The 41,396-nt window shown below is 71.7% G+C and carries 36 protein-coding genes, 1 pseudogene and 1 riboswitch (1 of these 38 only partly in view); of the genes and pseudogenes, 11 read left to right on the top strand and 26 right to left on the bottom strand.

Going from position 1 to position 41,396, the window contains the following annotated elements; genetic code table 11:
* From ACH4DX_RS32135 to ACH4DX_RS32100, 8 genes and pseudogenes are all read right to left on the bottom strand, one after another.
* Positions 1-128 (bottom strand): annotated as a pseudogene (locus tag ACH4DX_RS32135) (histidine kinase); the annotation flags it as partial.
* Positions 129-323: 195 nt separating this feature from the next.
* Positions 324-1,049, bottom strand: coding sequence for a potassium-transporting ATPase subunit C (locus ACH4DX_RS32130; RefSeq protein WP_398157679.1), 726 nt, complete (start codon positions 1,047-1,049; stop codon positions 324-326).
* 22 nt (positions 1,050-1,071) lie between these two features.
* Positions 1,072-3,189 (bottom strand): potassium-transporting ATPase subunit KdpB, encoded by a 2,118-nt coding sequence (kdpB, locus tag ACH4DX_RS32125; protein ID WP_398157673.1) that lies wholly within the window; start codon positions 3,187-3,189, stop codon positions 1,072-1,074.
* 65 nt (positions 3,190-3,254) lie between these two features.
* Positions 3,255-4,919, bottom strand: a complete 1,665-nt coding sequence (kdpA, locus tag ACH4DX_RS32120) for a potassium-transporting ATPase subunit KdpA (protein WP_398157672.1) — start codon at positions 4,917-4,919, stop codon at positions 3,255-3,257.
* Between the two features lie 8 nt (positions 4,920-4,927).
* Positions 4,928-5,017, bottom strand: coding sequence for a K(+)-transporting ATPase subunit F (gene kdpF, locus ACH4DX_RS32115; protein ID WP_037802756.1), 90 nt, complete (start codon positions 5,015-5,017; stop codon positions 4,928-4,930).
* 352 nt (positions 5,018-5,369) lie between these two features.
* The gene (locus ACH4DX_RS32110) at positions 5,370-6,149 is read right to left on the bottom strand and encodes a DUF3710 domain-containing protein (RefSeq protein ID WP_398157671.1); all 780 of its coding nucleotides are present in this window, start codon (positions 6,147-6,149) and stop codon (positions 5,370-5,372) included.
* Between the two features lies 1 nt (position 6,150).
* Positions 6,151-6,681, bottom strand: coding sequence for a dUTP diphosphatase (gene dut / locus ACH4DX_RS32105; protein ID WP_398115765.1), 531 nt, complete (start codon positions 6,679-6,681; stop codon positions 6,151-6,153).
* On the bottom strand, positions 6,678-7,262 hold the full coding sequence (locus ACH4DX_RS32100; RefSeq protein ID WP_398115767.1) for a PaaI family thioesterase: 585 nt from the start codon (positions 7,260-7,262) through the stop codon (positions 6,678-6,680). The genes dut and ACH4DX_RS32100 overlap by 4 nt, the downstream gene beginning before the upstream one ends.
* Before the next feature lie 58 nt (positions 7,263-7,320).
* Between ACH4DX_RS32100 and ACH4DX_RS32095 the strand changes: the two genes are divergently transcribed.
* Positions 7,321-7,767 (top strand): DUF3093 domain-containing protein, encoded by a 447-nt coding sequence (locus ACH4DX_RS32095; protein WP_398115769.1) that lies wholly within the window; start codon positions 7,321-7,323, stop codon positions 7,765-7,767.
* Here ACH4DX_RS32095 and ACH4DX_RS32090 read toward each other — a convergent pair.
* From ACH4DX_RS32090 to ACH4DX_RS32075, 4 genes are all read right to left on the bottom strand, one after another.
* Complete coding sequence (locus tag ACH4DX_RS32090) at positions 7,764-8,810, bottom strand: hypothetical protein (RefSeq protein WP_398157670.1); 1,047 nt, start codon at positions 8,808-8,810, stop codon at positions 7,764-7,766. The genes ACH4DX_RS32095 and ACH4DX_RS32090 overlap by 4 nt on opposite strands.
* Positions 8,811-8,823: 13 nt before the next feature.
* The gene (locus ACH4DX_RS32085) at positions 8,824-9,120 is read right to left on the bottom strand and encodes a DUF4193 domain-containing protein (protein ID WP_003951337.1); all 297 of its coding nucleotides are present in this window, start codon (positions 9,118-9,120) and stop codon (positions 8,824-8,826) included.
* 393 nt (positions 9,121-9,513) lie between these two features.
* Positions 9,514-10,746: a sensor histidine kinase gene (locus ACH4DX_RS32080; RefSeq protein WP_398115773.1), complete on the bottom strand. Its 1,233-nt coding sequence runs from the start codon at positions 10,744-10,746 to the stop codon at positions 9,514-9,516.
* A 4-nt stretch (positions 10,747-10,750) separates the two neighbouring features.
* Entirely contained in the window at positions 10,751-11,404 is a 654-nt protein-coding gene (locus ACH4DX_RS32075) for a response regulator transcription factor (protein ID WP_030563223.1), read from the bottom strand.
* A 317-nt stretch (positions 11,405-11,721) separates the two neighbouring features.
* Between ACH4DX_RS32075 and ACH4DX_RS32070 the strand changes: the two genes are divergently transcribed.
* Positions 11,722-11,895: a hypothetical protein gene (locus tag ACH4DX_RS32070; protein WP_169749693.1), complete on the top strand. Its 174-nt coding sequence runs from the start codon at positions 11,722-11,724 to the stop codon at positions 11,893-11,895.
* A gap of 208 nt (positions 11,896-12,103) precedes the next feature.
* On the opposite strand, the gene ACH4DX_RS32065 is transcribed toward ACH4DX_RS32070, so the two are convergent.
* The gene (locus tag ACH4DX_RS32065; protein ID WP_398157678.1) at positions 12,104-12,880 is read right to left on the bottom strand and encodes an inositol monophosphatase family protein; all 777 of its coding nucleotides are present in this window, start codon (positions 12,878-12,880) and stop codon (positions 12,104-12,106) included.
* A gap of 101 nt (positions 12,881-12,981) precedes the next feature.
* Positions 12,982-14,109 carry a ferrochelatase gene (locus ACH4DX_RS32060; RefSeq protein WP_398157669.1) on the bottom strand — a complete coding sequence of 376 codons (1,128 nt, stop codon included), beginning with the start codon at positions 14,107-14,109 and terminating at the stop codon, positions 12,982-12,984.
* 172 nt (positions 14,110-14,281) lie between these two features.
* Here ACH4DX_RS32060 and ACH4DX_RS32055 point away from each other — a divergent pair, with 172 nt between their 5' ends.
* Complete coding sequence (locus ACH4DX_RS32055) at positions 14,282-15,556, top strand: MFS transporter (protein WP_398115779.1); 1,275 nt, start codon at positions 14,282-14,284, stop codon at positions 15,554-15,556.
* Positions 15,480-16,835 (top strand): D-arabinono-1,4-lactone oxidase, encoded by a 1,356-nt coding sequence (locus ACH4DX_RS32050; protein WP_398157668.1) that lies wholly within the window; start codon positions 15,480-15,482, stop codon positions 16,833-16,835. Before ACH4DX_RS32055 ends, ACH4DX_RS32050 begins: the two co-directional genes overlap by 77 nt.
* A 68-nt stretch (positions 16,836-16,903) precedes the next feature.
* Here ACH4DX_RS32050 and ACH4DX_RS32045 read toward each other — a convergent pair whose 3' ends face one another.
* Positions 16,904-18,235 (bottom strand): hypothetical protein, encoded by a 1,332-nt coding sequence (locus tag ACH4DX_RS32045; RefSeq protein ID WP_398157667.1) that lies wholly within the window; start codon positions 18,233-18,235, stop codon positions 16,904-16,906.
* 497 nt (positions 18,236-18,732) lie between these two features.
* On the opposite strand from ACH4DX_RS32045, the gene sepH reads away from it, so the two are divergent.
* A complete protein-coding gene (gene sepH / locus ACH4DX_RS32040) occupies positions 18,733-19,794 on the top strand; it encodes a septation protein SepH (RefSeq protein ID WP_398157666.1) in 1,062 nt (353 codons plus the stop codon).
* A gap of 345 nt (positions 19,795-20,139) precedes the next feature.
* On the opposite strand, the gene ACH4DX_RS32035 is transcribed toward sepH, so the two are convergent.
* Positions 20,140-20,994 carry a sulfurtransferase gene (locus tag ACH4DX_RS32035; protein ID WP_398157665.1) on the bottom strand — a complete coding sequence of 285 codons (855 nt, stop codon included), beginning with the start codon at positions 20,992-20,994 and terminating at the stop codon, positions 20,140-20,142.
* 433 nt (positions 20,995-21,427) lie between these two features.
* On the opposite strand from ACH4DX_RS32035, the gene ACH4DX_RS32030 reads away from it, so the two are divergent.
* A complete protein-coding gene (locus ACH4DX_RS32030) occupies positions 21,428-22,240 on the top strand; it encodes a VOC family protein (RefSeq protein ID WP_398157664.1) in 813 nt (270 codons plus the stop codon).
* Between the two features lie 18 nt (positions 22,241-22,258).
* On the opposite strand, the gene ACH4DX_RS32025 is transcribed toward ACH4DX_RS32030, so the two are convergent.
* The 4 genes from ACH4DX_RS32025 to ACH4DX_RS32010 all read right to left on the bottom strand — a co-directional run bounded on the left by ACH4DX_RS32025 (position 22,259) and on the right by ACH4DX_RS32010 (position 28,057).
* Positions 22,259-22,918 (bottom strand): thymidine kinase, encoded by a 660-nt coding sequence (locus tag ACH4DX_RS32025; protein ID WP_398115791.1) that lies wholly within the window; start codon positions 22,916-22,918, stop codon positions 22,259-22,261.
* A 117-nt stretch (positions 22,919-23,035) separates the two neighbouring features.
* Positions 23,036-24,226, bottom strand: coding sequence for an alkaline phosphatase family protein (locus tag ACH4DX_RS32020; protein WP_398157663.1), 1,191 nt, complete (start codon positions 24,224-24,226; stop codon positions 23,036-23,038).
* Positions 24,226-24,822, bottom strand: a complete 597-nt coding sequence (locus tag ACH4DX_RS32015) for a DUF5998 family protein (protein ID WP_398115795.1) — start codon at positions 24,820-24,822, stop codon at positions 24,226-24,228. Before ACH4DX_RS32015 ends, ACH4DX_RS32020 begins: the two co-directional genes overlap by 1 nt.
* A 79-nt stretch (positions 24,823-24,901) precedes the next feature.
* Complete coding sequence (locus ACH4DX_RS32010) at positions 24,902-28,057, bottom strand: GNAT family N-acetyltransferase (protein WP_398157662.1); 3,156 nt, start codon at positions 28,055-28,057, stop codon at positions 24,902-24,904.
* 245 nt (positions 28,058-28,302) lie between these two features.
* On the opposite strand from ACH4DX_RS32010, the gene ACH4DX_RS32005 reads away from it, so the two are divergent.
* On the top strand, positions 28,303-28,584 hold the full coding sequence (locus tag ACH4DX_RS32005; RefSeq protein WP_030021209.1) for an HPr family phosphocarrier protein: 282 nt from the start codon (positions 28,303-28,305) through the stop codon (positions 28,582-28,584).
* 384 nt (positions 28,585-28,968) lie between these two features.
* Here ACH4DX_RS32005 and ACH4DX_RS32000 read toward each other — a convergent pair whose 3' ends face one another.
* The 4 genes from ACH4DX_RS32000 to ACH4DX_RS31985 all read right to left on the bottom strand — a co-directional run bounded on the left by ACH4DX_RS32000 (position 28,969) and on the right by ACH4DX_RS31985 (position 33,929).
* A complete protein-coding gene (locus tag ACH4DX_RS32000) occupies positions 28,969-29,652 on the bottom strand; it encodes a GntR family transcriptional regulator (protein WP_398157661.1) in 684 nt (227 codons plus the stop codon).
* 286 nt (positions 29,653-29,938) lie between these two features.
* Entirely contained in the window at positions 29,939-30,766 is an 828-nt protein-coding gene (locus tag ACH4DX_RS31995; protein ID WP_398157660.1) for a M23 family metallopeptidase, read from the bottom strand.
* Between the two features lie 13 nt (positions 30,767-30,779).
* Positions 30,780-30,938, bottom strand: a riboswitch (cyclic di-AMP (ydaO/yuaA leader).
* A 262-nt stretch (positions 30,939-31,200) separates the two neighbouring features.
* The gene (locus ACH4DX_RS31990) at positions 31,201-32,586 is read right to left on the bottom strand and encodes a M16 family metallopeptidase (protein ID WP_398115803.1); all 1,386 of its coding nucleotides are present in this window, start codon (positions 32,584-32,586) and stop codon (positions 31,201-31,203) included.
* Positions 32,583-33,929 carry a M16 family metallopeptidase gene (locus tag ACH4DX_RS31985; protein ID WP_398115805.1) on the bottom strand — a complete coding sequence of 449 codons (1,347 nt, stop codon included), beginning with the start codon at positions 33,927-33,929 and terminating at the stop codon, positions 32,583-32,585. Before ACH4DX_RS31985 ends, ACH4DX_RS31990 begins: the two co-directional genes overlap by 4 nt.
* A gap of 361 nt (positions 33,930-34,290) precedes the next feature.
* On the opposite strand from ACH4DX_RS31985, the gene ACH4DX_RS31980 reads away from it, so the two are divergent.
* The gene (locus ACH4DX_RS31980) at positions 34,291-36,744 is read left to right on the top strand and encodes a DNA topoisomerase (ATP-hydrolyzing) subunit A (protein ID WP_398115807.1); all 2,454 of its coding nucleotides are present in this window, start codon (positions 34,291-34,293) and stop codon (positions 36,742-36,744) included.
* A gap of 241 nt (positions 36,745-36,985) precedes the next feature.
* Here ACH4DX_RS31980 and ACH4DX_RS31975 read toward each other — a convergent pair whose 3' ends face one another.
* Positions 36,986-38,362 carry a CobW family GTP-binding protein gene (locus tag ACH4DX_RS31975; RefSeq protein ID WP_398157659.1) on the bottom strand — a complete coding sequence of 459 codons (1,377 nt, stop codon included), beginning with the start codon at positions 38,360-38,362 and terminating at the stop codon, positions 36,986-36,988.
* 346 nt (positions 38,363-38,708) lie between these two features.
* Between ACH4DX_RS31975 and ACH4DX_RS31970 the strand changes: the two genes are divergently transcribed.
* Together ACH4DX_RS31970 and ACH4DX_RS31965 are read left to right on the top strand one after the other, a co-directional pair.
* Complete coding sequence (locus tag ACH4DX_RS31970; RefSeq protein ID WP_398115810.1) at positions 38,709-39,257, top strand: DUF6082 family protein; 549 nt, start codon at positions 38,709-38,711, stop codon at positions 39,255-39,257.
* A 278-nt stretch (positions 39,258-39,535) separates the two neighbouring features.
* Entirely contained in the window at positions 39,536-39,772 is a 237-nt protein-coding gene (locus tag ACH4DX_RS31965; protein WP_398115812.1) for a hypothetical protein, read from the top strand.
* A gap of 181 nt (positions 39,773-39,953) precedes the next feature.
* Here ACH4DX_RS31965 and ACH4DX_RS31960 read toward each other — a convergent pair whose 3' ends face one another.
* A complete protein-coding gene (locus tag ACH4DX_RS31960; protein WP_398157658.1) occupies positions 39,954-41,135 on the bottom strand; it encodes a citrate synthase in 1,182 nt (393 codons plus the stop codon).
* A gap of 120 nt (positions 41,136-41,255) precedes the next feature.
* Between ACH4DX_RS31960 and ACH4DX_RS31955 the strand changes: the two genes are divergently transcribed.
* On the top strand, positions 41,256-41,396 hold the start of the coding sequence (locus tag ACH4DX_RS31955; RefSeq protein WP_398157657.1) for a citrate synthase. Its footprint extends 1,143 nt past the window's final position; only the first 141 of its 1,284 coding nucleotides appear in the window; its start codon is at positions 41,256-41,258; the stop codon falls past the right edge of the window.

The following is a 41,396-nucleotide window of genomic DNA, read 5'->3' as shown; positions in this document are numbered from 1 at the left end:
TGCTCCACGAAGGCCACGACGCAGTCGGTACCACGCTCGGTACGCCGGTGCGCCTCGGACAGCATCGCGTACGTCTTGCCGACGCCCGGTGCCGCACCGAGGTAGATCCGTAGCTTGCCGCGTGCCATGGCCTCATTGTCTTCCCGAAACTGCTGTGTACGCAGAGTCGACCTTACGGCCAAGATTTACGGCAAAGCGGACGAGGTGGACCTTCCTGGAGCTCTTTGACACATCCCTGATGCCTCCGGGGCCGGGCACGGGGAAGGCCCGTGCCGGTTCGGGGGGCGAACCGGCACGGGCCGCGGGACGGCGGGACAGGGGGGTCAGCCCTTGTCGGCCGCCAGGTGGCGCAGGTCGATGTTGAGCTTCAGGACGTTCACGCGCGGTTCGCCGATGAAGCCGAGGGTCCGCCCGTCGGTGTTCCTCTCGACGAGCTTCGCCACGCTCCCGGCGGCCAGGCCGTTGCGCTCGGCGACGCGGTGGACCTGGAGCCTCGCGTACTCCGGGGAGATGTGCGGGTCCAGGCCCGAGCCCGAGGACGTGACCGCGTCGGCGGGGACGTCCGCGGGCCGCACCGTGTGCCCGGCCGTCGAGTTGTCCTTGATGACGGCGTCGCGCGTGGCGAGGACCTGGGCGCACAGGCCTTCCTTCGCCGCGGGGTCGCAGACCTCCTTCTTGCCGCCGTCGGTCGTTTTCGCCCCGGAGTCGCCCGCCAGGTTGGTCGCGCCGGACAGGATCAGCTCGTACCGGGTGTTGACGACGTTGGTGCCGAGTCCGTTGGAGGGCCGGGGCTGGAACCACTTGAGGTCCGGGGCCGGGGTCTCCTCGCCCTTCTTCAGCGGCAGGTCGTAGCGCTGCCCGATGAGCGCGGAGCCGACGACCCTGCCGCCGTCCTCGATCTCGGAGCCGTTGGCCTTGTCCGGGAACAGGGCCTGGGCGACGCCGGTCACCGCGAGCGGATAGAGAACGCCGCAGAGCACGGTGAGCACGATCAGGGCGCGCAGTCCGGCACCGAGCAACCGTGCGGTGTTTCCTACGGAGTGGTTCATGGCGGTCAGCACGCTTTCTGGGTCATCGCAGGCCGGGGACGAGGGAGATGAGCAGGTCGATGATCTTGATGCCGACGAACGGGGCGACGAGGCCGCCGAGCCCGTAGACGGCGAGGTTGCGCCGCAGCATCCGGTCGGCGCTCATCGGCCGGTACCGCACCCCCTTCAGGGCGAGGGGTACGAGGGCCACGATGATCAGCGCGTTGAAGACGACGGCCGACAGGATCGCGGACTCGGGACTTGCCAGGTCCATGACGTTGAGCTTGTCCAGGCCCGGGTGGACCACCGCGAACATCGCCGGGATGATCGCGAAGTACTTCGCGACGTCGTTGGCGATGGAGAAGGTGGTCAGCGCACCGCGGGTGATCAGGAGCTGCTTGCCGATCTCGACGATCTCGATGAGCTTCGTCGGGTCGGAGTCCAGGTCCACCATGTTCCCGGCCTCCTTGGCGGCCGAGGTGCCGGTGTTCATGGCCACGCCGACGTCGGCCTGCGCGAGCGCCGGGGCGTCGTTGGTGCCGTCACCCGTCATCGCGACGAGCTTGCCGCCCGCCTGTTCGCGCTTGATGAGCGCCATCTTGTCCTCGGGCGTGGCCTCCGCGAGGAAGTCGTCCACGCCCGCCTCGTCGGCGATCGCCTTGGCCGTCAGCGGGTTGTCCCCCGTGATCATGACGGTCTTGATGCCCATGCGGCGCAGTTCGTCGAACCGCTCCCGCATGCCCTCCTTGACGACGTCCTTGAGGTGGATGACGCCGAGGACCCGGGCGCCGTCGGCGTCCTCCAGGGCCACGAGCAGCGGTGTGCCGCCCGCCTGCGCGATCTCGTCGGTGAGTTCCTGGGCCTCGGCCGTGACCGTGCCGCCGCGCTCGCGCACCCAGGCGACGACCGATCCTGTCGCGCCCTTGCGGATCTTGCGCCCGTCGACGTCCACGCCCGACATGCGGGTCTGGGCAGTGAAGGCGATCCACTGGGCGTCCACGAGCTCGCCCTGGTGCCGCTCGCGCAGGCCGTACCTCTCCTTGGCGAGGACCACGACGGAGCGGCCCTCGGGGGTCTCGTCGGCCAGCGAGGAGAGCTGGGCGGCGTCGGCCACCTCGGCCGCGGTGGTGCCACGTACCGGCACGAACGCGGCGGCGCGGCGGTTGCCCAGGGTGATGGTGCCGGTCTTGTCCAGGAGCAGCGTGGAGACGTCACCCGCGGCCTCGACGGCCCGTCCGGACATGGCGAGCACATTGCGCTGCACCAGGCGGTCCATGCCCGCGATGCCGATCGCGGAGAGCAGCGCGCCGATGGTCGTGGGGATCAGGCAGACCAGGAGCGCGGCGAGCACGATCATCGACTGCTCGGCGCCCGCGTACACCGCGAACGGCTGGAGGGTGACGACGGCGAGCAGGAAGACGACGGTCAGCGAGGCGAGCAGGATGTTCAGGGCGATCTCGTTGGGCGTCTTCTGCCGGGCGGCGCCCTCGACGAGGTTGATCATCCGGTCGATGAAGGTCTCGCCGGGCTTTGTCGTGATCTTGATGACGACGCGGTCGGAGAGGACCTTCGTGCCGCCGGTGACCGCCGAGCGGTCGCCGCCGGACTCGCGGATGACCGGCGCGGACTCCCCCGTGATCGCCGACTCGTCGACGCTCGCGACGCCCTCGACGACGTCGCCGTCACCGGGGATGACGTCACCGGCCTCGCAGACGACCAGGTCGCCGACGCGCAGCTCGGTGCCGGGCACCCGCTCCTCGCTCCTGCCGACGACGCGGCGCGCCACCGTGTCCGTCTTGGCCTTGCGCAGCGTGTCGGCCTGGGCCTTGCCCCGGCCCTCGGCGACGGCTTCGGCGAGATTCGCGAAGACCGTGGTCGCCCATAGCCACCCGGTGATCGCCCAGCCGAACCAGTCGCCGGGGTCGGTGCAGGCGAGGACGGTGGTGAGCACCGAGCCGATCAGGACCACGAACATCACGGGGGACTTGACCATCACCCGCGGGTCGAGCTTGCGCAGGGCGTCGGGGAAGGACTTCAGGAGCTGCCCGGGGTCGAAGAGACCGCCGCCGACCCTGCCGCCGTCCGGCTGGTGGCCGCCGGGCACGTCCTGGTGGGGCGCGCGGGTGGAGGGGGCCGGGGTGGCCGTGGGGGCTTGGGACATGGAGCCGGGCTCCTCTTGCTTCCTGGTGTCGGTCTTTCGGGGGCCGGCCCCGCTGGTGCCGGTGGTCATGACGCGAGCCCCTCGGCCAGCGGCCCGAGCGCGAGCGCCGGGAAGTACGTCAGACCGGTGATGATCACGAGGGTTCCGACCAGCAACCCGCTGAACAGCGGCTTCTCCGTACGGAGCGTGCCGACGGTGGCCGGGACCGGTTGCTGCGCGGCGAGCGAACCGGCGAGCGCGAGGACGAACACCATCGGCAGGAACCGGCCGAGGAGCATGGCGAGGCCGATCGTGGTGTTGAACCACGGGGTGTCCGCGCTCAGCCCCGCGAAGGCCGAACCGTTGTTGTTGGCGCCGGACGTGTAGGCGTACAGGACTTCGGAGAAGCCGTGGGCCCCGCTGTTGAGCAGGGAGTCCTTGGGCGTGGACAGCGCCATCGAGGCGCCGGTGAAGCCGAGCACGAGCGCGGGCGTGACGAGGATGTAGCAGGCCGCGAGCTTGATCTCACGGGTGCCGATCTTCTTGCCCAGGTACTCGGGCGTACGGCCCACCATCAGGCCCGCGACGAAGACCGCGATGATCGCCATGATGAGCATGCCGTAGAGCCCGGACCCGACGCCGCCGGGCGCGATCTCGCCGAGCTGCATGCCCAGCATCGTGATCCCGCCGCCGAAGCCGGTGTACGAGGAGTGGAAGGAGTTCACGGCGCCGGTGGAGGTGAGCGTGGTGCTCGTCGCGAAGAGCGCGGAACCGCCGATGCCGAAGCGGGTCTCCTTGCCCTCCATCGCACCGCCCGCCAGGTCGAACGCCGGGCCGCCGTGGTGGAACTCGGTCCACATCATCAGCGCGGTGAAGCCGATCCAGATGCTCGCCATCGTGACGAGGATCGCGTAGCCCTGCCGGACCGAGCCGACCATCCTGCCGAAGGTCCGGGTCAGGGAGAACGGGATGACGAGGATGAGGAAGATCTCGAAGAGGTTCGAGATCGGGTCGGGGTTCTCGAACGGGTGGGCCGAGTTGGCGTTGAAGTAGCCGCCGCCGTTCGTACCCAGCTCCTTGATGGCCTCCTGCGAGGCCACCGCGCCGCCGTTCCACTGCTGCTGACCGCCCGTGAACTGGCCGACCTCGTGGATGCCGGAGAAGTTCTGCAAGGCACCGCAGGCGACGAGCACCAGCGCGCCGACGACGGAGATCGGGACCAGGACGCGGACGACACCGCGCACCAGGTCGGCCCAGAAGTTGCCGAGTTCCCCCGTGCGAGAGCGGGCGAAGCCGCGTACGAGGGCGACGGCCACGGCGATGCCGACGGCCGCCGAGACGAAGTTCTGCACCGCGAGGCCGCCGGTCTGCACGACGTGGCCCATGGCCTGCTCGCCGTAGTACGACTGCCAGTTGGTGTTGGCGACGAAGGAGGCCGCCGTGTTGAACGCCTGGTCGGGGTCGATGGCCTCGAAGCCGAGCGAGCCGGGCAGCGAGCCCTGCGAGCGCTGGAGCAGATAGAGGAACAGCATCCCGGCCACCGAGAAGGCGAGGACCCCGCGCAGATAGGCGGGCCACCGCATCTCGGTGTTCGGGTCGGCGCCGATGCCCTTGTAGATCCACTTCTCGACGCGCAGATGCCTGTCGGAGGAGTAGACCCGGGCCATGTGATCGCCGAGCGGGCGGTGGGCGAGGGCCAGCGCGGCGACGAGCGCGAGCAGCTGGAGCACCCCAGCGAGGACCGGACTCATGGGGTGGCTCAGAACCTCTCCGGGAACACGAGGGCGAGGACGAGATAGCCGAGCAGGGCGACGGCCACGACGAGTCCGACGACGTTCTCGGCGGTCACAGCTTCGTCACCCCCTTGGCGACGAGTGCCACCAGGGCGAACACCGCGATCGTGGTGACGACGAAGGCCACATCGGCCATCGTGTGCTCCTAGATGAGATTCGGAAGTGCTGACGAGTCGAGGAAACCGCCTCGTTGGCGTGTTCCGATCGCTGTTGACGCCTCCCATACGGGGACAGGCGGCGCATTGACGACTCTCTTACGCGTCCCGTTTCATCTGGTTTCTACGTTTTTCCTTTACGTGGCGCACGGCGCCCGGAGTACGGGGCGCGGGCGCGCGGCGCGGAAAAAGCCGGTGGGCCGCACCCCCGTCGGGGAGTGCGGCCCACCGGCTCGCGAAGCGCTGAGCGGCGTCAGCGGACCTCGGTGATCTCGGGGCCGCGCGCGAGCTGGCCCATGCCGCCGGAGAACCGCGAGGTCTCCTGGTCCTCCTGCTGCACAGCGCCCTCGGCGACCATCTGCGCGTCGTCGGGAAGCTTCAGGACGATCGGGTCACGCGGGGCCATCGGGCCGTCGCCGCGGACCACGACCGTGTCCCGGAAGATCTGTTCGAGCAGCCCCGCGGCCTGCGGCTGCACGGCTCCCTGACCGGAGATGACACCGCGCAGGAACCACCGCGGGCCGTCCACGCCCACGAACCGGACCACCTGGAAGCCGCCCGTGCCGTCCGGCAGCTGCACCGGCACCTGCGCCCGCAGCTCCCAGCCGAGCGCGCCCTGGACCTCGTCGATGACACCGCCCTGCTGCGTGATGCCGGAGGCGATCTCCTCACGGACCTCGCCCCAGATGCCCTCGCGCTTGGGGGCGGCGAAGCCCTGCAACTGGATGGCGCTGTCCTGGAGCACGACGGTGGCCGCGACGATCGCGTCACCGGCGACCTCCACCCGCAGCTCCATGCCCTCGACCCCCGGCACGAAGAGGCCGCCCAGGTCCACCCGGCCCTCGCCGGGCTCATGGACCTCGGAGATGTCCCAGGGACCGTCGGGACGCGGCTCCGGCTCCAGGCGCACGCGCCGCGCACCGCCTTCGGCCTCCGCACCCTCGGCGTCCTCGTTCACGGTGCCGTCGACGACCTGCTCGGCCTCGCCCGCCGCGTCCTCGGCGGCACTGCTCTTCTTGCGACGTCCGAACACGTCACTGTCCTTCCCGGTCGGATACGACCGATGCGTATCGATTCCCACCCGTTTGTTCACCCGCGCTGGCGCCCACGGCGGCATGGCCTCCGGTGGACCCGAATCCCCCCTCGGCCCGCACCGAGTCGGGAAGCTCCGCCACCTCCTGGAAGCGGACCTTCTCGACCTGCTGGACGACCAGTTGGGCAATCCGGTCGAAGCGCTCGAACCGTACGCTCTCGCGCGGGTCGAGATTCACCACGATCACCTTGATCTCCCCACGGTACCCGGCATCAATCGTCCCCGGGGCATTCACCATGGCGACACCGCAGCGGGCCGCGAGGCCGGAACGGGGGTGCACGAAGGCCGCGTACCCCTCGGGCAGCGCGATGGACACCCCGGTCGGCAGCACGGCACGCTCACCGGGCGCGAGTTCGCAGGGCTCGGTCGTCCGCACATCGGCACCGGCGTCACCGGGTTGCGCGTACGCGGGCAGCGGTACGTCGGGGTCGACGCGCCGGATCAGTACGTCCAAAGGAGCAGGGTGGGTCACGGGTTCACCTCGAAGGCGCGGGCGCGCCGGATCTGGTCCGGGTCGTTCATGGCCGCGCGGATCTCCTGGGCGCGGCCGTTGTCGATGAAGTGGTCCACCTTCACCTCGACGAAAAGGGCGTCGGCGCGCACGGCGACGGGGCCGCCGGGGCCGCCCGTCCGCCCGGTGGCGGTCGAGTAGATCTTGCGCCCGGCGACGGCGGTGACCTCGGCCTCCAGGTGGAGGACCGTGCCGACGGGCACCGGCCGCACGAAGTCGGTCTCCAGGCGCCCGGTCACCGCGATCACCCGCAGCAGCCAGTTCAGGGAGCCGAGCGTCTCGTCGAGCGCGGTGGCGAGGACACCGCCGTGCGCGAGCCCCGGAGCGCCCTGGTGCGCCTCGCGCACGGTGAACTCGGCGGTGACGGCGACGCCTTCGCCGGCCCGTGCCGCCAGGTGCAGCCCGTGGGCCTGGCCCTCCCCGCAGCCGAAGCAGTGCTCGTAGTGCGCGCCGATGAGCTCGCCGGGCGCGGGCGCGTCCGGGTGGCGGACGGGAGGTATGGCGTCCGGCGGGGGCGTCAGAGCTGCTGATGTACCACTCACAGGCGCAGACCTTACCTCCGCGTCAGCGGCCGTCGCGCACCATGCCAAGCTTGGCTCCATGCAGCCTTACGAAGAACGCCTGACCGCGCCCCGTTCGTGGTGGCTCGTCTCGGTCCTCGTCGGTCTCGCGGCGGCCCTGACGATGCTCCCGTTCGGCACCCTGCCGCTCCTCGGCGGCCTGGTCGGCGGTACGGCCCTGGCGGCGGTCCTCACCAGCGCGTACGGCTCGGTACGGATCCGGGTCGTCGCCGGGTCCCTGGTCGCCGGGGACGCGAAGATCCCGGTGACGGCCCTGGGCGAGGCCGAGCCCCTGGACGAGGCCGAGGCCCGCGCCTGGCGCTCCCACAAGGCGGACCCGCGCGCGTTCATGGTGCTGCGCAGCTACATCCCGACGGCGCTGCGGGTGGAGGTCGTGGATCCCGAGGACCCGACGCCGTACGTCTATGTGTCGACGCGCGACCCCGAGGCCCTGGCAGCGGCCCTGAACGCGGTCCGCACGGCCTAGGCGTCCGTCCCCCGGCCTCCGCGCAGGCCTCTGCGCAGCCCCTTGCCGAGGGGCAGCGGATCGAGGGGCGCCTCCATGGGCGGCAGCTCCGGGAGGGCGTCCCACGGCACCTGTGTGCGGCGCAGGTCGCTGCGCACGCGCTCGGCCAGCTTCTTGGTGTCCCTGCGGTTCATCACCGCGCCCACCGCCGCGCCCACCATGAAGGGCATCAGGTTCGGCAGGTTGCGGACCATGCGCTTCATGATCTGCTGGCGCAGTTCCCGCTTCAGCTGACCGCCGAGGGCGGCGTTCACCGACGCCGGCTTCGCCACGTCGATCCCGCGCTCCTCGGTCCAGGCACGCAGATACGCGGTGCTGCGCTCCTTGAGATTGCCTTCGGGCCGCCGGCCGTACACCTCGTGCAGCTCGGCGACCAGTTTCAGCTCTATGGCCGCGACGCCCGTGATCTCGGCGGCGAGTTCGGCGGGCATGGCGGGCGGCACGGGCAGCATCGCCGCCGCGCCGACGCCGGCGCCCACCGTGGAAGTCGCGTTCGCCGCGCCGGCGATCAGCTTGTCCGCGAGCTGCTCCGGGCCGAGGCCCGGGAACTGCTTGCGGAGGGTCGCCAGGTCGCGGACCGGGACCCGCGGGGCGTTCTCGATGATCCGGTCGGCGAGATAGCCGATGCCGGCCTTGGCACCGCGCCCACCGCGGCGTACCCCGTTCCTCAGTCCGTCGGTGACGGCGGCGAGCCGCCGGGCCCTGGTCGAAGGCCCTTGACCGTCCGCCACCGCGCCGTCCCCGTTCTCCGTGCCGACCGCTGCCTCACGGCCGGACCTGTCCGGCTGGTCCACGGCGGAGCCGTGCACCAGCGCGGGGACCGCCTTGTACGCCGCCTCAGCGGCCTGCGGCGTCCCCGCAGGCCCTTCGCCCCGCTCCGCCGCGCCGGCCGACTCGAGCGAGGCCTCAGGGCCCCGCCCGGCGTCCGTCGCGCCCTCGGGCGCGTCCGCGCCCGCTTCCCGGTCCCGGAAGCGGCGCTTCCAAGGCGGGGTCGAGCCTGTCACGGCCGACCCCTCCTCAGTCGCAGTCGCGGCAGATCGGCTGGCCGTTCTTCTCCCTGGCCAGCTGGCTGCGGTGATGCACGAGGAAGCAGCTCATGCACGTGAACTCGTCCTGCTGCTTGGGGAGCACGCGCACGGCGAGCTCCTCGTTGGACAGGTCCGCGCCCGGCAGCTCCAGGCCTTCCGCGGCCTCGAACTCGTCGACGTCGACGGTCGACGTGGACTTGTCGTTCCGCCGGGCCTTCAGTTCCTCGATGCTGTCCTCGTTAAGGTCGTCATCGGTCTTGCGTGGGGTGTCGTAGTCCGTTGCCATGTCGCTCTCCCCCTCTGGGTGTCTGCGGTGTCTCAGCGCACGTAACGCGTGAGAGGCCGGACTTGTGCCCGACCTGAGGCGGAGATTTTGCCTCACATCAAGGTCTGTTACTCAATCGACACCCAACCGCACCCCTGAAGAGGTGATCGGTTTGGATGGCGATCGGGACCGTACACGGTCCGAATGTCGCACTTCACGGGCGCCACCCCGTGTACTTCCCGTGATCAAGACCCCTGAAAACCCGCATTTTCCCGGCTTTCCAGCGACTTTGACGGTCACGGAGAGTAGATACCCAAAAATTCGCTCCTGTGATCGATCACACAGGAATCTCCAAGGACCAGGTCCCGAAAATTCCGCTCAAAGCGAACATCCTGCCGCTTCCGCGGAAGCATCTCAGATCGGCAGGGTGACTCGCATCACGAGCCCACCCCCCTCGCGCGGCTCCGCGATGATACGGCCCCCGTGGGCCCGCGCCACCGACCGGGCGATGGACAGGCCGAGACCCACGCCCTTGTCGCTCCCGGTCCGCTCCGTGCGGAGCCTGCGGAAAGGCTCGAAAAGGCTGTCGATCTCGTACGCCGGGACGACGGGGCCGGTGTTGGTCACCACCAGGACGGCCTGCCCGTGCTGGGCCTCCGTGGTCACCTCGACCCAGCCGCCCTCCTTCTGGTTGTACCTGACGGCGTTCTGTACGAGGTTCAGCGCGATGCGCTCCAGGAGCACGCCGTTGCCCTGCACCACCGCGGGGCCCCGCTCGCCGCGGATCTCGACGCCCTTCTCCTCGGCCTCGGAGCGGGCCTGGTCGACGGCCTGGCCCGCCACCTCGGCGAGGTCCACGGGCTTGCGCTCCACTATCTGGTTGTCGCTGCGGGCGAGCAGGAGCAGGCCCTCCACGAGCTGCTCGCTGCGCTCGTTGGTGGCCAGGAGCGTCTTGCCGAGCTGCTGGAGCTCCACGGGCGCACCGGGGTCGGACAGGTGCACTTCCAGGAGCGTGCGGTTGATCGCGAGCGGGGTGCGCAGTTCGTGCGAGGCGTTGCCGACGAAGCGCTGCTGGGCGGTGAAGGCCCGTTCGAGCCGGTCCAGCATCTCGTCGAAGGTGTCCGAGAGCTCCTTCAACTCGTCGTCGGGCCCGTCCAGTTCGATACGGCGGCTCAGGTCCGTGCCGGCCACCCTGCGGGCCGTGCGCGTGATGCGGCCGAGCGGGGACAGGACCCGGCCCGCCATCGCGTACCCGAACGCGAAGGCGATCACCGCGAGCCCGAGCAGGGCCAGCAGGGAGCGGCTGAGGAGGTTGTCCAGGGCGTGCTGGCGCTGGGTGTTGACGCAGTCGTTCATCGCCTGGTTGAAGTCGCTGGGCGAGGCCTGGCCGGGGAGGTTGCAGACCTCGCTCGTCACCTTGCCCGAGACGATCTTGAACGGCAGCTCGCTGCCCACGTTCAGCGCCTGTGCCGCGAGCAGGTAGATGATCGAGAGCAGCAGGATGCCCGCGATCAGGAACATGCCGCCGTACAGCAGTGTGAGCCGTATGCGGATGGTCGGGCGGAGCCACGGGAAGGGCGGCTCGACCTTGCGCGGTTCCCAGGTGGGCTTCGGGGGCGCCGCCGGGGGCGCGGGGGTCGCGGCCACCGGGTCAGATCCGGTAGCCGGAGCCCGGCACGGTCACGATGACGGCGGGCTCGCCGAGCTTGCGGCGCAGGGTCATGACCGTGACGCGGACGACGTTGGTGAACGGGTCCGTGTTCTCGTCCCAGGCCTTCTCCAGGAGCTGCTCGGCGGAGACCACCGCGCCCTCGCTGCGCAGCAGCACCTCAAGGACGGCGAACTCCTTGGGCGCGAGCTGGATCTCCCTGCCCTCACGGAAGACCTCGCGGCGGTTCGGGTCGAGCTTGATGCCTGCGCGCTCCAGGACGGGCGGCAGCGGCACGCTGGTGCGCCGCCCGAGGGCGCGCACGCGGGCCGTGAGCTCGCTGAAGGCGAACGGCTTGGGGAGATAGTCGTCGGCGCCGATCTCCAGGCCCTCGACGCGGTCGCTGACGTCGCCGGACGCGGTCAGCATCAGCACGCGCGTGGGCATGCCGAGCTCGACGATCTTTCGGCAGACGTCGTCGCCGTGGACGACCGGGAGGTCACGGTCCAGGACGACCACGTCGTAGTCGTTCACGCCGATGCGCTCGAGGGCTGCCGCGCCGTCGTACACGACGTCGACGGCCATGGCCTCCCGGCGCAGTCCGGTGGCCACCGCATCGGCGAGCAGCTGCTCGTCCTCGACGACGAGTACGCGCACGTCGCTTGTCCTTCCTCTGTGCCCCGCGCGAGGTCGCGGCAGGGCAGGTCTTTACGTGGAGTGAGGTCTCCATCCTGCCCCTTTCGGCCATAAACCGGCTGTAAGGCGGTCTCGGGCCCCGGGAACGCGGGATTTTCTGGCCCGGTTGAGGTTTCCGTGGAACAGGGCGGGGGGAGGACGGCCTTACACCCCGCGATCACGCTTCGTATGTGGCACACCACGACCTGCTTCACGCAGCGGGCGCCGGACGTGATCGCCCCTTCTCCACGGCACACCCCCGTGCCACCGACCCACGACCCAGCCGAGGGGGCGCAACCATGGACGCATTCACCGCAGGTCTCCTGCAGCGCATAAAGACCACGGAGTCCGACCTCACGCGGGCCCGCGAGACAGGCGACGAGTTCCTGGCAGAGGTCGAACTGGCCGAGCTGGAGGACCTGCACCGCCTGGCGGCCGAGCACGGCGTGGAGGTCGCCGCCCTTACCTCCTGACCGGGACGTCTCCAGCGTCCGGTCGCAGTCGCTCGCGACAGGGCCCCGGCACCTCGCTCCAGGTGCCGGGGCCCTGTCGTGTGCGGTGGCGGGACGCCGTCGCGTGCGGTGGCCGGGTGCCGCCAGGTGCGGTGCCCGAGTGCCGTCAGGTGCATTGACCAGGTGCCGTCACGGGCGGTGACCGCGGGGCGGCCGGGGCGGGCCCGCCTCAGTCGTGCCAGGCTCCGAGGCCGTCGAGGAGGCTCTGGAGCGGCTCGAAGAGCCCGGGCGGGCCCGCCACCGTCAGCTCGCCCGACAGGGGCTCTCCGGGGCGTCCACCGGTGCGGGCGCCCGCCTCCCGGGCGATGAGGTCGCCGGCCGCGAAGTCCCAGGGGTTCAGGCCCCGTTCGTAATACGCGTCCAGGCGGCCCGCCGCCACGTCGCACAGGTCGATGGCCGCGGAGCCGCCGCGCCGGATGTCCCGCACCCGCGGCAGCAGCTGCGCGACGACCTCGGCCTGGCGGGCCCGCCGCTCGGCGACGTACCCGAAGCCCGTGCCGACGAGGGCCTGTGCGAACGGGGGCGCCGTGCGGACCCGCAGGGGGGTGTCGCCTGCGTACGCGCCCTGGCCGAGCACCGCGCGGAACGTCTCGCCGCGCACGGGCGCGTGCACGACGCCGACGAGGGTCTCGCCGTCCTTGCGGGCCGCGATGGACACCGCCCAGTCCGGCCGCCCGTACAGGTAGTTCACCGTGCCGTCGATGGGGTCGACGATCCACTGGACGCCACTGGTGCCCTCGTGGCTCGCGCCCTCCTCGCCGAGGACGCCGTCGCCGGGCCTGCGCTCGGCGAAGAAGTCCGTGAGCAGCTTCTCCGAGGCGAGGTCCATCTCGGTGACGACGTCGACGGCGCTGCTCTTGGTGCCGGCGACGCCCAGATCGGCCGGGCGGCCGTCGCGCAGCAGGGCACCCGCGCGGTCGGCGGCCTCCAGGGCCACGGCGAGCAGTTCGGCCTTCAGCTAGTCCTGTCGTGGGTCCTGCCGGGCGGGGTCGGTCACGGTGCTCCTTGGTCGTGCGGGGCGCGCGCCCCGGTACGCGCGGGGGCGCGCTAGGCGTACGGGCTGTCGGCGCCCGCGGCGGCGGGCTTCGGGGTGCGGGCCGGGCAGCAGCCCACGGGACACAGGTCGTGGCTCGGGCCGAGCGCGCCGAGGGCGCACGGCGTCGCGGGGCGGCCGGTCTCGGTGGCGGCGCGCTCCAGGACGAGTTCGCGGACCGCCGCGACGAACCGCGGGTCGGCGCCGACGGTGGCCGAGCGGCGCACCGGCAGGCCGAGCTCCGCGGCCTTCGCGGCGGCCTCGGTGTCGAGGTCGTACAGGACCTCCATGTGGTCCGAGACGAAGCCGATCGGGACCATGACGACGGCGGGGGCCCCGGCCTCGTGCCGCTCCTGGAGGTGGTCGCAGATGTCCGGCTCCAGCCAGGGGATGTGCGGGGCGCCGCTGCGCGACTGGTAGACCAGCTGCCAGGGGCGGTCCACGCCGGTCTCCACGCGCACCGCGTCGGCGACGACACGGGCCACGTCCAGGTGCTGGCGCACATACGCGCCGCCGTCGCCGTGGCCCTCCGCCGGGCCCGAGGTGTCGGCCGCCGCGGTGGGGATGGAGTGCGTGGTGAAGGCCAGGTGCGCGCCGTCGCGGACCTCTTCGGGGAGGTCCGCGAGGGACTTCAGGACGCCTTCGACCATTGGGCGCACGAAGCCGGGGTGGTTGAAGTAGTGCCGCAGCTTGTCCACGCGGGGCAGGTCGAGGCCCTCCGCGCGGAGGGTGGCGAGAGCGGCCGCGAGATCCTCGCGGTACTGCCGGCAGCCCGAGTACGACGCGTACGCGCTGGTGGCGAGGACGAGGACACGGCGGCGGCCGTCCTGGACCAGCTCGCGCAGGGTGTCCGTGAGGTACGGCGACCAGTTGCGGTTGCCCCAGTACACCGGCAGGTCGAGGCCGTGCTCCGCGAAGTCCGCGCGCAGGGCCGCAAGAAGGGTGCGGTTCTGGTCGTTGATGGGGCTCACGCCACCGAAGAGGAAGTAGTGCTGCCCGACCTCCTTCAGTCGCTCCTTGGGGATGCCGCGGCCACGCGTCACGTTCTCCAGGAACGGGACCACGTCGTCCGGTCCTTCGGGGCCGCCGAACGAGAGCAGCAGCAGGGCGTCGTAGGGAGTGGGATCCAGCGCTTCGGACATGTATGTGATCCTGCCACCCGGCACTGACAGCGCGGCAACCGCCACCCTGTGGCGCGTGCCCCCGAAAAGACGGTGCGCGCCGCGCCTCGGCAGTCGTAAGCTGTATGAGCCATCTTCACGCCTTACCCGGAGCGGTCGCGCCCGCGCGCTCCGGCGCTTCCGCGGAGTCCACGTGCCGAGCCCCTACCGCGCCATTTTCGCCGCCCCCGGCTCCTTGGGGTTCTCCGTCGCAGGCTTCCTCGGGCGGATGCCGCTGTCCATGATGGGCATCGGCATCGTCACGATGGTCTCCCAGCTCACCGGCAGGTACGGCCTCGCAGGGGCCCTGTCGGCCACCGTGGCGCTGTCGGCGGCGGCGATCGGCCCGCAGATCTCCCGCCTGGTGGACCGGCACGGCCAGCGGCGGGTGCTCAGGCCCGCGACGCTGGTGTCCCTGGTCGCGGTGGCGGGGCTGCTGCTCGCCGCGAAGTTCGAGACCCCGGACTGGACGCTGTTCGTCTGCGCCGCCCTCGTCGGCTGCGTGCCGAGCGTGGGCTCGATGGTCAGGTCCCGCTGGGCGGCCCTGTACCGCGACACCCCGCAGCTGCACACGGCGTACTCCTTCGAGTCCGTCGTCGACGAGATCTGCTTCATCTTCGGACCGATCATCTCCATCGGCCTGTCCACGGTGTGGTTCCCCGAGGCCGGGCCGCTGCTCGCCGGAGTCTTCCTGGCAGTCGGCGTCTTCTGGCTGACGGCGCAGCGCGCCACCGAACCGGTGCCGCACCCGAGGGAGCACCACACCGGCGGCTCCGCGCTGCGGGCCGGTGGCCTCCAGGTCCTGGTGGCCACGTTCGTCGCGACCGGAGCGATCTTCGGCGCCGTCGACGTGGTGACGGTGGCGTTCGCCGAGGACGAGGGCCACAAGGGCGCGGCGAGCCTGGTGCTCGCCGTCTACGCCCTCGGCTCCTGCCTGGCGGGGGTGGGCTTCGGCCTGCTGCACTTCAAGGGGGCGCCCGCCCGCAGATGGCTGCTGGGTGTCTGTGCGATGGGCGTGAGTATGATCCCGCTGCAACTGGCCGGGAACCTGCCGTTCCTCGCCGCGGCGCTCTTCGTCGCGGGCCTGTCCATCGCACCGACGATGATCACGACGATGGCCCTCGTCGAACAGCACGTACCGCGCGCGAAGCTGACCGAGGGCATGACCTGGGTCAGTACGGGACTCGCCGTCGGGGTGGCGCTCGGCTCCTCCGCGGCCGGCTGGGTGATCGACGCTGCGGGGGCGCGCGCGGGGTACACGGTCCCGGGAGTGTCCGGGGCCCTCGCGGTCGTGGTGGCGCTCCTGGGTTATCGCCGGCTGGAGCGGCCGGTACAGCGAGGGGGAGGGACCCATGAGCACGGAAACGGGCAGGGGCACGGCGGCGGGGACCACGGCCACCGGCGGGAGGAAGCCGGCGACGTGGCGTAACTGGGCGGGCACCGTGTCCGTGCGGGCCGCGCGCGAGGCCACGCCCGCCTCCCGGGAGGAGCTCGTCGCGGCGATCCGCGGCGCCCGTGAGGACGGCCTGAAGGTCAAGGCCGTGGGCAGCGGGCACTCCTTCACGGCGGCCGCCGCGACCGACGGCCTCCTGGTGCGACCCGACCTCCTCACCGGCATCCGCAGGATCGACCGCCAGGCGGGCACGGTCACCGTGGAGGCGGGCACCCCGCTCAGGCGCCTGAACGTCGCGCTGGCCCGCGAGGGCCTGTCCCTGACGAACATGGGCGACATCATGGAGCAGACGGTGTCGGGCGCCGTCAGCACCGGAACGCACGGCACCGGCCGGGACTCGTCCTCGATCGCCGCGCAGATCAGGGCCCTTGAGCTGGTCACCGCCGACGGGCGCGTCCTGACCTGCTCCGAGGAGCAGAACGCGGACGTCTTCGCCGCCGCCAGGACCGGGCTCGGCGCGCTGGGCGTCATCAGCGCGATCACGTTCTCCGTAGAACCCGTCTTCTTCCTCCAGGCCCGCGAGGAACCCATGGCCTTCGACCGGGTCACCGCCGAGTTCGACCAGCTCGTCACGGAGAACGAGCACTTCGAGTTCTACTGGTTCCCGCACACCGGCAACTGCAACACCAAGCGCAACAACCGCAGCGTGGGTCCGGCCGCTCCCCCGAGCGCGATCGGCGCCTTCGTAGAGGACGAACTCCTCTCCAACGGGCTCTTCCAGGTGGTCAATTCCCTCGGCCGTGCCGTGCCCGCCGCCATTCCCGCCATCGCGAGGCTCTCCAGCAAGGCCCTGTCCGCCCGCACCTACACGGACATCCCCTACAAGGTCTTCACCAGCCCGCGCCGGGTGCGCTTCGTGGAGATGGAGTACGCCGTCCCGCGCGAGGCCCTGGTGGAGACGCTGCGCGAGCTGAGGTCGATGATCGAGCGGTCCTCGCTGCGGGTCAGCTTCCCCGTCGAGGTCCGCACGGCACCTGCGGACGACATCACGCTCTCCACCGCCTCGGGCCGCGAGAGCGCGTACATCGCCGTCCATCTGTACAAAGGCACCCCGTTCCGCAGGTACTTCAGCGCCGCGGAGGAGATCTTCACCGCCCACGAGGGGCGGCCGCACTGGGGCAAGCTGCACACCCGCGACGCCGCCTATCTGGCCGGGGCCTACCCGCGCTTCGGCGAGTTCACGGCACTGCGCGACCGGCTCGACCCCGACCGGCTCTTCGGCAACCCCTATCTGCGGCGGGTCCTCGGCGACTGAGGCCGCGCGGCCCGGTCCTCGTCCCGGTTCCGGTGCCGGTTCCGGTTTCGGCACCGCGCGGCCCGCGGTCACTGCTCCGGCGTCTGCTGCTGTTCCTCGACGCTGCCGTCACCGGTGCCGGGTCCGGTGCCGCCGCCACTGGACGGCGTCGGCGTGGGAGTCGGGGTCGGCGTGGGGGTGGGCGTCGGGTCGGTCTTCGCGCCGCCGTCACCGGAGCCCTTGCCGCTGCCGTCGCCCTTGTCGGTGCCGCTCCCGGTGCCCGTGCCGCTCTCGTCGGTACCGCCCTGGCCCGAGCCCTTCCCCGACCCGTCGCCGGAACCGGTGCCGTCACCGGGTGAGGGCTTGTTCTCCGGGTCCTCGGGAGTACCGCTGCCTTGCTGCGACCCGTCGCCCGACCCGGACGTGCCGTCGCCCGACGGCTCCCCGGTGTCGCCGGTGGCGGGCTCGTCGTCCGACGTCGACGACGAACCGCGGTTGGTGAAGGCGTCCCGCAGCGTGGTGCTGCTGTCGTCGCCGCTGAAGCTCTTGCCGCTCACCAGTTCGTACGTGGTGATGCCTCCGAGGGAGACCCCGAAGACCAGCGCCGCCGCGATCAGCGGCCGCTTCCAGCTGCGCGTCCGCGTACGGTGCGTGGTCGCCCCGGAGAACTCGCCCGAGGGGAACGGGGCCGGGACGGGGCCAGGACCGCCGGGGGGCACGGGGCCTGCGGGGAACTCCGGCCCTGCCTGGCGCAGCAGCCGGGTCTCCTGGTCGCCCGGAAGGTCGCGCGGCATCATCCGGGTGGCGTCCGCGGAAGCGAGCAGCTGGGTCTGGTCGGGGTCGGTTCCGGCCACGGGAAGCGCCGTCGTCGGGTCGGCCGGGTCGACTCTCGGGAGGGCCCTCGTCGGGTCGGCGGCGTCGATCGCGGGGAGTGCCGTGGTCGCGTCGGCCGCGTCGAACGCCGGGAGCGCCGTCGTCGGATCGGCGTCCGCGGCCGCCCTCCCCCAGGTCGTGGTCACCGGGCCGTTGCCCGCGTACGCCGCCGCCGACGTCGCGGCGGACGTGGGCGTGGGAGCGGACGGGGGCGCGGACGCTCTGAACGTCTCCGGCACCGGTGTCGCCGCGGTCACCGGGACCTGCTGGGCCCTCGGCTTCGCCTGCACCGCCACGTCGCGTATCTGCTCGCCCGTACGCGAGAAGAAGTGCTGGAATATCGTGCCGCCGCTGGTGGCGATGGTGCTGACCACGCCGGCGCCGAGGATCGTTCCGTAAACGCCGAAGGAGGACGCGAGCTTCGCGGCCAGCACGGCCGCGACGGCGCTCCCCGCCACCTGCGGCACGCTGAGATCGAACCGCTTCTTCTTCGGCTCGCCCTCCGTCGCACCCTTCGTCTCCGCGCCGGGTTCCGGCTTTTCACGCATCTGCGGACCTTGCCTACCTTTCTCGACATCACGTATGACTTACGTGTTCACGTATGAGCTACGCGAGGTACTGAGAAAGGGACGTACGCCCGAAGCGAATAGTTCCGCTTCTGGCTGTTTCGTGAAGAGCGCCACGCGTACGCGGGGCGCACTCGGGAGGGGTCGACGTCAACTCCCCTCCACCCCGAGAAGTTCGGCGGCGCGCCGGTCCACCCGGGTGGCCCGAATGGAGTAGTGTTGCGAGCCCTGGGTCCGGTCTCCAGCCAGGGTGCCCGGGGCCAGCCAGGACCGCCGGATGGGGGCTCGTGCCCAGGGTGATTAAATCAGTCACTCAGCGTTGCGAAGAGGTTACCGTGTCATAACGGCGGTCCAGGGCCCGCGCCCGACACGCCGGGCAACTCGGCAAGGTTGTGGCAGGCTGCACCCGGGCAGGCCACACTCGACTAGCGGAAGCAGCGACGCACGTGACGTCGGCAGGCACCACCCGGGAGGTCCCCATGCCCGAACTGCGTGTCGTGGCCGTCAGCAACGACGGCACACGGCTGGTGCTGAAGGCTGCGGACAGCACGGAGTACACGCTTCCGATCGACGAACGGCTGCGCGCCGCCGTGCGCGGCGACCGGCCGCGGCTCGGACAGATCGAGATCGAGGTGGAGAGCCACCTCCGCCCCCGAGACATCCAGGCCCGTATACGTGCCGGTGCCAGCGCGGAGGAAGTCGCCTCGCTCGCCGGTATCCCCGTCGACCGCGTCCGCCGCTTCGAGGGCCCCGTGCTCGCCGAGCGCGCCTTCATGGCCGAGCGCGCCAGGAAGACCCCGGTGCGCCGCCCCGGCGAGAACACCGGACCCCAGCTCGGCGAGGCCGTCCAGGAGCGCCTGCTGCTGCGCGGCGCCGACAAGGACACCGTCCAGTGGGACTCCTGGCGCCGCGACGACGGCACCTGGGAAGTCCTGCTCGTCTACCGCGTGGCGACCGAGCCGCACTCCGCGAGCTGGACGTACGACCCGCCGCGGCGCCTAGTCCAGGCCGTCGACGACGAGGCCCGCGCGCTGATCGGCGAGACCGACGACATCGCGGCGCCCGAGCCGAGCTTCCCGTTCGTGCCGCGCATCGCCCGGCTCCCCCGGGACCGTCCGCTCGACCGCGCCCCGGAGCGGGCCGGAGTCCTCGGCCCCGACCCCGAGCCGGAGATCGTCGCGCCCGCGGCGGTCGCCGAGCAGGAACGCGACTCGCTCACCAGCCTCCTGGAGGCCGTCCCGAGCTTCCGCGGCGACATGGTCGTCCCCGAGCGGCCCGTCACGACACCCGCCGAACTGCCGTCCGTACAGGAGGACCCCGAGCAGGAGCCGGAGGCCGAGGAGCCCCCGGCCACGGCGGCCTCGGCCGGTTCCGCCTATGCGGACGTCCTGATGCCGCGGGCCGTGGCCAGCCACCGCGACCGCCTCGTCGGCTCCACGGACCGCCAGGCCGAGGCCGACGGCGTCCGCCCCGGCCGCCGGGCCGCCGTACCCAGCTGGGACGAGATCGTGTTCGGCACCCGGCGCAAGAAGCAGGAGTAGCCCCCCGCGCGAGCGTGCAGCGCGGGGCTTCTTCCCCGCGCGTGCGCGCGGGGGGAGGTGCCGTGCGCCCAACGGGCGAGGTTCCGTGCGCCCACCCGGCGTGTGCCCACCCGGCAAGGCTCCGTGTGACCGCCGGTTGAGGTTCCGCACGCCTACCGGCCAGGTTCCGCACGCCCACTGCCAGGTTCCGCCCGCCCGGGCAACGTGAGAACCCAGTGAAGGGCCTGCGCGCACCATGCGCACAGGCCCTTCACTCGCTGCCCCTACTTCACCCGCCGCCCACACGGCACGGCGCACGCCCAACGGCTACTACAAGCCACCCCGAGCCGCCGGGCCGTACCCCCGCTACTGCGGATCCGGCCCCGTCGCCACCGGCCGCGCCGGGTCCGACGACCACTGCGACCAGGACCCGACGTACAGCGCCGCCGGGATCCCCGCCACGGCGAGGGCGAGGACCTCGTGGGCTCCGGAGACGCCCGAGCCGCAGTACACGCCGACTGGTGCGGTGCTGGAGGCGCCGAGGGACGTGAAACGGGCCGCCAGTTCGTCGGCGGGACGGAAACGGCCGTCCGCCGCGACGTTCTCCGTCGTGGGCGCCGACACCGCGCCGGGGATGTGGCCGCCGACCCGGTCGATCGGCTCCACGTCCCCCCGGTAGCGCTCGGCGGCGCGGGCGTCCAGGAGCAGACCGGAACGGGCGAGGGCCGCCGCGGCGTCCGCGTCCAGGAGATCCACGGAGTTGGGCTCGGGCACGAAGGTGCCCTCGGCCGCCGGGGTCACCTCGCCGGACTCCAGCTCGCCCGCCCACGCGGCGAGCCCGCCGTCCAGGACCCGCACCGAGGGATGGCCCGTCCACCGCAGCAACCACCAGGCCCGGGCGGCCGCCCAGCCCTGCCCGCCGTCGTACACCACCACCGGCCGGTCGGCCGAGACACCGGCCGCCCGCATGACGGAACCGAAGTGTCCGAGGTCCGGCAGCGGATGACGGCCGCCGGGCCCTGCGGGGCTCGCGAGATCCGCGTCGAGGTCCACGAAGACGGCCCCCGGAATGTGCGCCGCCGCATACTCGGCCCGGCCGTCGAAGGGCGGCTCACCGGCCGCCTTCGCCGTGCTCAGCTGCCAGCGGACGTCGAGCAGGACCGGGGCGTTCCCGCCCGCCAGGTCGCTCGCGAGTTCGGATGTGGAGATGATGACGTTCATGGCCGCCATCCTTGCGTACGGGGTGGCCGCCGCGCTCAGCTCCGTATAACCTGCTCGGCCGGACCACGCCCGAACACGCGGCGTACAGAAACGTGCACGCCGCGTACCGCGGATGGACACAGTCCCGTCATCGAGCACGACCGGATGAGGAACGGCAAAACCGGGCATCCTCCGCGAGGAAGCCCATGAGCGCGGCGCGGCCGGAGCGCGCTCGGCGACTGGTGGTGCGAGCATCTGCACGGACGGGCACACGCGCGGCGGAGGCACGCGCGTTCGGACAGTGAAGCGAAGCGAAGCGGAGTGGCAGCGGCCGGGCGACGACGGATGACGACCGACGAACGACAGATGACGCCATGTGCACTCTGCCGATCGTCGTGGCGGAATCCGCCGTGCCGGGCCGCCGAAGTCACGAGGGCCCGAGGAGAGAGTGACGATGACCGAGGCACGGTGGCCGGACGACTCGCGCGACCTGGGCGCGCGGCACACACCCGGCACGCCCTGCTGGGTGAGCCTGATGGCCCATGACGTGGCCGCGACCCAGGAGTTCTACGCGGCGCTCTTCGGCTGGACGTACCGGCCGGGGCCGCAGCAGCTCGGCCCCTATGTGCGGGCCATGCTGGACGGATACGAGGTGGCGGGCATCGGGCAGCTGCCCGACCGGCAACTGCCGATCGTGTGGACCCCGTATCTGGCGTCCGACGACGCGGACGTGACGGCCGAGACGGTGCGCCACTGCGGCGGCACGGTGGGCGTGGGGCCACTGGAAGCGGGCCGGGCGGGGCGGATGGTGGTCGCCCTCGACCCGGCGGGCGCGGTGTTCGGCATCTGGCAGGCCGCGGCACACATCGGAGCGGGTGTCGCGGGGGTGCCGGGCACGGTGACGTGGAACGAGCTCCTGACCCGCGAGACGGTGGAGGTGGCGAAGTTCTACCGGACGATCTTCGGCTTCACCGAGGAGGCGGCCACCACACCCGGTCTCGACTATCTGACGCTGTACTTGGACGGCCGTCCCCTGGCGTCGGTGCGCGGGGTGGGGCAGGCGCTGCCGCGGGACCGGGGCGCGCACTGGATGACGTACTTCGAAACCGTGGACGTGGACGCGTCGGCGGCGCGGGTGGTGGAGCTCGGCGGCCATGTGGTGCGGCCCGCGGAGCCCGGCAGATACGGGCGGGTCGCGACGGTCGCCGACCCGGAGGGGGCGATCTTCACCCTGATCCGCTCGGAGCCCAGGGACGCCACCGGGTGAGGGACGCCGCCCGACCGCCTAGGAGCGTTCCAGGGTGTCCACCGGCAGGACGTCGGGCGAGAGGGCGCCCGCGCGGGCGGAGGCCGCCGTCATGCGGCGCCGGTGGTGGCGGCGGCACAGGACCTCGTACCCCACTTCGTCGGGCGCCTGGTTGACGTCGCCGACGACGACCTGGGCGCCCTCGACGACCATCTCGCCGCCGATGGTGCGGGCGTTGTGCGTGGCGCGCGCGCCGCACCAGCACAGCGCCTCGACCTGGAGCACCTCCACGCGGTCGGCGAGCTCGACCAGGCGCTGGGAGCCGGGGAACAGCTTGGAGCGGAAGTCGGTGGTGATGCCGAACGCGAAGACGTCCAGGCCCAGGTCGTCGACGACGCGGGCGAGCTGGTCGATCTGTTCGGGGGCGAGGAACTGCGCCTCGTCCGCGATCACGTAGTCGGCGCGGGAGCCGCGGGAGAGGTGGTCGACGAGATAGGCGTAGACGTCGAGGTCGTCGGCCACCTCGATCGCCTCGGTGACCAGGCCGAGCCGCGAGGAGAGCTTGCCCGTGCCCGCGCGGTCGTTGCGCGCGAAGATCATGCCCTGCAACCCCCGGGCCGAGCGGTTGTGCTCGATTTGCAGCGCGAGGGTGCTCTTCCCGCAGTCCATCGTTCCGGAGAAGAACACCAGCTCAGGCATGGGAGGTCGAGCACCTTTCGGTTGTTCGCGGTCGTGCGGGGCGGGGGGCCGACGGTCGGGGGCCTGCCGGGGACGCCGGTGGCGCGCGGGTCCCGGCGGCGCGCGGGCCTGTCGGCCCTAGGAGCGTACTTCGAGGAGCGGTACGAGTTGTTCGGCGGGGGTCATGGAGCCGTGGTTGCCGACCAGGGCGGACTCCTTCGGCTCGTTCCTCGACGCGGTGATGAGGACGTCGTCGTGGGCGGCGGCGACGACGTCACCGATGCGGCCGTGGACGCGCTCGTCGATCCGCGGGCCGAACCAGCCCGCCGCGATCGCCTCCTCCCGGCTCGCGACCCAGAACTGCTCACCGAGCACGTCGCGCCAGACGGCGAGGACGTCGGCCGCGGCGCCGGGCACGGCGTAGACGTGGCGGGCGCGGCCCTCGCCGCCGAGCAGGGCGACGCCGGCGCTCAGCTCCCAGTCCTCGTCGAAGTCGATGCGCGACGCGTCGCCGAAGGGGATGTCGACCATGCCGTGGTCGGCGGTGACGTAGAGCGCGCTGCGCGGCGGGAGCTGTTCGGTGAGGCGCTGGGCGAGCCGGTCGACGTACATGAGCTGGCCGCGCCAGGGGTCGGAGTCGACGCCGAAGCGGTGGCCCTTGCCGTCGACTTCGGCGTAGTAGGTGTAGACCAGCGCGCGGTCGGCGGCGGCGAGCTGCTCGGCGGCGAGGTCCATGCGGTCCTCGCCGGAGAGGCGGCCGCGGAAGGTGCCACCGCTGAGGGCGATCTTGGTGAGCGGGGTGTGCTCGAACGTCGGCGACGAGACCTGCGCGGTGTGGACGCCCGCGTCGTGGGCGCGCTGGAAGACCGTCGGGTACGGCTGCCAGGTGTGCGGGTCGGTCCAGGGCTTCCAGCGGAGCTGGTTCATCAGCGCGCCGGTGTCGGGGTTGCGGACCGCGTACCCGGGCAGGCCGTGGGCGCCCGGCGGCAGACCGGTGCCCACGGAGGCGAGGGAGGTCGCGGTGGTCGCGGGGAAACCGGCGGTTATCGGACGTCCGGTGCCGCCGCGCGAGGAGCCGATGAGCGAGGTCAGGAAGGGGGCTTCGGCGGGGTGGGCGCGCAGCTGCTCCCAGCCGAGGCCGTCGATCAGGAAGACGCACGCCCGGTCGGCGGGGGCCAGCTCGGGGATGAGCGGGGCGAAGCCGTCGACCTCCTGGTGGGCGACCAGGGTGGGCAGCAGGTCGGCGAGCGAGCCCGTGCCGTACGCGGGCCGGGGGGCGGTGTCGAGGGCGAGTGGCTGGACGTCGTCCCAGGCGGTGGGGTGCGCCATCAGCGGCCGGTGTCCGCGCCGGCGGCGGTGGCCTCGGAGAGCGCCTGGGCGAAGGCCAGGGTCTGGCGCACGGTGTCGGGGCCGTCGCCCGCCTCGCTGACGCGCAGGCTGAGGTCGTCGGCGGTGGAGCTGCCGGTGTAGCCGTGGTCCGCCTCGCAGTTGGGGTCTCCGCAGGCGGCGGGCTCCAGGTCGATGCGCGACACGGCGCCCCAGCCGATGGTCAGGACGACCTCGCGGGGCAGCGACCCCGGAACGTACTTCTCCGGGTTGGCGACGACACGGCTGACGACGACCGACGAGATGCGGCCGATCTTCACGGACTCCGTGGAGGTGGTGGCGTACGGCGTCGGGGACGTGGAGTCCGCGGCCTGCTCGTCGGTGTGGCTGACGATGAAGCGGGTGTCCGTGAGGACGAGGACGGTCACGTGCCTGCGGACCTCGTTCGCGTCGAACGTGGTCTCCTGGTGGACCAGGTACGACCCGATGGTCTCGCCGCCGATCGCGGCCTCCACCGCCTCGGCCACGAGGGCCGGGTAGTAGCCGCTGCGCTCGATCGCCGCGCGCAGCCCCTGGGTCGTCGTACCGGTCTTTGCCATGCCGCCCATCCTACGACCCGGCGGATGCCCCGAGGTGCCCAGTGGCCGTGCGACCGTGCCCCGCCCGGCCCCGCCGGGGTCAGTAGGCGGGCAGGGTGCGGGGGCCCAGGTCGTCCCTGGCCGGTGGCGGGGCGAGGCGGACGGTGGCACTGAGCACGGAGAGGCCCCTCTGGGCGACGACGACCGGCTCCAGGGAGACGGAGACCACTTCGGGGTGGTCGTCGACGAGCCGGGAGACGCGCATCAGGAGCTCTTCGAGGGCCGGGGCGTCCACCGGGGCCGAACCGCGCCAGCCGAACAGGAGCGGCGCCGTCCGGATGGACCTGACCAGGTTGCCCGCCTCGCGGTCGGTGACCGGGATCAGCCGGTGGCCGGTGTCGCCGAGCAGCTCGGAGGGGGCGCCCGCGAGCCCGAAGGAGAGGACCGCGCCGGCGACGGGGTCGTGTCCGGCACGCACGACGGTGTCCACCCCGCGGGCCACCATCGCCTGCACCACCGGACGCAGCTCGGCGGGCCTGCCGAGGGTCTGGGTGAGCTCACGGTACGCGCGCCGCAGCTGTTCCTCGTCGGCGAGGTCCAGGCGGACGCCGCCGAGGTCGGGGCGGTGGCGCAGGTGGGGCGCCGTGGTCTTGACGGCGACGGGGTAGCCGACCTGCCGTGCGGCGAGCACCGCGGAGTCGGCGTCGGGAGCGGGCAGGGCCCTGCGTACGTCGATGCCGTACCGCCCGAGCAGGTCCCGGGCCCCGTCGGCGTCGAGGGTGGTTCCCCCGGCGTCCCCCGCCGCCCCCAGCAGCCGCCCGATGAGCTCACCCGCCCCCTGCTCGTCGATGTCGTCGTACTCCGGCACCTTGCCGGGCTCGGCGATGTCACGCCGCCACTGGGCGTACTTCACCGCTTCGGCGAGGGCGCGGACCGCGCGTTCGGCGGCGGGGTAGGCGGGGATGCGGTGGGCTCCCCCGGTGGGGGCGGTTCCTCTGTCGGTGGGGGCTGCTGCCCTGCCGGTGGGGGCGGTTCCCCTGCCGGTGGGGGCTGCTCGGCTGGCGGCGGGGGTGGCTCCGCTGCCTGGGCCGGGCTCTGTGTGCGGGGGCGCTTCGCTTGCCTGGGGGGTGCCGTTCTTGGTGGGAGGGGTGTTCTCCGTAGAGGGGGTGTTCCCCGTAGAGGAGGTGTTCTCCGTAGCAGGGCCGCTTCCCGTAGCGGTGCCGTTCTCCGTAGAGGAGGTGTTCTCCGTAGAGGAGGTGTTCTCCGTAGAGGGGGTGTTCCCCGCGGAGGGGCCCTCGCCGGGGAACGGACCCTCGGCCACCCCGTCCCCGGTGGCGGGCGAGGTCTCCGCAGGGCTGCCGCCCAGGGGCTCCGCGGCCGCCCGAGGCCCCGTGCTGGCGGCCGCCGACAGGGCCTCTGCGAGGCCGCCGAGTTCCACGTGGACGACGGTGACCGGCTTCGTCGGGCAGTTCTCGGCGGCGGAGCGCAGGGCCGCGGCCAGGGAGGCGTCCTCGCCCTGGCGGGTGGACTCGCCCAGGGAGGGGATGACGGTGACGACCACCGCGTCGCACGCCTCGTCGGCGAGCGCGGCGGCGAGCGCCGTACGGAAGTCCTCCGGGGCGGCGGCGGTCGTCAGGTCGCGGGGCGGCAGCGGCCGCAGGCCTTCGGCGACGCAGGCGTCGTACGTGAGCAGTCCGAGCGACTCGGAGTTGCCGAGGATGGCGACGCGCGGCCCGGCGGGCAGCGGCTGCCCGGACAGCAGCAGCCCGGCGTCGACGAGTTCGGTGACGGTGTCCACGCGGATCACCCCGGCCTGGCGCAGCAGTGCCGAGACCGTGGCGTGCGGGAGGCGCGTCGCCGCGCCCGCGTGCCCGGCGGGGGCGATGCCGCTGTGCCGTGCGCCCTGGACCACCACGAGGGGCTTCACGGCGGCGGTGCGGCGGGCGAGGCGCGTGAACTTGCGCGGGTTGCCGATGGATTCCAGGTACATCAGGGCGACGTCGGTGTCCGGGTCGTCGTACCAGTACTGGAGTACGTCGTTGCCGGAGACGTCCGCCCTGTTGCCCGCGCTGACACAGGTGGAAAGGCCCCACAGGCCGCGTCCGCGGCGGTGCAGACGGGACAGGAGCGCGATGCCGATGGCGCCGGACTGCGTGAAGAGGCCGAGGCGTCCGGCGGCGGGCAGGTCGGGCGCCAGGGAGGCGTTGAGGCGCATTTCGGGCGAGGTGTTGATGACTCCGAAGGCGTTGGGACCGATGAGGCGCATGCCGTACGAGCGGGCCCGCCGGACGAGTTCCCGCTGCCGCTCACGTCCTTCGGGGCCGCTCTCCGCGTATCCGGCGGAGATCACCACCAGCCCCTGCACGCCGTGCTCGCCGCAGTCGGTGACGGCCTGTGGGACGTGTTCGGCCGCTACGGCCACCACGGCGAGGTCGACGGGCTCGGCGATGTCGCGCACGGAGCGGTGCGCGGGCACGCCCTCGACCTCGGTGGTGCCTTCGGGCAGCGCGCTGTTGACGGCGTGCAGGCGGCCCGTGAAGCCGGCGCCGAGCAGATTGCGCAGGACACCGCGGCCCACGCCGTCCGGGGAGCGCCCGACGCCGACGACGGCGACCGAACCCGGCGCGAGGAGGCGCTGCACGGAGCGGGCCTCGGCGCGCTGTTCACGGGCCCACTGCACGGCGACGGAGCGCTCGGTGTGCTCCAGGTCGAGTTCGAGGCGCACGACGCCGTCCTCGAAGCTGCGCTTCTGCTGGTAGCCGGCGTCCGTGAAGACCTTGACCATCTTGGTGTTGGCGGGCAGGACCTCGGCGGCGAAGCGCCGGATGCCGCGCTCGCGGGCGACCGCCGCGATGTGTTCGAGCAGCGCGGAGGCGACACCGCGGCCCTGGTGGGCGTCCTGGACGAGGAAGGCGACCTCGGCCTCGTCCGCGGGCGCCGACGCGGGGCGGCCCGCGGCGTCGATGCGGTCGTAGCGCACGGTCGCGATGAACTCGCCGCCCACGGTGACGGCGAGGCCCACCCGGTCCACGTGGTCGTGGTGGGTGAACCGGTGCACGTCCTTGGCGGAGAGGCGCGGGTACGGCGCGAAGAAGCGGTAGTACTTCGACTCGTCCGACACCTGCTCGAAGAAGCTGACGAGGCGGTCCGCGTCGGCGGCCGTGATGGGCCTGATCCGGGCGGTGCCCCCGTCCCGCAGCACCACGTCGGCCTCCCAGTGGGAGGGGTAGGCATGCCGGTCCTGCGGGGTCTGCATGGGGCCAGGGTACGGGTCGCGCGGCAGCCGGGGCCGGGGCAAGGTGGGAGGCGCCGGACATCGGTCGGCGGACCGCACGAGGCGGTGTCGTACGGCCGGGCGGTGGTCGGCGGGCAACCGGGCGGTTGTCGGCAGGCGGCCGAGTAGTGGTCGGCGGGCAACCGGACGATGGCCGTCCGGTGCACCCGGGTCGGCATGAGACACTGGTCTAGACAAGTGTGAGACACCTGGAAGGGCAGCAACACATGGCTGAGCGCCGCGTCAACGTCGGCTGGGCCGAGGGCCTCCACGCCCGGCCCGCCTCCATCTTCGTCCGTGCGGCCACGGCCGCGGGCGTTCCCGTGACCATCGCTAAGGCCGACGGCAACCCGGTCAACGCCGCCTCGATGCTCGCGGTGCTCGGTCTGGGTGCGCAGGGCGGCGAGGAGATCGTGCTCGCTTCGGACGCCGAGGGCGCGGACGCCGCGCTCGACCGGCTGGCGAAGCTGGTCGCCGAGGGGCTCGAGGAGCTTCCCGAGACCGTCTGAGCGTCGCCCGACCGGGTCGGGTGCAATGCGGTGGAGCCGCGCGGGCCTGTCGGGCCTGCGCGGCTCCACCGCTTTTTTCGCTGTACGTACGTCCGTGTGGGTGGGTGGGCGGTCCGGGATCACGAATGCCCGGGACGAAAAGCGCACCGTACCGAACGGACGCGTCCGGGAGGGGATTCCTAACTCGCGAACGCGCGACCTCGCGAGTTCGTGATCGGCGCGAGTTCGTGATCGCCGCGACCTCGTGAACGCGCGAACTCGCGACCTCGTGAACGCACGACCTCGTAAATGCGCGATCTCGCGATCTCGTGAACGCGCGGACCGGAAATGGGCAGCCCGAATTCCCGCGGCCGGAATTGCTTCCCTTTTTATACGGCGCCGCCGTTAATTCCGCGCGCTCACCGTGTTCACGGGATGTTGCGAACCCCTCACGCGCCCCGCGCGGGCACCCCGCCCTGGCCGGTGCGCGGCCACGGACCGCTCGACGTGCAGTGCGGCCAGAGCGCGGGCCCGCTCCCCGTCCCCGCGGGCCACGGCGTCGACGACCGCGGCCCGCTCGGCCCACGTCTCCGTGGGCGCGGCCTGCGGCTCGGCCACGTACATCCAGGCGATCTTGTGCCGCAGCTGGGTCAGCAGAGTGATGAGGCCGGGGCTCCCGGAGGCCTTGGCGAGCGTCTCGTGGAACCAGCCGTCGAGTGAGCGCAGCTCCTCGCCGCCGCGCCGGGACCGCTCCTGGCCGAGCCGGACGAGGCCCCGCAGGACCTTCAGGTGCGCGTCGGTGCGCCGCTGTGCCGCGCGGGCGGCGGCGAGGGGCTCCAGGAGGGCGCGGATCTCCAGGATGTCGGCCGCGTCCTGCTCGGTGGGCTCGGCGACGCAGGCGCCCGCGTGCCTGCGGGTGACGACGAAGCCCTCGGCCTCCAGGGTGCGCAGGGCCTCGCGCACGGGGACGCGTGAGACTCCGTAGCGGCGGGCGAGCAGGTCTTCGGTGAGGCGCGTGCCGCGTTCGTAGACACCGGAGACGATGTCGCCCCGGATGGCCGTGCACACCGATTGCGCGGGAATGCGCATGACGGACCTCCGCTTTGATGCCCGCGAAACGCGTGGCCGGCGCTGCGGCCGGCGCACGGACCGACGCATCGAACAGCGCTCTTTCAACGATTCCGCGAACCCTGCTGATATGGACCCCTGCCGACATGGATCAGCTGTCGACCCGAACTCTATTGCAGCTGGCCCGGTTTTCCGACGACAGGCGTAATCCATGGATATCTTTTGGCCAACGGGCGCGGGCACCGGGGGAGTTTCCGGTACGCGGAAAGCCCCGGCTCGGGTGAGCCGGGGCTTTCGCGTGGGGTCCTCAGACGTTGACGCCGTGCGAGCGCAGGTAGGCGACGGGGTCGATGTCGGAGCCGTAGTCCGCGCCGGTGCGGGCCTCGAAGTGCAGGTGCGGGCCGCTGGAGTTGCCGGTCGAGCCGGAGAGGCCGATCTGCTGGCCGGGGGTGACCGCCTGGCCGACCGTGACGCTCAGGGACGACATGTGGCCGTACTGCGTGTACGTGCCGTCGTGGTGGCGGATCACGACGTTGTTGCCGTACGCCCCGCCCCAGCCGGCCTCGACGACGGTGCCCGCAGCGACCGCCTGGACCTGCGTGCCGGACGCGGCGTGGAAGTCGACGCCGGTGTGGCTGCCGGAGGACCACATGGCGCCTCCGGTCTTGTAGCCGGTGGAGACATAGCTGCCGGCGATCGGCGAGACGTACGAGCCGAGGCGCTTGCGCTCGGCCTCACGGGCGGCGCGCTCCTTGGCCTCGCGCTCCTCCTTGGCCTTGGCCTTCGCGGCGGCCTCGGCCTTGCGCTTGGCCTCGGCGGCCTTGCGCTTGGCCTCCTCGGCCTTGGCCTTGGCCTCGGCTTCGGCCTTCTCCATGGCGGCGGCCTCGTCGGCGGCCTGCTTCTGGGCGGCGGCCTGGGCGTCGATCTCACCGGCCAGGGAGTCGCCGACGGAGATGGACTGGGTGAGGCCGGCGTGCGCGTAGTCGGCGGAGGCCCCTTCGGCGGCGAACGCCGGGGCGGCCAGACCCGAGATGACCCCGGTGGTGGTGAGCGCGGCAACACCCGCGGCACCGGCGGTCGTACGCGTGATACGGCTGGGACGGCGGTGCTTGCCGGTCGGGCGGATGAACGCCATGAAGCGGCTGATCCTTTCCTTCCTTCTCGCCTACCGGGTTAGCTGACGGGTTCGGAGCAGGAAGGTCTCCTACGGGCTCCTCGCCTCGCGGCAAGGGGTCCGATTCACCCCAGGGACGTGGGTCCCCGGCTCCCCTGGCTCGCGCCGTACGGGGACTCGGCGATGACTGTCCGGTGCCGCGGGCGCGGCGTGGTGCCTGACGGACAGCCGGACTGACGCTAAACGTCTCTTCTTTCAAAGAACAAACGGATCAGCACTTTTGTAGCGCACGCCACAGGGCAGACGAACAACCTCCCCATCAATACGGACATATGGCTGCATGCAGGGACCCCAGCGACATCTTGCGTCACTGGGGTCCCTGTTCTCGTGTCATGGTTTGCCGCCCTATGGCGGTGACTATCCGCCTCTGGACCTGTGCCTCCGGGGCGGCGGAATCAGCCGGTGACCACGCTCACTTCGCCGATGCCGAGCGCCTTCACGGGCCCCTCGATCTGCGCGGCGTCCCCCACGAGGACCGTCACGAGGCGGTCGTCGGGGAAGGCGTTCACCACGGCCGCGGTGGCCTCCACCGTGCCCGTCTGCGCCAACTGGCGGTACAGGCGCGCCTGGAAGTCGTCCGGCAGGTTCTGCTCCACCTGGTCGGCGAGGGTGGCGGCGACGGCGGCAGCGGTCTCGTACTTCAGCGGGGCGACCCCGACGAGGTTCTGCACGGCGACGTCCCGCTCGGGGTCGGTGAGCCCCTCCGCTGCCAGCGTGCGCAGGACCTTCCACAGGTCCGTGAGGGCCGGGCCCGTGTTCGGGGTGTCCACGGAGCCGCTGATGGCGAGCATCGCGGCGCCGGTGCCGTCCGGCGCCGAACGCAGCACCTGGCTGAAGGCGCGCACTCCGTAGGTGTAGCCCTTCTCCTCGCGCAGGACGCGGTCGAGGCGCGAGGTGAGCGTGCCGCCGAGGCAGTACGTCCCGAGGACCTGCGCGGCCCACACGCGGTCGTGCCGGTCCGGGCCGACGCGGCCGATGAGCAGCTGCGTCTGCACGGCGCCGGGGCGGTCCACGATGACGACGCGGCCCCGGTCGTCCGCGGTCACCGCGGGCACGGGGCGCGGCTCGGCCGCTCCCCCGGTCCAGGCGCCGAGCGTGTCCGCGAGGACGGCGTCCAGATCGATGCCGGTGAGGTCACCGACCACCACGGCGGTGGCAGCGGCGGGGCGGATGTGCTTCTCGTAGAAGGCGCGCACGGCCGCGGAGTCGATGGCCGTGACCGTCTCCTCCGTGCCCTGGCGCGGACGGGACATCCGCGAGGAGGCCGGGAAGAGCTGCCGGGAGAGTTCCTTGGCGGCGCGGCGTGCCGGGTTGGCGCTCTCGTGCGGGATCTCGTCCAGGCGGTTGCGCACCAGGCGCTCGATCTCGCTGTCCGCGAACGCGGGCGCGCGCAGGGCGTCGGCGAGCAGGCCGAGCGCCTTGGGCAGGCGGGAGACGGGCACCTCGAGGGAGACGCGGACGCCCGCGTGGTCGGCGTGCGCGTCGAGCGTGGCGCCGCAGCGGTCGAGCTCGGCGGCGAACTCCTCCGCTGAGTGCTTGTCGGTGCCCTCGTTGAAGGCCCGCGCCATGATCGTGGCGACGCCGTCCAGGCCCTGCGGTTCGGCGTCCAGGGGTGCGTCGAGGTGGACCTCCACGGCGACGAGCTGCTGCCCGGGGCGGTCGCAGCGCAGCACCGTGAGGCCGTTGGCGAGCGCGCCGCGCTCGGGGGCGGGGAACGCCCAGGGCTTGGCGGTGCCCGCCTGGGGCTGCGGGTGGAACTCCATCGTTGCGGCCTCGGTCACTTCGCCGCCTCCTCGCTGGCTTCGTGGTCGGCGTCTTCGGGGGTGACGGGCTCGTACACGAGCACCGCGCGGTTGTCCGGGCGCAGCCGGGCCTCGGCGATCTCCCGGACCTCCTCGGCGGTGATGTCGAGGACGCGCCGCACCGCGGTGAGGGCGAGCTGGGGGTCTCCGAAGAGGACGGCGAACCGGCACAGTTCGTCCGCGCGTCCCGCGACCGTGCCGAGCCGGTCGAGCCACTCGCGCTCCAGTTGCGCCTGCGCCCGCTCCATCTCCTCCGGAGTGGGGCCCTCGGCGGCGAACCGGGCGAGCTCCTCGTCGACGGCGGCCTCGATGACCGGGACCTCCACGTCGCCGGACGTCTTCACGTCCAGCCAGCCGAGGGAGGGCGCGCCGGCGAGGCGCAGCAGGCCGAACCCGGCCGTGACGGCGGTGCGGTCACGGCGCACCAGGCGGTTGTACAGACGCGAGGACTCGCCGCTGCCGAGGACCGTGAGGGCCAGGTCGGCCGCGTCGCACGCGCGCGTGCCGTCCTCGGGGAGGCGGTAGGCGGCCATCAGGGCGCGCGCAGGGACCTCCTCCTCGACGACCTCGCGCAGCTCCTTGCCGATGCGCTCGGGCAGCGAGCCGTCCCGCGGCGGCTGCTTGCCGTCGTGGGAGGGGATGGAGCCGAAGTACTTCTCGACCCAGGCGAGCGTCTGCTCGGGGTCGATGTCACCGACGACCGACAGGACGGCGTTGTTGGGCGCGTAGTACGTACGGAAGAAGTGCCGCGCGTCTTCGAGGGTGGCCGCGTCCAGGTCGGCCATGGAGCCGATCGGCGTGTGGTGGTAGGGGTGGCCCTCCGGGTAGGAGAGGGCGGTCAGCTTCTCGAAGGCCGTGCCGTAGGGAACGTTGTCGTAGCGCTGCCGGCGTTCGTTCTTGACGACGTCCCGCTGGTTCTCCATCGACTCCTCGTCGAGCGCCGACAGGAGCGAGCCCATGCGGTCCGCCTCCAGCCAGAGGGCGAGCTCCAGCTGGTGGGCGGGCATCGTCTCGAAGTAGTTGGTGCGCTCGAAGCTGGTGGTGCCGTTGAGCGAACCGCCGGCGCCCTGCACCAGCTCGAAGTGGCCGTTGCCGTGCACCTGCTGCGAGCCCTGGAACATCAGGTGCTCGAAGAGGTGCGCGAGGCCCGTGCGGCCCTTGACCTCGTGGCGCGAGCCGACGTCGTACCAGAGGCAGACCGCGGCGACCGGGGTCAGGTGGTCCTCGGAGAGCACCACGCGCAGGCCGTTGGACAGCCGGTGCTCGGTCGCTGTCAGGCCGCCGGAGCCGGTCTCGGCTGTGGCCGTGTGACCCATGGGCATGTACGTCCCTTCGATCGCAAAATACGCAATGAGTGCTGCCAGTCCTGCCACTGTATGCAAGGCCCCGGACACCTGGCGAAGTTCCCGCTCCGCCCTCGGCGTAGTCGGGTTTCGCCCTGGGCGTGATCGGCCGGGCGCGGGCCGCCGCGCCCGTCGCCGCGCGCCGCCCGGAGACCATGCCGTGATCTTGGTGGCGGGTGCCGACCGGATGCGGTGACGGCGTGCCACCAGGTTGACGCCCACCGTCCGTACCAGGTCGTGGTGGACGTTCACACCGGGTCGCGGTCCGCGTTGTCAGTGGGACAGTCCACAATGGTCGGCATCAGATCCCGCACTTGTTGGTGAAGGAGCCGCAGCAGCGATGGCCCGCCGCAGCACGAAGACCCCGCCGCCCGACGACGCGTTCGAGGAGAAGATCCTCGACATCGACGTCGTCGACGAGATGCAGGGCTCCTTCCTCGAGTACGCCTATTCGGTCATCTACTCCCGTGCCCTGCCGGACGCCAGGGACGGCATGAAGCCGGTGCACCGCCGCATCGTCTATCAGATGAACGAGATGGGCCTGCGCCCCGAGCGCGGCTATGTGAAGTGCGCCCGCGTCGTGGGCGAAGTGATGGGCAAGCTGCACCCGCACGGCGACGCATCGATCTACGACGCCCTGGTGCGCATGGCACAGCCCTTCTCGATGCGCCTCCCCCTGGTCGACGGCCACGGCAACTTCGGCTCCCTGGGCAACGACGACCCGCCGGCCGCGATGCGGTACACCGAATGCCGCATGGCCGACGCGACGTCCCTCATGACGGAGTCGATCGACGAGAACACGGTCGACTTCGAGCCCAACTACGACGGCCAGGAGAAGGAGCCCGTCGCCCTCCCCGCGGCGTACCCGAACCTGCTGGTGAACGGCGCGTCCGGCATCGCCGTCGGCATGGCCACGAACATGCCGCCGCACAACCTCGGCGAGGTCATCGCCGCCGCCCGCCACCTCATCAGGCACCCGGGCGCCGACCTCGACACGCTGATGCGCCACATCCCCGGGCCCGACCTGCCCACGGGCGGCCGCATCGTCGGCCTGTCAGGCATCAGGGACGCCTATGAGTCGGGCCGGGGCTCCTTCAAGATCCGCGCCACGGTCTCCGTGGAGGCCGTCACAGCCCGCCGCAAGGGCCTGGTGGTCACGGAACTGCCCTTCTCCGTGGGCCCCGAGAAGGTCATTTCCAAGATCAAGGACCTGGTGGGCTCCAAGAAGCTCCAGGGCATCGCCGACGTCAAGGACCTCACCGACCGCGCGCACGGCCTGCGCCTGGTCATCGAGATCAAGAACGGCTTCGTCCCGGAAGCCGTCCTGGAGCAGCTGTACAAACTGACGCCGATGGAGGAGTCCTTCGGCATCAACAACGTCGCCCTGGTGGACGGCCAGCCGCTGACCCTCGGCCTGAAGGAACTCCTCGAGGTCTATCTCGACCACCGCTTCACCGTGGTGCGGCGCCGCAGCGAGTTCCGCCGCGGCAAGAAGCGCGACCGGCTGCACCTGGTGGACGGCCTGCTCATCGCCCTCCTGGACATCGACGAGGTCATCCGCCTCATCCGCTCCAGCGACAACTCCGCACAGGCCAAGGAGCGCCTGATCGAGCGCTTCTCCCTGAGCGAGGTCCAGACGCAGTACATCCTGGACACCCCGCTGCGCCGCCTCACCAAGTACGACCGCATCGAGCTCGAGGCCGAGCGCGACAAGCTGAACGCCGAGATCGACGAGCTGACGCGGATCCTGGAGTCGGACGCCGAGCTGCGCAAGCTGGTCTCCACCGAACTGGCCGCCGTGGCGAAGAAGTTCGGCACGGACCGGCGCACGGTGCTCCTGGAGTCGGGCGGCACACCCGCCGCCACGGTGCCGCTCCAGGTCGCGGACGATCCGTGCCGGGTGCTCCTGTCGTCGACGGGGCTGCTCGCGCGGACCGCCAACGGCGAACCCTTCGGGGAGAGCGAGGGCAGGCGCGTCAAGCACGACGTGATCGTCTCCGCGGTGCCGGCGACGGCGCGCGGCGAGGTGGGCGCGGTGACGTCCGGCGGCCGGCTGCTGCGGCTGTCCGTGGTGGACCTGCCGCAGCTCCCGGACACGGCGTCGGCGCCCAATCTCTCCGGTGGGGCTCCGGTTGCGGAACTGCTCGCCCTGGAGGGGGACGAGAAGCTCATCTGCCTGATGACGCTGGACGAGTCCTCACCGGGCCTTGCCCTCGGCACCGCACAGGGCGTGGTCAAGCGCGTGGTCCCCGACTACCCCAGTAACAAGGAGGAGCTCGAGGTCATCACCCTGCGGGACGGTGACCGCATCGTCGGCGCGATGGAGCTGCGCACCGGCGAGGAGGACCTGGTCTTCATCACGGACGACGCGCAGCTGCTGCGCTATCCGGCGGCGCAGGTGCGCCCGCAGGGCCGCCCGGCGGGCGGCATGGCGGGCATCAAGCTGGCCGACGGCGTGAAGGTCATCTCCTTCACCGCGGTCGACCCCGCGGTGGAGGCCGTGGTGTTCACGATCGCGGGTTCGCGCGGCACGCTCGACGACTCGGTGCAGACGACGGCCAAGGTCACCCCGTTCGACCAGTATCCGCGCAAGGGGCGGGCGACGGGTGGTGTGCGCTGCCAGCGCTTGCTGAAGGGCGAGGACTGCCTGAGCTTCGCCTGGGCGGGCCCGACCCCGCCGCGCGCGGCCCAGCGCAACGGCACCCCCGCGGAGTTGCCCGAGCCCGACCCGCGCAGGGACGGCTCCGGGGTGTCGCTCGGCAAGCCGGTGGCTGCGGTGGCGGGGCCTGTGTAGTCGGGGCTGTTCGGCTTGGCGGCTGCTGCTGCTGGCTGGGAGGTCGCTTCTGGGTGGGCGGTGGCTTCTGGGAGGGCGGTGGCCTCCCGTTGGGTGGTGGCTTGCTGCCGGGCCATGACGTCCCGCCGGGTAGTGGCTTGCTACCAGGCCATGACTCCCCGCCGGACGGTGACTTCCCGCCGGACGGTGACTTCCCACCGGGCGTGGGCTTCCCGCCTGGCGTGGGCCACCGGGAGCAGGGTCAGCTTTCCGGGTCGGGCGGAGGCGCTGAGCCGTCGTCCGACGCCTCGAACTCCGGCTCGCCGGGCGCGGGCTCGCCGAACACAGGCCCGTCGGGCTCACGCTCGTCGAGCACAGCCTCATCGGCCCCCTGCGCCCCAGGCGTCCCAGACACCCCAGTCGTACCGGACGCCCCATACATGTCGGCCATCCCATACGTGTCGGACGCCTGCTCCGGATCCTGTACGTAGCGCAGGACGCCCCACATGCCGAACTCGTCGGAGCCAGGGGCGTCCTCGTCGTTCTCGCGGCACAGCGTCAGCTGCTCGTCGAGGGCCGCGACGTCCAGACCGGCCCCGATGAGGACGAGCTGGGTGAGCCGCTTCTCCCCCGGCTCCCACGGCTCGGGGTAGAAGCGCAGGAAGCGCCCCACGGAGTGCACGGCGTACCGGTTGCGGGCGTCGGCGGCGCCGAAGTCGACGTAGCCCTTGATCCGGTACAGCCCTTCGGGCCTGCTGTCGAGGAAGGCCATGAGCCGGCGGGGGCTGAGGGGCGCGTCCGCGGTGAAGGCGAGGCTTTCGTAGCCGTGGTGCATATGGTGCCCGGGGTTGTCGCATCCGCAGCGGCCGTGGTCCGGGTGGTCGGCGGCACCCAGGTGGTCGCTGGCGTCCGCGCCGCCGCCAGCCCCTCCGCCGCCGACGGCATCCGCACGGTCCGTGCCGCCATCGACGTCGCCGTCGACGCCTTCCCCATGGTCGTGCAGGTCGTCGAAGGAGAGCTGCCCCACGCGCTCCCCGACGGGCTTGCGGTCCAGGAGGAGCCCCACGTCGACGCGTCCGTACGAGGCGGGGACGATCGCCGCACGGTCGGCGAGGCGGTGCACCTCGGCGAGGATCCGCTCCCGCTCGGCGTCGCTCACCCGGTCGGCCTTGTTGACGACGACGAGGTCGGCGATGCCCAGGTGCCGGTCCACCTCCGGATGCCGCTGCCGGGTGGCGTCGAACTCGGCTGCGTCGACGACCTCCACGAGACCGCCGTACACGATGTGCGGATTCTCGCTGGCGAGCACCATGCGCAGGAGTTCCTGCGGTTCGGCGAGCCCGCTCGCCTCGATGACGATGACGTCGATGTCCGCGGTGGGGCCTGCCAGCCGCTCCAGGTACTCGTCCAGTTCACCGGCGTCCACGGCACAGCACAGGCATCCGTTGCCGAGGGAGACGGTGGAGTCGCCGAGCGCCCCGGCGACGGCCATGGCGTCGATCTCGATGGAACCGAAGTCGTTGACGATCGCACCGATCCGGCTGCCGCCACTGCGGTGGAGCAGGTGATTCAGAAGTGTCGTCTTCCCCGAACCGAGGAAACCGGTGAGTACGACGACCGGAATCTGCTGCTCCCGCACGTGCTGCCCCTCGCGTCAACTCGCATCAACCTGGATCAAGTCACCACAACGCGTACACATCGCGGGCGGCGAAAACTGTACGACGATTGAAGCCCGCTCCAGGATATGTGCGCGTAGACGCGCCGGTTGGTGAACGATTGTTAGCGGCGCTCGCGGGGCACACATTGGGCACGGCGCAGGGATGTGTGAGCCTCGTTTCCTTCCGTGCGCCTCCTCTCCGCCTCCCGACCGATCAGAGCTGCTCGGGCACCCTGGGAGACGGCAAGCGCCGCCCATCGCTCGCCGGTCCGCACCCTGTCGCCCCGCACCGACGACCGGCGGACGGTCGCCTGATTCGGGGGTTGACATGACCGCACAGAACCATGGGGCAGGAGAGCTCCGCCCCGCAGTCGGGGTGGGGATCGCCCTCGCCGCCGGCTGCCTCGCTCTCCTCTCCGCCCAGCAGCGCAAATACGCCGAACTCCGCGCACAGGTCGACCGGGCGGAGCGCGCCGAGTGGCGGCGCGCCCTGATGGCGGAGCAGCAGGAACTACAGCTCTACCTGCTCCGCAAGGCGATCGAGGACCCGGATCTCGCTGCCGTCTACAGCATCGCGGAGGTCGAGTCGCCCACGCAGCGGCGCCAGTTCCTCTTCGCCAACGCCCTCTATACGAACGCGCTGCTCGCCTATCGCAGCGGCATCGTCAGCTGGGAGGAGCTCCACGGCCATCTGCGCTGGATATGCACCAACCAGATATTCCGCCAGTACTGGCGTGCCACCCGCCACCAGCGGGCCAGCCTCAAGGACTCCTCCGACGAGGCCCGGGTGGGCCGAATGACGGACACCTTGATCCGAGATCTGGACGAGGCCGACACCGACGAGTGGTGGGTCGTGGGCGAACCGCCACCGGAGTAGGGCCGGTTGCGGCGGCCCCGTATGACGGCGCCGCCCGGCCTCTCGCGGCGAGTCGCCGTGCCGTGTCGGGGCGCCGCATCGCCTACCGTCGACGCGCCGCATCACACCGCGGCAACGCGACGCCGCAGAGCCTGTCATGAAGGCGCAACAGGGAAAGGCTAACCTGTCCCCGCCCGTCGTCCACAGCATGGGGGCGGGTGCTGAAGCATGCCCGTATCGCGGGACGACGGCCCCGTCGGTGCGGTCGCCCCCTTCACTCCTCAAGGACCGGGATCAACTTGAAGATCGTGCGCCGCATCGGTGCGTCACCACGGGAACGTGGCAGTCTCGCCGGGGACACCTGCCCCGACATCTTCGAACTCGCCAGCGGCGACTTCGCCGTCATCGGGACAGAGGCGACCGCGGCGCTCGACAGTGAGCTGCCTCCGGACGCCGCCCGCGCCGACGACGAACGCATCGTGATCATCAGCCGCGAGACCCTCGTCCGCGCGAAGGCGGACATCCCCAACAGCTGAACCACGGCGCGGAGTGACGACCGGCGCTCACCGCGCCCTCTCCGTCGAGGTCCCCCACCCACCCCGTGGAGGCCCGCCTCCGGATGACGCACCCTCCGCCCGCCTCCTCGAACTTGCACCGCGTGCGGCCCGATGCCCGATCGGCACCGGGCCGCACGCTTGTTCCAGCCGTCCGCTCGCTTCAGGCCGTAGGCACTACCGGCACCGGCACCGGCGGAACCGGCCCCACATAACGTGCCGCAGGCCGAATGATCTTCGAGTCCTCCGCCTGCTCAAGGACGTTGGCGCTCCAGCCGACCACCCGCGCCGACGCGAACGTCGGCGTGAACATGTCTCGCGGCAGCCCGCACAGCTCCATGACCACGCCCGCGTAGAACTCCACGTTCGTGTGCAGTTCCCGGCCCGGCTTGAGCTCCGCCAGGATCGCCTCGACCTGCCGCTCCACCTCGACGGCGAACTCCACAAGATCACCGCCGAACCCCTGCGCGATCTCGCGGAGCATCCGCGAGCGCGGGTCCTCCGTGCGGTACACGGGGTGGCCGAAGCCCATGATCCGCTCGCCCGCGAGGACCCGCTCGCGGATCCAGGGGTCGATCCGGTCCGGGGTGCCGATGGCGTCGAGGGTGTCCAGGGCCCGGCTCGGCGCACCGCCGTGCAGCGGCCCGGAGAGCGCCCCGACGGCACCCACGAGACAGGCGGCGACATCCGCACCGGTCGAGGTGATGACCCGAGCGGTGAATGTTGACGCGTTGAAGCCGTGATCAATGGTGGAGATCAAGTATTGCTCGACCGCACGAGCGCGGTCCTGGTCCGGTTCCGAACCCGTCATCATGTACAGGTAGTTGGCGGCGTACGGAAGATCGTCCCGGGGTGCCACGGGGTCGAGCCCCTGGCCGAGCCGGTAGAGCGCGGTGAGCAGCGTGGGTACCACGGCGGAGGCGGCGAGCGCGTCCGCCCGTCGCTGGTCGCCGTCGATGTCGTACACCGGTCGGAACCCCTTGGCGGCACCGAACAGCGACAGGGCCGAGCGCAGCCCGGCCAGCGGCCCCGACAGCGCACTGGCGCGTGCGATGCCGGGCAGCGCCGCGCCGACCTCCTCGGGAAGGTGTCGCAGGGCAGCGGTCTGCCGGGCGAACTCGGCTCGTTGCGCGGCGTCCGGCAGCGAGCCGTGGAACATCAGGTGCCAGACGTCCTCGAAGCTGCGGGTCTGCGCGAGCTCCACGGCGGAGTACTGGCGGTAGTGGTAGAAGCCCTCACGCCCCCGGACGTCACCGAGATGTGTCTCGGTGACGACGACACCCGCGAGTCCGCGTGGGACCTCGACGGGAGCGGTGGGGGTGGCGGCGGAGCCATTGATCGGCATGTTGTTCCTCGACTTCCTCCCTGGACTTGATTTGACTGTCCATGCTTGACTGAATGTCTGTCAATATTGATTGAATCAATATGCACATCCAGTTATCGAGTCGGGGATACGGTGACGCCCATGACGGATCAGGGAGCGGACCGCGGCACGTCCGCGCGCGAAGACCGGCGGCTCAGCACCAAGGAGGCGGCGGAAGTACTGGGCGTGAAGCCGGAAACCGTGTACGCCTACGTGAGTCGCGGCCAGCTCGGCAGCCGCCGC

This window comes from Streptomyces sp. NPDC017940 (genome assembly GCF_044328435.1).
Lineage (GTDB): Bacteria > Actinomycetota > Actinomycetes > Streptomycetales > Streptomycetaceae > Streptomyces.
This window is presented reverse-complemented; position numbering and strand designations above follow the sequence as displayed.

Bases quoted from the DNA above. Each gene is read 5' to 3' on its own strand.
- ACH4DX_RS32130 (WP_398157679.1), bottom strand. From the start codon at position 1,049: ATGAACCACTCCGTAGGAAACACCGCACGGTTGCTCGGTGCCGGACTG.
- kdpB (WP_398157673.1), bottom strand. From the start codon at position 3,189: ATGTCCCAAGCCCCCACGGCCACCCCGGCCCCCTCCACCCGCGCGCCC.
- kdpA (WP_398157672.1), bottom strand. From the start codon at position 4,919: ATGAGTCCGGTCCTCGCTGGGGTGCTCCAGCTGCTCGCGCTCGTCGCC.
- ACH4DX_RS32095 (WP_398115769.1), top strand. From the start codon at position 7,321: ATGCAGCCTTACGAAGAACGCCTGACCGCGCCCCGTTCGTGGTGGCTC.
- ACH4DX_RS32085 (WP_003951337.1), bottom strand. From the start codon at position 9,120: ATGGCAACGGACTACGACACCCCACGCAAGACCGATGACGACCTTAAC.
- ACH4DX_RS32070 (WP_169749693.1), top strand. From the start codon at position 11,722: ATGGACGCATTCACCGCAGGTCTCCTGCAGCGCATAAAGACCACGGAG.
- ACH4DX_RS32060 (WP_398157669.1), bottom strand. From the start codon at position 14,109: ATGTCCGAAGCGCTGGATCCCACTCCCTACGACGCCCTGCTGCTGCTC.
- ACH4DX_RS32050 (WP_398157668.1), top strand. From the start codon at position 15,480: ATGAGCACGGAAACGGGCAGGGGCACGGCGGCGGGGACCACGGCCACC.
- ACH4DX_RS32045 (WP_398157667.1), bottom strand. From the start codon at position 18,235: ATGCGTGAAAAGCCGGAACCCGGCGCGGAGACGAAGGGTGCGACGGAG.
- sepH (WP_398157666.1), top strand. From the start codon at position 18,733: ATGCCCGAACTGCGTGTCGTGGCCGTCAGCAACGACGGCACACGGCTG.
- ACH4DX_RS32035 (WP_398157665.1), bottom strand. From the start codon at position 20,994: ATGAACGTCATCATCTCCACATCCGAACTCGCGAGCGACCTGGCGGGC.
- ACH4DX_RS32030 (WP_398157664.1), top strand. From the start codon at position 21,428: ATGACCGAGGCACGGTGGCCGGACGACTCGCGCGACCTGGGCGCGCGG.
- ACH4DX_RS32025 (WP_398115791.1), bottom strand. From the start codon at position 22,918: ATGCCTGAGCTGGTGTTCTTCTCCGGAACGATGGACTGCGGGAAGAGC.
- ACH4DX_RS32020 (WP_398157663.1), bottom strand. From the start codon at position 24,226: ATGGCGCACCCCACCGCCTGGGACGACGTCCAGCCACTCGCCCTCGAC.
- ACH4DX_RS32015 (WP_398115795.1), bottom strand. From the start codon at position 24,822: ATGGCAAAGACCGGTACGACGACCCAGGGGCTGCGCGCGGCGATCGAG.
- ACH4DX_RS32010 (WP_398157662.1), bottom strand. From the start codon at position 28,057: ATGCAGACCCCGCAGGACCGGCATGCCTACCCCTCCCACTGGGAGGCC.
- ACH4DX_RS32005 (WP_030021209.1), top strand. From the start codon at position 28,303: ATGGCTGAGCGCCGCGTCAACGTCGGCTGGGCCGAGGGCCTCCACGCC.
- ACH4DX_RS32000 (WP_398157661.1), bottom strand. From the start codon at position 29,652: ATGCGCATTCCCGCGCAATCGGTGTGCACGGCCATCCGGGGCGACATC.
- ACH4DX_RS31995 (WP_398157660.1), bottom strand. From the start codon at position 30,766: ATGGCGTTCATCCGCCCGACCGGCAAGCACCGCCGTCCCAGCCGTATC.
- ACH4DX_RS31985 (WP_398115805.1), bottom strand. From the start codon at position 33,929: ATGCCCATGGGTCACACGGCCACAGCCGAGACCGGCTCCGGCGGCCTG.
- ACH4DX_RS31980 (WP_398115807.1), top strand. From the start codon at position 34,291: ATGGCCCGCCGCAGCACGAAGACCCCGCCGCCCGACGACGCGTTCGAG.
- ACH4DX_RS31970 (WP_398115810.1), top strand. From the start codon at position 38,709: ATGACCGCACAGAACCATGGGGCAGGAGAGCTCCGCCCCGCAGTCGGG.
- ACH4DX_RS31960 (WP_398157658.1), bottom strand. From the start codon at position 41,135: ATGCCGATCAATGGCTCCGCCGCCACCCCCACCGCTCCCGTCGAGGTC.